51 protein-coding genes and 1 pseudogene (2 of these 52 cut by a window edge) are annotated in these 57,671 nt (G+C 39.4%); 24 read left to right on the top strand and 28 right to left on the bottom strand.

Translation table 11 applies throughout. The annotated features are described in order from the left end of the window. From ppk2 to B4Z47_RS07230, 3 genes are all read right to left on the bottom strand, one after another. Positions 1–458: the 5' portion of a polyphosphate kinase 2 gene (ppk2, locus tag B4Z47_RS07220; RefSeq protein WP_046672869.1), read on the bottom strand. 352 nt of this gene lie to the left of the window's left edge; the window shows 458 of its 810 coding nt (coding positions 1–458); the start codon lies at positions 456–458; its stop codon lies beyond the left edge, outside the window. Between the two features lie 873 nt (positions 459–1,331). Continuing rightward, positions 1,332–4,874, bottom strand: a complete 3,543-nt coding sequence (gene smc / locus B4Z47_RS07225; RefSeq protein ID WP_115048833.1) for a chromosome segregation protein SMC — start codon at positions 4,872–4,874, stop codon at positions 1,332–1,334. Between the two features lie 69 nt (positions 4,875–4,943). Continuing rightward, complete coding sequence (locus B4Z47_RS07230) at positions 4,944–5,648, bottom strand: DsbA family oxidoreductase (RefSeq protein ID WP_159332947.1); 705 nt, start codon at positions 5,646–5,648, stop codon at positions 4,944–4,946. Positions 5,649–5,758: 110 nt separating this feature from the next. Between B4Z47_RS07230 and B4Z47_RS07235 the strand changes: the two genes are divergently transcribed. Then, on the top strand, positions 5,759–6,574 hold the full coding sequence (locus B4Z47_RS07235) for a patatin-like phospholipase family protein (RefSeq protein ID WP_070561100.1): 816 nt from the start codon (positions 5,759–5,761) through the stop codon (positions 6,572–6,574). Positions 6,575–6,682: 108 nt separating this feature from the next. Here the strand turns inward: B4Z47_RS07235 and B4Z47_RS07240 are convergent, their stop codons facing one another. After that, a complete protein-coding gene (locus B4Z47_RS07240) occupies positions 6,683–7,597 on the bottom strand; it encodes a glycerophosphodiester phosphodiesterase family protein (protein WP_070561099.1) in 915 nt (304 codons plus the stop codon). A gap of 378 nt (positions 7,598–7,975) precedes the next feature. On the opposite strand from B4Z47_RS07240, the gene topA reads away from it, so the two are divergent. From topA to cmk, 3 genes are read left to right on the top strand one after another with little or no spacing between them, the layout of a single operon-like run. After that, positions 7,976–10,375: a type I DNA topoisomerase gene (topA, locus tag B4Z47_RS07245; RefSeq protein ID WP_070561098.1), complete on the top strand. Its 2,400-nt coding sequence runs from the start codon at positions 7,976–7,978 to the stop codon at positions 10,373–10,375. Between the two features lie 2 nt (positions 10,376–10,377). Continuing rightward, positions 10,378–10,791 (top strand): hypothetical protein, encoded by a 414-nt coding sequence (locus B4Z47_RS07250; RefSeq protein WP_046672862.1) that lies wholly within the window; start codon positions 10,378–10,380, stop codon positions 10,789–10,791. After that, on the top strand, positions 10,791–11,486 hold the full coding sequence (cmk, locus tag B4Z47_RS07255; protein WP_070561097.1) for a (d)CMP kinase: 696 nt from the start codon (positions 10,791–10,793) through the stop codon (positions 11,484–11,486). The genes B4Z47_RS07250 and cmk overlap by 1 nt, the downstream gene beginning before the upstream one ends. 52 nt (positions 11,487–11,538) lie before the next feature. Here cmk and B4Z47_RS07260 read toward each other — a convergent pair whose 3' ends face one another. The 4 genes from B4Z47_RS07260 to B4Z47_RS07275 all read right to left on the bottom strand — a co-directional run bounded on the left by B4Z47_RS07260 (position 11,539) and on the right by B4Z47_RS07275 (position 14,730). Further along, a complete protein-coding gene (locus B4Z47_RS07260; protein WP_115048829.1) occupies positions 11,539–11,832 on the bottom strand; it encodes a hypothetical protein in 294 nt (97 codons plus the stop codon). Positions 11,833–11,994: 162 nt separating this feature from the next. Then, positions 11,995–13,194 carry a pyridoxal phosphate-dependent aminotransferase gene (locus tag B4Z47_RS07265; RefSeq protein ID WP_070561095.1) on the bottom strand — a complete coding sequence of 400 codons (1,200 nt, stop codon included), beginning with the start codon at positions 13,192–13,194 and terminating at the stop codon, positions 11,995–11,997. A 97-nt stretch (positions 13,195–13,291) separates the two neighbouring features. Then, a complete protein-coding gene (locus B4Z47_RS07270; RefSeq protein WP_075992841.1) occupies positions 13,292–13,666 on the bottom strand; it encodes a DUF1573 domain-containing protein in 375 nt (124 codons plus the stop codon). Between the two features lie 98 nt (positions 13,667–13,764). Continuing rightward, positions 13,765–14,730, bottom strand: a complete 966-nt coding sequence (locus B4Z47_RS07275) for a KpsF/GutQ family sugar-phosphate isomerase (protein ID WP_070561093.1) — start codon at positions 14,728–14,730, stop codon at positions 13,765–13,767. Between the two features lie 101 nt (positions 14,731–14,831). On the opposite strand from B4Z47_RS07275, the gene recQ reads away from it, so the two are divergent. From recQ to B4Z47_RS07290, 3 genes are all read left to right on the top strand, one after another. Next, entirely contained in the window at positions 14,832–17,021 is a 2,190-nt protein-coding gene (recQ, locus tag B4Z47_RS07280; protein WP_115048827.1) for a DNA helicase RecQ, read from the top strand. Positions 17,022–17,035: 14 nt separating this feature from the next. Further along, the gene (gene kdsA / locus B4Z47_RS07285; protein ID WP_070561091.1) at positions 17,036–17,851 is read left to right on the top strand and encodes a 3-deoxy-8-phosphooctulonate synthase; all 816 of its coding nucleotides are present in this window, start codon (positions 17,036–17,038) and stop codon (positions 17,849–17,851) included. A gap of 84 nt (positions 17,852–17,935) precedes the next feature. Then, the gene (locus tag B4Z47_RS07290) at positions 17,936–19,030 is read left to right on the top strand and encodes an SGNH/GDSL hydrolase family protein (RefSeq protein ID WP_115048825.1); all 1,095 of its coding nucleotides are present in this window, start codon (positions 17,936–17,938) and stop codon (positions 19,028–19,030) included. A 140-nt stretch (positions 19,031–19,170) separates the two neighbouring features. Here B4Z47_RS07290 and B4Z47_RS07295 read toward each other — a convergent pair whose 3' ends face one another. Together B4Z47_RS07295 and B4Z47_RS07300 are read right to left on the bottom strand one after the other, a co-directional pair. Next, positions 19,171–20,469 (bottom strand): DEAD/DEAH box helicase, encoded by a 1,299-nt coding sequence (locus tag B4Z47_RS07295; RefSeq protein WP_070561089.1) that lies wholly within the window; start codon positions 20,467–20,469, stop codon positions 19,171–19,173. 53 nt (positions 20,470–20,522) lie between these two features. Continuing rightward, the gene (locus tag B4Z47_RS07300; RefSeq protein ID WP_070561088.1) at positions 20,523–20,852 is read right to left on the bottom strand and encodes a DMT family transporter; all 330 of its coding nucleotides are present in this window, start codon (positions 20,850–20,852) and stop codon (positions 20,523–20,525) included. Positions 20,853–21,102: 250 nt separating this feature from the next. Between B4Z47_RS07300 and B4Z47_RS07305 the strand changes: the two genes are divergently transcribed. The 6 genes from B4Z47_RS07305 to B4Z47_RS07330 all read left to right on the top strand — a co-directional run bounded on the left by B4Z47_RS07305 (position 21,103) and on the right by B4Z47_RS07330 (position 28,498). After that, the gene (locus tag B4Z47_RS07305) at positions 21,103–23,253 is read left to right on the top strand and encodes a sensor histidine kinase (RefSeq protein ID WP_201639164.1); all 2,151 of its coding nucleotides are present in this window, start codon (positions 21,103–21,105) and stop codon (positions 23,251–23,253) included. Between the two features lie 12 nt (positions 23,254–23,265). Further along, positions 23,266–23,898 carry a response regulator gene (locus B4Z47_RS07310; RefSeq protein ID WP_070561086.1) on the top strand — a complete coding sequence of 211 codons (633 nt, stop codon included), beginning with the start codon at positions 23,266–23,268 and terminating at the stop codon, positions 23,896–23,898. 312 nt (positions 23,899–24,210) lie between these two features. Then, a complete protein-coding gene (locus B4Z47_RS07315; RefSeq protein WP_115048823.1) occupies positions 24,211–25,491 on the top strand; it encodes a hypothetical protein in 1,281 nt (426 codons plus the stop codon). Positions 25,492–25,556: 65 nt separating this feature from the next. Next, on the top strand, positions 25,557–26,561 hold the full coding sequence (locus B4Z47_RS07320; RefSeq protein ID WP_070561084.1) for a YihY/virulence factor BrkB family protein: 1,005 nt from the start codon (positions 25,557–25,559) through the stop codon (positions 26,559–26,561). Positions 26,562–26,628: 67 nt separating this feature from the next. Further along, positions 26,629–27,168, top strand: coding sequence for a helix-turn-helix domain-containing protein (locus tag B4Z47_RS07325; RefSeq protein WP_070561083.1), 540 nt, complete (start codon positions 26,629–26,631; stop codon positions 27,166–27,168). A 106-nt stretch (positions 27,169–27,274) separates the two neighbouring features. After that, positions 27,275–28,498 carry a retropepsin-like aspartic protease gene (locus B4Z47_RS07330; RefSeq protein ID WP_115048822.1) on the top strand — a complete coding sequence of 408 codons (1,224 nt, stop codon included), beginning with the start codon at positions 27,275–27,277 and terminating at the stop codon, positions 28,496–28,498. A gap of 65 nt (positions 28,499–28,563) precedes the next feature. Here B4Z47_RS07330 and B4Z47_RS07335 read toward each other — a convergent pair whose 3' ends face one another. Together B4Z47_RS07335 and B4Z47_RS07340 are read right to left on the bottom strand one after the other, a co-directional pair. Next, positions 28,564–29,721: a Gfo/Idh/MocA family protein gene (locus B4Z47_RS07335; protein WP_115048820.1), complete on the bottom strand. Its 1,158-nt coding sequence runs from the start codon at positions 29,719–29,721 to the stop codon at positions 28,564–28,566. 34 nt (positions 29,722–29,755) lie between these two features. After that, positions 29,756–30,808 (bottom strand): sugar phosphate isomerase/epimerase family protein, encoded by a 1,053-nt coding sequence (locus tag B4Z47_RS07340; protein WP_070561081.1) that lies wholly within the window; start codon positions 30,806–30,808, stop codon positions 29,756–29,758. A 348-nt stretch (positions 30,809–31,156) separates the two neighbouring features. On the opposite strand from B4Z47_RS07340, the gene B4Z47_RS07345 reads away from it, so the two are divergent. Both B4Z47_RS07345 and B4Z47_RS07350 read left to right on the top strand, forming a co-directional pair. Beyond that, the gene (locus B4Z47_RS07345) at positions 31,157–32,845 is read left to right on the top strand and encodes a GMC oxidoreductase (protein WP_115048818.1); all 1,689 of its coding nucleotides are present in this window, start codon (positions 31,157–31,159) and stop codon (positions 32,843–32,845) included. A 21-nt stretch (positions 32,846–32,866) separates the two neighbouring features. Further along, complete coding sequence (locus B4Z47_RS07350; protein WP_070561079.1) at positions 32,867–33,436, top strand: gluconate 2-dehydrogenase subunit 3 family protein; 570 nt, start codon at positions 32,867–32,869, stop codon at positions 33,434–33,436. A 37-nt stretch (positions 33,437–33,473) separates the two neighbouring features. On the opposite strand, the gene B4Z47_RS07355 is transcribed toward B4Z47_RS07350, so the two are convergent. After that, positions 33,474–34,010, bottom strand: coding sequence for a hypothetical protein (locus B4Z47_RS07355; protein ID WP_139144872.1), 537 nt, complete (start codon positions 34,008–34,010; stop codon positions 33,474–33,476). Between the two features lie 266 nt (positions 34,011–34,276). Here B4Z47_RS07355 and B4Z47_RS07360 point away from each other — a divergent pair, with 266 nt between their 5' ends. Then, positions 34,277–35,299, top strand: a complete 1,023-nt coding sequence (locus B4Z47_RS07360; protein ID WP_046672841.1) for a bestrophin family protein — start codon at positions 34,277–34,279, stop codon at positions 35,297–35,299. A 6-nt stretch (positions 35,300–35,305) separates the two neighbouring features. On the opposite strand, the gene B4Z47_RS07365 is transcribed toward B4Z47_RS07360, so the two are convergent. Beyond that, entirely contained in the window at positions 35,306–35,764 is a 459-nt protein-coding gene (locus tag B4Z47_RS07365) for an Lrp/AsnC family transcriptional regulator (protein ID WP_070561076.1), read from the bottom strand. 144 nt (positions 35,765–35,908) lie between these two features. Between B4Z47_RS07365 and B4Z47_RS07370 the strand changes: the two genes are divergently transcribed. Continuing rightward, positions 35,909–37,114 (top strand): aminotransferase class I/II-fold pyridoxal phosphate-dependent enzyme, encoded by a 1,206-nt coding sequence (locus tag B4Z47_RS07370; protein WP_070561075.1) that lies wholly within the window; start codon positions 35,909–35,911, stop codon positions 37,112–37,114. Positions 37,115–37,187: 73 nt separating this feature from the next. Here the strand turns inward: B4Z47_RS07370 and B4Z47_RS07375 are convergent, their stop codons facing one another. From B4Z47_RS07375 to B4Z47_RS07400, 6 genes are all read right to left on the bottom strand, one after another. After that, positions 37,188–37,916 carry a M1 family aminopeptidase gene (locus B4Z47_RS07375; RefSeq protein WP_070561074.1) on the bottom strand — a complete coding sequence of 243 codons (729 nt, stop codon included), beginning with the start codon at positions 37,914–37,916 and terminating at the stop codon, positions 37,188–37,190. 261 nt (positions 37,917–38,177) lie between these two features. Next, positions 38,178–40,394, bottom strand: a complete 2,217-nt coding sequence (locus tag B4Z47_RS07380; protein WP_070561073.1) for a hypothetical protein — start codon at positions 40,392–40,394, stop codon at positions 38,178–38,180. A 2-nt stretch (positions 40,395–40,396) separates the two neighbouring features. After that, positions 40,397–40,720 carry a hypothetical protein gene (locus B4Z47_RS07385; RefSeq protein ID WP_286727099.1) on the bottom strand — a complete coding sequence of 108 codons (324 nt, stop codon included), beginning with the start codon at positions 40,718–40,720 and terminating at the stop codon, positions 40,397–40,399. Between the two features lie 93 nt (positions 40,721–40,813). Then, positions 40,814–41,269, bottom strand: a complete 456-nt coding sequence (locus tag B4Z47_RS07390) for an ATP-binding cassette domain-containing protein (RefSeq protein WP_286727100.1) — start codon at positions 41,267–41,269, stop codon at positions 40,814–40,816. Positions 41,270–41,338: 69 nt separating this feature from the next. Further along, on the bottom strand, positions 41,339–41,545 hold the full coding sequence (locus B4Z47_RS07395; RefSeq protein WP_046672837.1) for a helix-turn-helix domain-containing protein: 207 nt from the start codon (positions 41,543–41,545) through the stop codon (positions 41,339–41,341). A 3-nt stretch (positions 41,546–41,548) separates the two neighbouring features. Beyond that, positions 41,549–42,064: a DUF2975 domain-containing protein gene (locus tag B4Z47_RS07400; protein WP_070561071.1), complete on the bottom strand. Its 516-nt coding sequence runs from the start codon at positions 42,062–42,064 to the stop codon at positions 41,549–41,551. A 318-nt stretch (positions 42,065–42,382) separates the two neighbouring features. Between B4Z47_RS07400 and B4Z47_RS07405 the strand changes: the two genes are divergently transcribed. Next, positions 42,383–43,567, top strand: a complete 1,185-nt coding sequence (locus B4Z47_RS07405; protein WP_115048814.1) for a metallophosphoesterase — start codon at positions 42,383–42,385, stop codon at positions 43,565–43,567. Between the two features lie 149 nt (positions 43,568–43,716). On the opposite strand, the gene B4Z47_RS07410 is transcribed toward B4Z47_RS07405, so the two are convergent. Next, the gene (locus B4Z47_RS07410; RefSeq protein WP_201303541.1) at positions 43,717–44,361 is read right to left on the bottom strand and encodes an ankyrin repeat domain-containing protein; all 645 of its coding nucleotides are present in this window, start codon (positions 44,359–44,361) and stop codon (positions 43,717–43,719) included. Positions 44,362–44,766: 405 nt separating this feature from the next. Between B4Z47_RS07410 and B4Z47_RS07415 the strand changes: the two genes are divergently transcribed. Further along, the gene (locus B4Z47_RS07415; protein ID WP_070561204.1) at positions 44,767–45,978 is read left to right on the top strand and encodes an amidohydrolase; all 1,212 of its coding nucleotides are present in this window, start codon (positions 44,767–44,769) and stop codon (positions 45,976–45,978) included. A 268-nt stretch (positions 45,979–46,246) separates the two neighbouring features. Further along, positions 46,247–46,990 carry an NAD(+)--rifampin ADP-ribosyltransferase gene (gene arr / locus B4Z47_RS07420; RefSeq protein ID WP_083295751.1) on the top strand — a complete coding sequence of 248 codons (744 nt, stop codon included), beginning with the start codon at positions 46,247–46,249 and terminating at the stop codon, positions 46,988–46,990. A gap of 32 nt (positions 46,991–47,022) precedes the next feature. On the opposite strand, the gene B4Z47_RS07425 is transcribed toward arr, so the two are convergent. Together B4Z47_RS07425 and B4Z47_RS07430 are read right to left on the bottom strand one after the other, a co-directional pair. Then, complete coding sequence (locus B4Z47_RS07425) at positions 47,023–47,607, bottom strand: hypothetical protein (protein ID WP_070561069.1); 585 nt, start codon at positions 47,605–47,607, stop codon at positions 47,023–47,025. Between the two features lie 234 nt (positions 47,608–47,841). Next, on the bottom strand, positions 47,842–48,408 hold the full coding sequence (locus B4Z47_RS07430; protein WP_070561068.1) for a YceI family protein: 567 nt from the start codon (positions 48,406–48,408) through the stop codon (positions 47,842–47,844). 199 nt (positions 48,409–48,607) lie between these two features. Between B4Z47_RS07430 and B4Z47_RS07435 the strand changes: the two genes are divergently transcribed. The 3 genes from B4Z47_RS07435 to B4Z47_RS07445 all read left to right on the top strand — a co-directional run bounded on the left by B4Z47_RS07435 (position 48,608) and on the right by B4Z47_RS07445 (position 52,654). After that, positions 48,608–49,663: an NAD(P)-dependent alcohol dehydrogenase gene (locus B4Z47_RS07435; RefSeq protein WP_201639168.1), complete on the top strand. Its 1,056-nt coding sequence runs from the start codon at positions 48,608–48,610 to the stop codon at positions 49,661–49,663. A 190-nt stretch (positions 49,664–49,853) separates the two neighbouring features. After that, the gene (locus B4Z47_RS07440) at positions 49,854–50,798 is read left to right on the top strand and encodes an aldo/keto reductase (protein ID WP_070561067.1); all 945 of its coding nucleotides are present in this window, start codon (positions 49,854–49,856) and stop codon (positions 50,796–50,798) included. A 140-nt stretch (positions 50,799–50,938) separates the two neighbouring features. After that, positions 50,939–52,654: a hypothetical protein gene (locus B4Z47_RS07445; protein ID WP_286727103.1), complete on the top strand. Its 1,716-nt coding sequence runs from the start codon at positions 50,939–50,941 to the stop codon at positions 52,652–52,654. A gap of 45 nt (positions 52,655–52,699) precedes the next feature. Here B4Z47_RS07445 and B4Z47_RS07450 read toward each other — a convergent pair whose 3' ends face one another. Next, positions 52,700–53,431: a DUF3667 domain-containing protein gene (locus B4Z47_RS07450; RefSeq protein ID WP_236560211.1), complete on the bottom strand. Its 732-nt coding sequence runs from the start codon at positions 53,429–53,431 to the stop codon at positions 52,700–52,702. An 86-nt stretch (positions 53,432–53,517) separates the two neighbouring features. Then, positions 53,518–54,324: a DUF5694 domain-containing protein gene (locus B4Z47_RS07455; protein ID WP_070561200.1), complete on the bottom strand. Its 807-nt coding sequence runs from the start codon at positions 54,322–54,324 to the stop codon at positions 53,518–53,520. 150 nt (positions 54,325–54,474) lie between these two features. Between B4Z47_RS07455 and B4Z47_RS07460 the strand changes: the two genes are divergently transcribed. Next, the gene (locus B4Z47_RS07460) at positions 54,475–55,230 is read left to right on the top strand and encodes a response regulator transcription factor (protein WP_286727105.1); all 756 of its coding nucleotides are present in this window, start codon (positions 54,475–54,477) and stop codon (positions 55,228–55,230) included. A gap of 59 nt (positions 55,231–55,289) precedes the next feature. Here the strand turns inward: B4Z47_RS07460 and msrB are convergent, their stop codons facing one another. The 3 genes and pseudogenes from msrB to dxs form a co-directional block, all read right to left on the bottom strand. Beyond that, entirely contained in the window at positions 55,290–55,709 is a 420-nt protein-coding gene (gene msrB / locus B4Z47_RS24560; RefSeq protein ID WP_349676162.1) for a peptide-methionine (R)-S-oxide reductase MsrB, read from the bottom strand. Between the two features lie 108 nt (positions 55,710–55,817). Continuing rightward, positions 55,818–56,393 (bottom strand): annotated as a pseudogene (msrA, locus tag B4Z47_RS24565) (peptide-methionine (S)-S-oxide reductase MsrA); the annotation flags it as partial. Between the two features lie 179 nt (positions 56,394–56,572). Next, positions 56,573–57,671 carry the 3' portion of a 1-deoxy-D-xylulose-5-phosphate synthase gene (dxs, locus tag B4Z47_RS07470; protein ID WP_313396160.1) on the bottom strand. 824 nt of this gene lie beyond the right edge of the window, so 1,099 of the gene's 1,923 nt are visible here — the last part of the coding sequence; its start codon lies off the right edge, out of view; its stop codon occupies positions 56,573–56,575.

The raw sequence follows: 57,671 nt of genomic DNA on the forward strand, positions 1-57,671 counted from the left end.
TTCATAAACAGCTCGTGCTGTTCCTTGGTGCAAAATCCAAATACTGGTTCAACAACAGCTCTGTTATACCAGCTGCGGTCGAAAATCACAATTTCCCCAGCATTGGGGAGCTGTTTGATATATCGTTGAAAATACCATTGTCCAGCTTCCTCCTCGGTTGGTTTAGGCAATGCAACAACGCGCACCTTTTTGGGATTCAGGTATTGGGTTACACGGCCAATTGTACCGCCTTTACCCGCAGCGTCCCTGCCTTCAAAAATAATCAGTACTCGTTTTCCTTTTTCAATGATTTCATATTGAAGTTTTAAGAGCTTGACTTGGAGCTCGTAAAGCTCCTTTTCATAATCGTAAACATCATTGAATTTTTTTATCTCCAGAATGCCATGCTGTTCCAGATAGTTTAAAACATCTTTGTTTTCGTAGATCTTCTGAAGTTCATTTAAATCGTATTCTGCCATATGCTATTGATTTATACGTTCGTTTTCCTAAAGTTACTTATTGAATTGTTAAAAAACGTCAAATTTCATATAATTCCGAATGGGATGTGTAATAATAAGCTCTTCACTTACGTTTAGAATTCTAAACAGCAAAAAAGGCTGTTTGCATAAATAAGACTTTTCATAAATTTAGGTTAATAATTGGTTAGGTTAGCTCGGAGTTCCCCACTTCGAGCTTTTTTGTCGGATGGGGGATCGCTTCAAGAGTACGAAAAAATACGATTCTGTTCCCGCTTAATTGAGCTGATCCTCCGTTTATTCTAAATGTTAAAAAATGTTAAATGGCATCTATTCTTATAATGAATTCAAAAATGCGACGTTTTCATTACAAATACTTTTCATAAAATAGGTTAATATATGGCTAACGAAAGCTCAGAGTTCCCCACTCTGGGCTTTTTATTTTTCAGGTCCCATTTTCGACTTAAAGGCTTTTTTTGACTTAAGTCAATGTTAGCTTTTTGATCCGTAGCATATTTGTACTCGAAATATAGTTGTGTGGGGGGGGCAGTCATAAAAAAGTTGCATTACAGATGCGTGGTACAGCACTTGGAGCTTGTGTTGCATTGGTGGATTTGCCTCTACGAATGGCAGGGGCATTGGCGGGATTAGTAGCGGGCCCGTTTGGTTATCAGTCGGTTTATTTATTGGGGGAATCAGCTGTCTGCTCGCTATCCTTATATTGATCTGCGACATGAAATAAGCTCAGAGCAATTCACTGTTTGTTGCAGTAAAGAGTCTCATTAAAGTCGGGCGGAACTTAAATCGATATATATAAAATAAGACGGACCAGATGTACATCCGGTCCGCCTTATTTATTGTGTATTTTGCTGCGCTCTAGGCAACTTCTCTTAGATCTACTGCTACTACACGGGATACACCTTGTTCCACCATGGTTACTCCATAGATGATGTCTGTACTTGCAATCGTTTTCTTATTGTGTGAGACTACGATAAATTGTGAATTTTTCGAAAAATCCCGGATAATATTGTTGAACTTATCAATATTCGTATCATCTAAAGGAGCGTCCACCTCATCGAAGATACAAAATGGTGCCGGTTTAGAAAGATAGAGTGAGAATAAGAGAGCTGTTGAAGTCAAGGTCTTTTCACCACCCGAAAGCTGATTGATAGACAGCGGCCTTTTCCCTTTGGGTCTTGCAATAATGTCGATATCTGAATCCAACGGATTGCTCGGGTCTGTGAGTACCAGGTCACAGCTGTCTTCTTCGTTAAATAGCGAACGGAATACTTTAACGAAGTTATTCCTCACGGCATCAAATGTAAACATAAACTGAACCTGAGCGGTATCGTCAATTTCTTTTATTGTTGCCATCAAGGATCCTTTTGCTTCAATTAAATCAGCTTTCTCTTTGTTAATGAAATCATAGCGTTCGTTCATCTCGTCGAAAGCCTCTTTTGCCATCAGATTGATCGTTCCAAATTCATCAAGCTGTTTCTTGAGTTTGCTACATTTGGTTGCCAATGTCGCTTGATCTTCTGTGATCTCAGGCGCATCTTCACGGTCAATTAGATCTTTCAATTCAATGTTGAATTCAACGGAAAGGCGTTCTTTTAAGGCATTGAGGTCGATCTGCAGACCTGTTTTTTTATCTTTGATCTCTGAAATAAGAAAGTCACTCTGCTCTTTTGAACGACGCTGCTGTGTCAGGGCGTCTTCGAGATTATTGATTTTCTGCTTATCTGCATAGTAGTTGTCTTCCAATTCTTTAAGACCATCTTCTAAAGCAATCTTCTGCTCATACATGGCAATAAGATCCCGATCTTCTTCATCTTCAAATGGAATGGTTGTTCTTAACGCTTCTTGCACTTCAACTAATTCTGCACTGTTTCGCTCCAGACGGAGTTCGTGGTCATCCTTCTGCGTCTCTCTAAATTCGAGATCTTTCGTGATATTGGAAACTTTGTTTAACTGTTGATGATAAGCGATATTCTCTTGATTGTATGCGGTCGATTTTTCGTTAAGTATTTCAGCTATTTCATGGAACTGGTCCTGTAAAGTCGATAATTCGGCGATACTCTGTTCTTTTTCCTGGCGCAGCTCCTGAAGCTGTGGCTCGGCAATCCTTAAATCTGATTCTATACTTTCAATTTTCTCCTGAATATCTTTTTTACGGGCCTGGGAGTTATTGATGAAGGCTTGATATTGCTCTTGCTTTGTTTTGACAGTAATTAATTCATTATTCAGTCTATTGAGCTGAAAACGAAGCTCATCGATTAACTCTTTCTGCGAATTGCCGCGTAGTACATCCAAGCGAGCTGTTTCGGCGGTTATTTTATCTTCAAGTTTTGCTATTTCCTGATTTAAGGTTTTGATCTCTTGGGATAACACTTCGAGGTTTTTCGCTCTTCCGATACGTTTGCCCTCAAATAATCCCACGGAACCACCAGAAAGACCCAAATGATGTTTCGAAAAACGTCCATTTTTTTGCAGAATCACCTGTCCCAGAGCAGGTAGCTTTTCATCCAGTTCTTTTTCATTGTCATGTTTAAGAATAAAGACCTGCTGGAGCAGCATCGTACATAAAGCCTTGTACTTTTCGTCTACTGTAATCACATCCAACGCAGACATCAAATTGTCATTTGGTGCAGGGGCAGCGCTTGGCGAGTGTGTTATGGCATCTAAAACAAAGAAATTAGCTCTTCCTTTTGCGGCATCGCTCAATAGCTGAATTGCTTGAACAGCATCTTGTTGTGTTTCGACAACATAGTGATTCATTATAGGCTCTAGATAGTTCTCAATAGCCACGCGATAATCTTCCTGACAGAAAAGGACATCTGATAGGAGCGGAGGTTGCTTTTTCCATCCTGCATTTTTCTTGAGGAACCGAATGGAATCGGGGAAACCTTCTAAATTATCAACAAGAGATTTCGTGAGGTTGTATTCGTTTTGTTTGGCATCTACCAGACGGAGGTCTTTGGCAAGCTGGGCCTTAAGTTCTTCTAGGTTTGCCTGGCACTGACTGATCTGTCCTTGGAGCTCTTCTTCCAGCTGGTTTGCTGAGTCATACTGTAACTGCTGTGCTTCCACACGGCCTTCCAGTTCAGTAACAGCAGAATTAAACTGCTGCAATTCGGCTTCTTTTGCTTCTGTATCTACACTATTGCGAACAGATTCTTGGAGGAGGGCTTCTTTCTGAATGGTAAATACGGCAAGATCTTTTTCTAATTTGTAGATTTTTGCCTGTAATTCAGCATTACTCTTATTAAAAAGATCAAGCTTTCCCTTTGCCGATTGTTGCTGTCCCCTCAGTTCGTCGACTTCGGATTTATCCGATTCAAGATTCGTTTTTAACGAATCGAGTTTATTTTGTTCATCAAACAATTCTTCATTCAGTCGTTTGATGGTGTAGAGTACATGATTAAGCTGTTGTTTATCACTGTTGATATCGAGGTTCAACCGGTTCTCTTTATCTTGAAGATTTTTGACCTTTTCGTTTTTGATCTTCTTTTCCGATTCATAACCTCGGATTTTATTGACAAATTCCTGCGTTGTTTTTTGCTGTACCGAAAGGTTTTTTTCTTGTTCCAAATTTGTCTGGCGGAGTGATTGGAGTTCCGTTTCCGCATTCAGAATACTTTGATGTGCATTGGCAGCATCTTTCTGAACCTTGGATTCTTGTGTTTGAAGTCTTTCCAATTCAGTCGAGAAATCTGCTATTTTATAATAAGCCAAATCTATACTGCTTTGGCGGTATTCTGCTTTAAGTGAGGTATATTTTTCAGCTTTTTTAGCTTGATTTTCTAATGATTTGAGGTTCTTTGTGATTTCGTAAAGCAAGTCATCTACACGGCTAAGATCGGCCTCAGTATCTCTCAGCTTTGCCAAAGTCTGTTTTTTACGAACTTTATACTTAGAGATTCCAGATGCTTCTTCGAAGAGGTTGCGACGTGAATTATCTTTATTATTGATAATTTCATCAATCATTTTCAATTCGATGATCGAATAGCTGTCCGCACCAACTCCGGTATCCAGGAACAGATCTGTGATATCTTTTAAACGACATTTGACATCATTCAATCGATATTCACTATCGCCGTTGCGAAACAGCTTCCGCGTGACGGTTACTGTCGAGAATTCCGTTGGCAAAATATTATTGTTGTTGTTGAAGGTCAGCGAGACCTCTGCAAGGTTTGCCGGTTTTCTATTTTTCGTTCCATTGAAGATAATATTTTCCATCTTATCGGAGCGAAGCATCTTTGTGCTCTGCTCTCCCAGCACCCAGCGTATGGCGTCGACCACATTGGACTTCCCACATCCATTGGGGCCAACAATCGCTGTGACACCATCATTGAAGTTGATCGTGATCTTGTCTCCGAAACTTTTAAATCCTTTAATTTCTAGTTTGGTTAACTGCATTTATACCAAATTTGTTTGTCGTTATAAGCTTGCGAAAATAGTAAAATTAAACAATAATTTTTCCTTTCTTTATTCACATTTTCCTGTTTCAGGATCACATGAAGGGCCTTCTTCGCCTCTGCGTTCAAGCGGTGTTGGCTGACTGGCCAAGCATTCATTTATGGTGTTGTGAAAGACTTCCATGGGCTGTGCTCCGGGGATAGCATATTTTCTGTCAAATACAAAGAAAGGGACACCTCGGAGTCCTAAGCTGACACCTTCTTGAATATCCTGTGCAACATCATAAGCATATTCATCAGATTCCAATAAGTTTTTTACCTCCTGAGCGGAAAGATGCTCTTGCGCAGCAATCGTGCTGAGCACCTCGTTGTTATTTACATCAAGACCATCCGTAAAATGAGCTTTAAATAAGGCTTTCTTGATCTGAGTGCCTTTTTGTTGCGCTTGGGCAAAATGTATCAGACGATGTGCTTTTTTTGTATTTACAACGATTGCTTTTTCAAAGTTCAGATCAATACCCAGCTCTTTTCCTTGTGCACTGAGCTGTGAGGTCATCGCAACGACATCGTCCATACTCATGCCTTTCGTTTGAACGAGGTAATCGTAGGTTGGCATTGCTGGAGCATCTTCGGGATAATCAGGGTTAAGCTGATACGATTTCCAGATGATTTTAGCGGATGGCTTACTTGTGGACTCCTGAAGAGCTAGTTCAAGCTTTGTCAGACCAATATAACAAAAAGGACAAATGATGTCCGACCAAATTTCTATTTTCATATTTCTTTTTTTACTGCGTATATTGTAATCAAAAATACATATAATAACGATGATTATCTGTTTACATTGTTGCATGGATGTAAACAAGTGTTTCAAGTATTTGTATAACTATGGTGGAGAAAGCTTTTTTAAATCGTAAAGTTACCCTTGTTCTGGGCGGGGGTGGTGCAAGAGGCCTGGTGCATATTGGTATTATTCGACGTCTTGAAGAGCTGGGCTACGAAATCGATGAGGTGGTAGGTTGTTCAATAGGAGCGCTTGTCGGTGGTATCTATGCACAGGGGAAGATGGATGTTCTGGAAGAATGGATGCAGCGCCTGACGAAGAAATCGGTCTTTAATATGATGGATTTTAGCTGGAAGGGACTGGGGATGATGAAGGGGATCAAGGTGTTTAACGCCTTGAAATCTGTGATTCCGGATGCTAATATTGAGACTTTCCCTATTTTGTTTAAAGCCGTTGCGACAGATCTAAACTACGAAAAGGAGGTTGTGCTGGACTTTGGAAGTATGTATGATGCCATTCGGGCGTCGATTGCCATTCCCGCGGTGTTTACAGCTGTAGAAGACGACAATCATGTCTATGTTGATGGCGGGGTACTCAATCCATTGCCTATAAATCATGTCACCAAGAAAGAGAACCTAATCATAGCGGTTAATCTGGAATCTAAACCGGATAAACAATATTCTGTTATCAAAAAACTGGATACAAGGACTTCGAATTCGTTGGATATACTCCAAGCGTCATACTATGTGATGCGCAGGAAAATGAGCCGTATGATTGTTGATTTATACCGGCCCGATGTGGTGGTGGACATTCCCTATAATATCTGTAACCTTTGGGATTATCACCGCTCTGAATTTTTGGTCCAGAAGGGGCGGGAATATATTGACAAAGCATTAAAAAACAAAGCCAAAGCAAAGTAGTTTAGGACGATCAAGGGACTACTTTGCTTTGGCTGTACATGGTTTCTCTGGCATTGAGATACACTGAAACTGATATTTTTATTCTAAGCGAACCATGCGAAGTATTTGTTAAAACAAATTGGGGTAATCGCTAATAATGCCATCAACTTTCACGGCTTTTAGTTGCTCGATTTCTTCTTTCGTATTGACTGTCCAAGGAATGACCTTGATACCAGCTTTGTGACACTGCTTGACATAATCGCTTGTTACTATTTTATGATGCGGACTTATAATAAAAGGCGTAAAACCCAAAGCTGCAATTGTTTGCTCAATACTTTTTGTATGGTTTGCATCAATAAGATAAGAAACTTTGATTTGAGGATATGCTTTGTGCAGATAGTTAATGGCTCTGCTATCAAACGATTGAATAACGGTTCGCGCAGCAATTTTTTTATCGGTGATTACCTGTACCATAAGATCCACAAATTCTTCAACCCTTGGATGGAAAATACCATCTTTATCTTCCTTACTTTTCACTTCGATATTGTAAAACATCGGCGCTTTCCTTTTTAGATTTGCGTAGGCTTCAGTACTATCAATAAGGTCTGCTAGTTTTGCTATACGTGTAACCTGTTTTTTTTGTTCAGGAAACTCTTTGTAAAATTTCGATCCGATATCGTACTTAACCAGATCTTTATAAAGCATATCGTAAATTCTCAACGGTTTGTCCTTGTCAGAAATTTCGGTGCCATTGGGTTTCAATACAAACTTCGGGTTAAGGTAATCGTCGTGAAAGACAACAACCTTACGGTCTTTGGTAATATGACAATCCATTTCCAGTGTTGTCACCTTTGCAAAATCTATTGCATTTTTCATGGCAGCGATAGATTCTTCAGGGTATAGGCCGCGGCCACCACGATGCGCTTCCAAGCTAAGTTTAGGGAAATTGTCTGAAGTTGATTTTGCTGAATCTTTCATAACTGAACAAGATGCAAATGGTAATAACGTGCCCCAAAAGGCAATTCTGAGAAGACTTCTTTTCATTATTAAAATATTTAAACAAAATAGCGGAGTTGTTATATATTGCCCTTTTGAATAAGCGAATATACATATATATTTTGCTTTTACGTATTTTAACTGTTTCGAATACTTGATTTTGCAACTTTATGAAGGTGAATTCGAAACCGAATAAAGTTAAATGAATTTGTTTTGGTTTGAAATTGAGGGGCACAAAGTAGTTCGATGGGCAAATTACCTTGATCTGACAGCGTTTCTATGCCAACCATGAGCTCGTTACCTGCTTCTTGATTGTAGGATAAATTTCTTAATTGTCGACATGAAATCTATTTTTTTTGTCTTTTTTGTAAGAAATTATTGTCATTCCTTTCAGAATTCCCTTTATTTGCACAAATCTCAAATTAGATGGCGAAAAATTTATTGATAGTTGAGTCTCCGGCGAAAGCGAAAACGATAGAAGGGTATTTAGGAAAGGATTTTTTGGTCAAGTCAAGTTATGGACATATTCGCGACTTGGTGAAAACCGATGATGCAATTGATACCGAAAAGAATTTTGAACAAAAGTATGAAGTTCCATCCGACAAAAAGGCGGTTGTAAGTGAACTGAAGAAATTGGCTAAAGCTGCAGAAACCGTTTGGTTAGCGTCCGATGAGGACCGCGAAGGAGAGGCTATTTCATGGCATTTATTTGAGACTTTGGGATTAAAAGATGAAAGCACAAAAAGAATTGTGTTTCATGAGATTACAAAGCCAGCTATTTTGAAGGCTATTGACAACCCGCGTAAAATAGATTATAACCTCGTAAATGCACAACAAGCGCGAAGGGTGTTAGATCGATTAGTCGGATTTGAATTGTCTCCGGTTCTATGGAAAAAGGTGAAACCTTCTTTATCTGCCGGACGCGTGCAGTCAGTTGCGGTTCGTCTGATTGTAGATCGTGAGCGTGAAATCAATAAATTTGAACCCGAAGCGGCTTTTAAGATCGTTGCTTTTTTTCATACGGGAAAAGTTAAGGATAGTTTTAAAGCCGAGCTTCCGCAGCGTTTTGCGACAGAGGCAGAGGCGACCAAATTTTTGGAGGATTGTAAAGCAGCGCTTTTTTCTGTAAAAAATCTCGAAACAAAACCTGCGAAGCGTTCACCGGCAGCGCCATTTACTACATCAACATTACAGCAGGAAGCAAGCCGGAAACTTGGATTTTCGGTTGCCCGCACCATGCAGGTGGCTCAAAGGCTGTATGAATCAGGACGAATTACCTATATGCGTACCGATTCTGTTAATTTGAGTGATACGGCGATTGAGGCTGCTGAAAAGGAAATCAAATCGGCTTATGGTAACCAGTACCATAAAGTCAGAAAATATAAAACAAAGACATCGGGTGCACAAGAGGCGCACGAAGCTATTCGTCCTACTTATTTCTCTGAGCACACCATCGATGGCGATGCATCCGAAAAAAGATTATACGAGCTTATTTGGAAAAGAGCAATTGCTTCTCAAATGAGTGAAGCGGAGTTTGAACGTACATTGGCAAAAATCGACATATCAACTCGTACTGAAGATTTGAATGCTTCAGGAGAGGTGATGAAATTTGATGGATTCTTGAAAGTTTACATGGAATCCTTGGATGACGATCAAGACAACGCGATGGACGAAGATAGTGACAATGCTATTCTTCCACCATTAGCTGTTGGTATGCCATTAACGTTGAAAAACATGTCGGCGACGGAGCGTTTTACACGACCTCCAGCACGTTATACGGAAGCTGCTTTGGTGAAAAAATTAGAGGAATTGGGAATTGGCCGTCCTTCAACCTACGCCCCTACGATTTCAACGATTCAAAACCGCGGGTATGTCATAAAGGAAGAGCGTGAAGGTAAATCGCGCGATTACCGTGTACTGACATTAAAGGATGCCGAATTAACAGCGGTAACAAAAACCGAAATCACTGGTGCCGAAAAAGGAAAAATGTTTCCAACAGATATCGGTGTTGTCGTGAATGACTTTTTGGTTGAACACTTCAACGGTATTGTGGATTTTCATTTTACGGCCAACGTAGAAAAAGAATTTGATGATATTGCGCATGGACTGACCGAATGGACAAAAATGCTGCATGATTTCTATGGGCCTTTTCATTCTGAGGTAGAAGATACTTTAGTCAATGCAGATCGTGCGAATAATGAGCGTGAGCTCGGTGTCGATCCGGTTTCCGGTAAGCCTGTTTCGGTTCGCATTGGTAAGTTCGGCCCATTGGTACAGATTGGTTCTCCTGACGATGAAGAGAAACCTCGTTTTGCTTCCTTGAGAAAGGGACAGATGATCGAAACCATTACTTTTGATGATGCCATGGAATTGTTCAAATTACCGAAAAAAGTTGGTTTATTTGAAGATAAGGAAATGACGGTTGCTGTTGGGCGATTTGGACCTTATATCCGTCACAATTCGGCGTTTTACTCACTACCAAAAGGTGTTGACCCATTGGATGTGACAGAAGAAGAGGCGATACAGATTATCAAAGACAAACGTCAGAAAGATATCGAAAAAGTGATTCGGGTTTTTGATGAAAATCCGGATGCTCAGATTGAACAGGGACGCTGGGGGCCATTTATTCGTTTTGGCAAGCAGAATCTGAAGATTCCTAAGGGAACGGAAATTGAAAAAATTACCTATGAAGATGTGTTAAAATGGGCTGAGGCGGATGCGCCAAAAGGAAAAGCAACTAAAACAAAAACAACAGAAAAGAAAACTGTAGCAAAAAAGACTACCGCTAAGAAGGCTCCAGCTAAAAAAACTACAAAGTCTAAATAAGCATGAAAGCAGATTTGCCTGAAAATATAGTCAAAGACATTATGATCGCCGTCGTTTTGGAAGGTGAGACGGTGGAGACAAAAAATTGGACTGTCTATGTTATCAACGACAAGAATATTGCTATTCAGAACGTGCTGATTAGCTCAAAAGGTTATGGCGAAAAGGATGGCCGACAAGTAACAACAACGACTTTGCGTCATTTTATTGGTAATATAGAAGCTAAATCTTTCGATCGTGTTGAAGCGATTGATGAACAGGTATTCGGGCTTACAAATGAATATTGGTTGAGTTTTTATATTGATAACATTATTTACGATAAAAAATATATCTTTTTACCTGAAAGCATTGTGGATGGTAACCTGACTAAGGTTCCTTTGGTCAATCGCCCAGGTGTAATCATAGGAGGAAACGAATAATGAGTGGACGTCACAATTTTATTATTGCCATAGATGGTTTTTCCTCCTGCGGTAAGAGTACACTGGCAAAAGCTTTGGCAAAAAAACTGAAGTTTGCCTTTATTGATAGCGGAGCCATGTATAGGGCTGTCACACTCTATTTTATCCGGCATAAAATAGCGCTGGATGATCAAGAAGCGATCGAAAGCGCACTAAAAGATATCCATATTGATTTTATCCCAAATGCAATAAAGACGGAGATCCATCTAAATGATGAGGATATTTCGGAAGAGATCCGTCAGATGTATATTTCTGATAAAGTTAGTGATGTGAGTGCAATTAAAGCTGTCCGGGTTGCCATGGTTGCCCAGCAGCAAAAATTGGGTAGCAGACGAAATATTATTATGGATGGCCGTGATATCGGTACTACTGTTTTTCCAGATGCTGATCTGAAGATTTTTATGACGGCCGATCCTAAAGTACGTGCTGCGCGACGTTATTTGGAGTTGACGGAAAAAGGGGAGGATGTGACGTTGGAAGAAGTCGTGGAAAATCTTGCAACACGTGACCGTATCGACAGTACCCGTGCGGAAAGTCCATTACGACAAGCGGAAGACGCGATTGTTTTGGATAATTCTAATCTGACACCAGAACAACAGCTCCATTTTGTTGAAGAAGAGTATTTGAAAGCTAAGGCTGCAAAAGTCCAATTATAAAACACAAAGAAGGCCGATTATTTAATCGACCTTCTTTGTGTTTGGAATATCATTATTTTATACTGTTAATTTGTTGTTGTTCCAATAATTTTCCAACATTGTTCTTTTCTCCAAACTCTGCTGTCTCATCTTGAAAAGATTCCAGAAGAGCTTTAATAGCATCTGAATTATCTGATGTACGTTGATAGATATCGGGAATTGTTTTTTCGATATTTTTATCGCCGAGTTCAATGTTATCAACTTCGATTTTGCCTATTTTTTCCAAAACAGCTTGCTGGCTATTTCTGACATCTTCTAATTCTCTCGCTATTTTTTCCATCAATTGGAATTTCTTCAATTTATCCATATGAAATCGCTTTTGTTACTATTAGAAGAACAAGATGCTTCAAAACTTTGTTTTGTTTTTTTTTAAAAAGAAATAGAATTGGGGTTTATGGGAAGGAACCATGAAAAAAGAAAAAGGCGGAACATGCATGTTCCGCCTTTCTTAAGTGCTGTTATCTTATTGTTAATTTGTGCGTCCCGGATACACTTGGAGTGCTTTCTCTAAGCAAACTAAAGCGCTTTTAAGATCATCCTGATTCAGTACATAGGCCAGGCGGACTTCATTTACTCCAGCACCCTCTGTACTATAAAAGCCCGTAGCTGGAGCCATCATAACTGTTTCGTTATTGTAAGAGAACTCTTCCAACATCCATTGACAGAATTTATCTGCATTATCAATTGGTAATTTGGCTACGACGTAAAATGCGCCACCCGGGTTAGGAGAGTAAACTCCTTCAATGGCATTGAGCCCTTTTACGAGGGTATCTCTTCTTGCTGTATATTCTTTGGATACCGCCTCGAAGTAACTGTCTGGTGTATCAACAGCAGCTTCACCCGCTATTTGTCCTTCTAAGGATGGGCTTAAGCGCGCTTGTGCAAATTTCAGTGCTGTCTGATATAGTTCTTTATTTTTGGTAATGATACATCCAATACGCGCACCACAAGCGGAGTAACGTTTTGATACTGTATCAAAAATAACGACATTATTTTCGAGACCTTCTAAATGCATTGGTGAGATAAACGCTCTGCCATCGTAACAAAATTCACGATAAGCCTCATCTGAAAAAAGGTAAAGATCATATTTTAGACAAAGTTCACGAAGAGCTTCGAGTTCTTCTCTGGAATAAAGGTAACCTGTAGGGTTATTTGGATTACAGATGCAGATTGCTTTGGTTTTAGCGGTAATTACTTTTTCAAATTCGGCGATGGAAGGTAATGCAAATCCACTTTCAATATAGGACATGATTGGTTTGATTACCACATCGGAGGAACAAGCAAAACCATTGTAATTCGCATAAAATGGCTCTGGAATGATGATCTCTTCGCCTTCATTTAAACAGGCTTGCATAGCGATCATAATCGCTTCCGAACCACCATTTGTTACTAATATATCTGTCGGCTCGATATTATAATTTAGCTTATTATAATATTCTGCTAACTTGTTTCGGTAAGAGGCTGTACCTTCAGAAGGTGTGTAGGCCCACACTTTGAACTGTATATTTTTCAAAGCATTAAGCATCACTTCAGGTGTTTGGATATCAGGTTGTCCGATATTGAGGTGATATATCTTTTTACCTTCTTTTTTTGCTTGATCAGCATATGGCGTCAACTTTCTAATAGGCGACGCAGGCATATTCAGCCCTTTTTCTGATATTACTGGCATTATAGTTTTTTTAAAATTAGTAGTGCAAAGCTAACCAAAATAAAACGAAAAAAGCCACATGATAATGTGGCTTTTTTCGTTTTATCTATGGGAATTGTTATTCTACAATACCCTTAATGTATAGCGTTTTTACAGGAGTCTTGGTATTCGACTGCACCGTGAAGCTCTTTGTGAATGGCGCTTTTGCTGCAGCATTGTAAGTCACTTTAATCGTACCACTTTCTCCTGGTTTGATTGGCGTTTTTGTAAATTCTGCTACAGAACATCCACAGGTAGGCACCACGTTGGAAATGATAATTGGCTCGCTACCGGTGTTAGAAAATTTGAAATTATACGAAACGGGCGTGCCGGCAGGAATTTTACCAAAATCATGTGTTTCTTTTTCGAATTTAAATTCTCCTTGTCCTGTTTGCATCGAAGAAAAACCAATAAAGGAAATGATCACTGCTAAGATTGTTATATACTTTTTCATGCTTCTAAAATATTACTTTACGATTAAAATAGTACAACTGATATGCCAAATTTAATATTTATTGCCAATTTATTGTACATCTAACAACTTTATTACAGTTATATTATCCCTTCTTTCAATAGATCCTGTATGTGGATAACACCAGCGTAATTTCCTTTGTCGGAAACCAATAGTTGTGTGATATTGTTTTCACGCATAATATGGAGCGCATTGGCGGCCAATTCATCTTTATCGATAATTTTAGGTGATTTTCCCATGATATCGGCGGCAGTAATTGTCGCTAAATCCGTGTGTTTCTCCAGCATACGACGGATATCACCATCTGTGATGATGCCAAGTATGTTTTCATCATCCAACACGGCGACAGCTCCCAGTCTAAACTGTGTTATGGTGATGATGATATCACTTACTGTGGCTTGTTGTGGGACGCTAGGTTTGCCATTCTGATCGGATAGATCGCCGACTCTCAAGTACAGCTTTTTGCCTAATGCTCCTCCTGGATGGTATTTTGCAAAATCTTTATCCGTGAAATCACGGCACTCTTGTAATACCACGGCAAGCGCATCACCCATTGCCAACTGAGCAGTTGTACTTGAAGTTGGTGCAAGGTTGTTGGGACAAGCTTCTTTCTCAACGGTGGTATTTAAAATATAGTCGGCATTTTTAGCGAGGTAGGAATCTGTATTTCCGACCAAAGCAACCAATACATTCTTTGTCTGTTTTAAAAAGGGAACAAGTACTTTAATCTCAGGTGTATTACCACTTTTAGAGATGGCAATAATCAAATCATTTTGTTGGATGATACCAAGATCTCCATGGATAGCATCAGCAGCATGCATAAAAATCGATGGTGTACCTGTCGAATTGAGCGTTGCAACTATCTTTTGAGCAATAATAGCGCTTTTACCAATTCCAGTTACAATAACTCGGCCGTGCAAATTAAGAATACGATCGACAACGGTAACAAAATCATCATCAATATATTGAGCTAAAGCAGCTACTGCCTTGGCTTCTTCTTGAATAGCTTGAATAGCTATATTTTTTATTTCGTAGTTGTTTTTCACAAAAAATACTCTTACTTTTATGTATTAGAATAGATTGCAAAAATAGATTATTTTTCAAGATTATTTCTTCATTTATCTATCTTATTTTTGCCCAAGGCGCAATGGAAATAGAAAAATCACTTTTCGACAATTTACAAGATTTTTTTGGTTTTGATACTTTTAAGGGGGATCAGGAGGCAATTATAAACAGTATTCTTCAACGGAGAGACACGTTTGTAATTATGCCAACCGGAGGAGGGAAATCAATTTGCTATCAACTTCCAGCACTCATGAGTGAGGGGACTGCAATTGTTATTTCTCCGTTGATTGCTTTAATGAAAAACCAAGTAGATCAGCTTCGTGCATTCGGTGGCGAAGATAGTATCGCTCATTTTTTGAATTCTTCATTGAATAAAAGTGAGATTACAAAGGTTAAGGATGATGTAATCGCTGGGAAGACCAAATTGCTGTATGTCGCTCCGGAATCTCTTGCTAAGCAAGATAATTTGGACTTCTTACACCAAATCACCGTGTCATTTGTAGCGGTTGACGAAGCGCATTGTATTTCCGAATGGGGACACGATTTTAGACCAGAATATCGTAAAATACGCCAGGTCATTAATGAAATAGGGGCCAATATTCCTATTATTGCGCTTACAGCGACAGCAACACCTAAAGTACAGTCTGATATTCGTAAAAATTTGCAGATGACTGATGCTGTTTTATTTAAGTCATCATTTAATCGTAGCAACTTATATTACGAGGTAAGACCTAAAAAAGATGTCGTAAAAGAAATTGTACGTTTTATCAAAACCAAATCGGGTAAGACGGGCATTGTCTATTGTTTGAGCCGTAAAAAGGTAGAAGAAATCAGTGAGGTTTTGAACCTAAATGGCATCAAAGCTTTACCTTACCACGCGGGTTTAGACGCCAAAACAAGAGCAGATACACAGGATAAATTTTTGATGGAGGATGTCGAAGTGATTGTGGCTACCATTGCTTTTGGTATGGGAATAGATAAACCTGATGTTCGTTATGTGATTCACCACGATATTCCTAAATCCATGGAGGGATATTATCAGGAAACTGGACGTGCTGGACGTGATGGGGGTGATGGTTATTGCTTGGCTTTTTATTCGGAAAAAGATGTTGAAAAACTGACCAAGTTTATGAAAGATAAACCTGTGGCTGAACGTGAGATTGGCACACAGATCTTAAAAGAGGTTATTGATTATTCGGAGTCTGCAGTATGTCGCCGTAAACAGATTCTTCATTATTTTGGAGAAAATTTTGACGAGCAGGGCTGTAATAATATGTGTGATAATTGTCGTTCGGAAAAAGAATATTTTGAGGCCGAAGACGCTTTAAAAGATGTATTGGGCTTTATTCAAGAACAGGGTGAAAAATTTGATGATCATCACGTGATTAACGTCATGATCGGCCAAAACAACCAACCCGTATCCGCCTATAAACATGATGAACATCGTCTTTTCGGAAAGGGCAAAGATAAAGGTGTTATTTATTGGAAATCCTTACTTAGGCAGGCAGTGCTTGATAACTTTATCGAAAAAGATATTGATCATTATGGCCTTTTAAAATTGCCAGCTATTGGTCGTCATTATCTGGATAATCCTTATCAACTAAAATTTGTTTTGAATCGTCCAATTGAAGGGGGGGATAATACAAGTTCGGAAGATACAGGACAGGGTACAGGGGCCTTAGATACCGTCTTGTTGGGTATGCTTAAAGATTTACGTAAGAAAATTGCAAAGGGCAAGTCCCTGCCGCCGTTTGTTATCTTTCAAGATCCTTCGCTGGAAGAGATGTGTACACATTATCCAATTGCTATCGATGAGTTGAAACAGATTCAGGGGGTAGGGAATGGTAAAGCGATTAAATTTGGTGCTCCATTTATTGCCTTGATCAAAGACTATGTTGAGGAGAATGAAATTGATAGACCTGTGGATCTTGTCATTAAGAGTACAGCTAATAAATCGGCATTAAAAGTGTCTATTATTCAAAATATCGATCGTAAAATTGCATTAGATGATATTGCCTCAGCTAAGGGGATAACTTATGAAGAAATATTGAAAGAAATTGAGACGATCGTAAACGCAGGAACGAAAATCAATATCAATTACTTTATTGATGAGGTCATAGATGAGGATCGTCAAGATGAGGTATATGACTATTTTAAGACAGCAGAGACTGATTCAATTAATGATGCGCTTAAAGAATTAGGTGGAGACGATTATAGCTATGAGGATCTCCAATTGATGCGAATCAAATTTTTATCAGAACTCGGCAATTAATTTTTTATAATTATATGATTAACAAATACATTCCCGAAATCAAGAATGGGACATCGCAGAATTTCTTTTTAATGGCGGGGCCATGTGCAATTGAAGGAGAAGAAATCGCTTTGCGTATTGCTGAAAAGATTGTTACAATTACAGATAAACTAAATATTCCGTACATTTTCAAGGGATCTTACCGTAAGGCCAATAGATCGCGGCTAGATTCATTTATGGGGATAGGTGATGAGAAAGCGTTGAAGATTTTAGAGAAAGTTGGGAAAACTTTTGGTGTACCGACGGTGACGGATATCCATGAGAGCCATGAGGCGGAAATGGCAGCCGCATACGTTGACGTTCTTCAAATTCCAGCATTTTTGTGCAGACAGACTGACTTATTAGTTGCAGCAGCAAAAACGAACAAGGTGGTCAATGTAAAGAAAGGTCAGTTTTTGAGTGCTGGATCTATGAAATTTGCAGTGGATAAGATCGTGGAATCTGGAAATGAGAAGGTTTTTTTAACTGATCGCGGTAATACTTTCGGCTATCAGGATCTCATTGTAGATTATCGCGGGATTCCCGAAATGCGTTCTTTTAACGTGCCCACAATAATGGACTGTACACATTCCTTACAACAACCGAATCAAACTTCTGGCGTAACAGGAGGGAAACCAGCATTAATTGAAACAATAGCCAAAGCTGCAATAGCGGTGGGAGCCGACGGCCTGTTTATAGAAACACATCCTGATCCGGCAAATGCGAAGTCTGATGGCGCCAATATGTTACATTTGGATTTACTTGAAGGCTTGATGGAAAAACTGGTCCGAGTTAGACAAGCTATTTTATAGTATAATAAATAAATCGCAATAGAAAGGAGCCAATAGGCTCCTTTTTTATAATCAATTACACCAAACTTAAAGCTAAATTATTGTATGTTCTCAAAAGTTGCATTGACAGCGTTTTTGTTGTTGTCTTTTTCTGCCATCAAAGCGCAGGAGAGTTATAGTTGGTTTTCTCCACTAGAAGATAAGCATGTGGAAGGTAGGCTGGAGAATCAGAAGCTTTCGGCCTTCAATAGACTTCCGGATGAACTGGAAAGCCAGGTACGTAAACCCGTATGGGAACTGGGGAAGAATAGTGCGGGATTCTATATTGACTTTCAAACTACTTCACCTGAGATTATGGTTCAATACCAAGTGGCTGGCGGTTTAAATATGCCCCATATGCCAACAACAGGTGTCAGTGGGCTTGATCTTTATGCTTATGATACTGTAAACAAGGAATGGAAATGGGCTTATGGCAATTATGATTTTTCGGATACCATTTCTTATACATGGAAGAATATAGGGCGCAATGGAAAATTTAATTACCGCTTATATCTTCCGCTATACAATACGGTTAAGTGGTTAAAGATTGGTGTGCCAAATACCGCTAAATTAACGTATACCCATACCACAGCAGCCAAACCTATTGTTGTGTATGGGACCTCGATTGGACAGGGGGCCTGTACCAGTCGCCCAGGCTTAGCTTGGACCAACCAAGTGGGACGTGCGTTTGACCATGAAATGATCAACTTATGCTTTTCTGGTAACGGTCGATTGGAACAACCGATTTTGGATGTGATGAATAGTGTAGATGCTGCCTGTTATGTGTTGGATTGTATTCCTAATCTTGCTATTTCAAAGTCGCTAACAGAAGAGCAATTGGATTCACTGTTGGTCAATGCGGTGACATTTTTAAGAAAAGAACATCCGACGACACCCATTATTTTGACACAGCATAGTTCGGGGAGCATAGCCGAAGTCTTTAATGAAGATAAAAATGCGGAATACCAGCAAAGTAGCCGTGTGCTGAAGGCGACTTTTGAAAAATTACAATCAAAAGGAATCCGTCAGCTTTTCTTATTGTCGAGTCAAGACCTTAATCTGGATCTGAATTCGACCGTTGACTACGCTCATCCAAATGATCAAGGTATGGAAAGAATCGCAAATGCGTATATTAAATTGTTGAAGAAAATTCTCAAGTAAACTACAGTCAACGAGGACTTCACCATAGCAGTATTTCGAATTTACCTCATCGAAGGGAAATTGTGTATGAAAAGGATTTGTTGATAAAATGATAACAGTATGCTGTTATTTAAAAAAGGGAAGTTTAAAACTTCCCTTTTTTATTTCTTTTTCATTTTCATGGTCATTTTTGCCTTTTCGCCACCGCCATAATTAAAAGTCTTGGCATTGCTTTCTTTCTTTTGGTGGAATGCGCCACCTCGGGAAAGATCTTCTTTATCTTCCTCCTTGCTCGACTTTTTCTTTTTATCGGTGATGGGATTATAGATTACAAGATCCTCTGGCAGTTCCAAAACATCCATTCTTTTACCGACAGCCTGTTCTATTTTTTTAACCATGGGTAATTCCAGATCTGTTGTGAAAGTCAACACGACTGATTCTTCATTTTCGTCATTTTTAACAAGATGATTTAAGAATTCCTCCTTTTCATTTGGTAACTCAAATTGAAAAATGAATGGAACAGCGGAAAGGTCTACATCGTTCGTATTTTCCCGTGCAATTATTAGGACACGAGATTGACTATTTTCCTTGAAATCTTCCATCGTCTCATAGCCAAAATCATCATAGAACAATGGATTGAGGATAGCAATTTCTTCTTTATTGCTACTGAACAAACTGCTGGCCAACTTTTGGGCAGTAAGCTTCGAATTTACAAAGACGACTACTTTTTGAAATACTTCTTTATCCTGCAACAGAAGATTTAATAAATTGATCTTTGTTGTGAAATTAGGAACATGATATAATAATAGATCTAGGGTGTCGACAGTGTCATTCTCAAGTTCATCTATTTCGACCGAGGCACAATTTTCATTCATGAAATTGTCGATCATGTCATAAAGTTTTTGGTGTTCAACAGTACTGAAAACTAAATGTTGTACTTTTCCGCAGCTTTCGGCTAATTCCCTTACCGTATTTTGCATTCCTTGTTTGATAATCTCTTCAGCATCATCGATAATCAGTGTCTGAATACGGTTGAGATTCAAAGCCAATTTAAGATAGATAGCTCTTGCACGATTTGGGGTAGCTACAACAATGTCTTTTCCATCAACCAGTTCTTCGATTTCTTCTTCCATGCTGCCTGAAGCCCGCAATCCAATGATGCGAAGATCTTTATTTTTGCTTAATTGATAGAATCTCTCAACAATTTCGTCGATACGTTCTTCATTAGGCGCCAAGATCAAAAACTTCGGAGCTTCATCTGTTGTGAATTTCAACTTCATCAAGGTAGATAAGACATAAGTTGTGGTTTTGCCTGCACCTTCTGGAGCGATGGCAATCACATCCTGTCCACCAAGAATTCTGGAAATGCATCTACTTTGAATTTCCTTTGGAGCAAGATAACCGAGTTCGGTCATCGTAGCATTCAATCTTTTGCTAAGTTTTAGTTTCTCTAACGACACGTATCCTTTTATTTATGTAAGTTACAAAAATACAAATTTTGATCTTAGATCAACTAATGTGCGCCCATTTTTGAAAACAGATTGATAATAATGACTCCAACAACAATCAAGACCATACCGATAATGGCTGCTGTATCGGGAATCTGTTTAAATAAGAACATACCAATAAGCGTAATGGCTACAATACCAACGCCAGACCAAATTGCGTAGGATATTCCGACGGGCAGGTATTTAAGTGTGATACTTAAAAAATAGAAGGCAATAATATAGCCTACAATACAGAGAATGGTAGGCTTTATAAGGGTAAAACCCGCAGACTTCTTGAGGAAAGTGGTTGCAAATATCTCTGCGGCTATAGCAAGAAAAAGATAGGTGTACTTCATTGTTACAAAGGTACAATTTTTTGCTCAGCAAGGTTCGGTTAATTAGGTCAATAACAGGGGGAAGTTAATTTATTTTCGAGACAACGAATTGCGTATAAGAGCAATTTTATCTATGTTTGGCCAATTCACATAGCTAGACGCTAGATTTGATTTTATGGGGCATGTTCGAACTTTTTGGAAATCTGTACTAATATTCTTTGTTTTATTGTGCTTTTGCGATGCTATTGTTGCGCAAGAACAGCTGCAAGATTTGCAGAAGTCGTATTACAGTCTTCCTTTAGGAAGTAAAGAACGGTTTGTGTTAACGGGTAAATATGCACAAGCCCTATATTTTAGTAATGAAAAAGCGCTGGCCAGTCAATTGCTTAATGATAATATTCAGTTGGCCAGAAATTATCCTGACAAGCAATATTATGCCTATTTGAATTGTATTGCTGCCATGAACAGTTTTAATGATCATGCATTTGAAAAATCACGCTATTATTTAGAACATGCTAAATCTGTACTCCCCATAGTTAACGATAATGGAATAAAGGGGTATGTGCATTATTGTGATGGATGGGTTATGACACGACAGAATAAAGAGGATGAGGCTGTTTCCCAATTCCATAAAGCAATTTCATTTTTAGAGAAGGCGCCACCGACTGAGGCAAATATCGCCCGAAAATTGGCAGTTTATAAGGAGCTTACAGCGATCTATGCAAACCAACGCAATTATGATTTTCAAGAAAAGTACACCACGCTTCTGCTGGAAACGGCGAAGGAAGGAAAGAATGTCAATAGCCTATTTGACGCTTACATGCAGGCTGGTTACCTATTTGAAGAGGAGTATAGATCCAATAATGCAGACCAAAATCTATTAAGGAAAGCTGAACAACACTATCTTGAGGCTTACAATTTGGTAGAAAAGAACGAGAAACATCTTGTTAATCCAACAGATTTAGCTTACGTTTCTGTTAATTTAGCGAATCTGTACCATGAGTTTTATCCAGAAAATGGTGGTAAAAAAGCAATATCATATGCGAAACAGGCCTTAGATATTGCTGCTGAAACGGGACAATATGCCATTACAATACCTGCTTACGGTATCCTCGCTGATGAATCTTTCAAAGTCGGACATCGAGAGGAAGGAAAAAAATATCTGCAGCAGGCACTGCACAATCTTCAAAGAGAGCCCCATTATGATTACCAAGTCGGGTTAAGCCTGTTTAGCAGACTGGCTGAAGTAAGTGTTGAAGAGGGTAAATATGAGGAAGCTTTCAATTATCAAAAAAGTTACATAGATGTATTTGAAAAAGCATTTAATTCGGATAAACTGGATAAGACGAAGCAACTTGAGCTAAAGTATGAGCGTGAATTGCAAAACCAAAAGTTAATGCGGCTTCGATTGGAAGGCGAGAAAAAGGAACAGCAGATCAAGCTGATGAAAGTCTTGAACGATAGACAACGTCAACTGGTGGAGAATTTGAAATTAAATGAACTCAATCGAACACAACAGCTCAAGGTACTCCAACTTGAACGGGATAAAAAGGAACAGGATTTGCAATTAAGCCAACTGGAAAATGAACAGCGCTTGCAAGAACTTGACGTGTCAAAAAAGCAAATTGCCTTTAAATCACGAATGAATTCAATTTATATTTGGTTGTTCGTCAGTTGTTTGGTTGTGATTGTTTTGCTGTTTTATGCGTATTGGCAACGTTCAAAGGCCTTGAAGCAGAAGGTTCATTTGCATGAACTGGAGATGGAAAAGAATAATCAACAACATGCTATTAAAAACCTGACTGCAATGTTGGCCGGGGAAGAGAAAGAGCGTACCCGTCTTGCTCGCGACCTGCATGATGGATTAGGAGGTTTGCTGTCAAGTACCAAATTGGGATTATCAGCCATAAATAAAAATGTATTGGAGCAGGAATCCATGAAAGAAGGAATCGATCGAAGTATTGATTTGCTGGACGGGGCTGTAGATGAACTTCGCCGGCTTGCACATAATCTTATGCCAGATTTAATTGTAAAATATGGTTTGAAAGAAACTTTAAGAGACTATGCAAACCGAATGAGTCAATCGACATGTCAAGTAGAATGTGAATTTTTACAATTTGAATCAACCTTAAGCACGGAACAGGAAATTTCTTTGTACAGAATTATTCAAGAATTGGTGAATAACGCGTTGAAACATGCTAATGCGGCCAACATTTTAATACAGCTTTCTTCACATAATAAACGTTTACATATTACTATTGAAGATGATGGCAAGGGTTTTGATATGGAAAGTGTCGATTTGCAGCACTCTGCGGGAATGCATAATGTGCGGTCAAGACTTTCGTTTCTACACGGGGAAATGAAGGTTATGTCGGAGAATGGAGCGGGTACAACCATAGAATTGGAATTACCTATGATTTAACTTTTTGGAAAAATGATAAAAATAGCGATTACAGACGATCACCCTTTGCTACTTGAGGGATTGAAAAACATTATAAATGCGCATGAAGATTTTGAAGTTGTGGGCATGTATTCCAGCGCCACTGAACTGTTCCATCGTATTCCTGCTGATATGCCATTGGTATTGCTGCTCGATATCAATCTGCCGGATGCTAACGGTATTGATTTGGTTAAAGGTCTAAAGGAAAGCAATAAGGATTTGAAAATTATTGCGTTTAGTGTACATAATGAATTTGCAGTGATTAACAGCATTTTAAATGAGGGTGCCAATGCCTATCTACAGAAAAATGCAAATGGTGATGAAATAATTGCTGCCATTTCCGCTGTTCTTGTCGGCAAAAGGTATCTCTGTGAGAAAACGCAGGCGATCCTGAACAAGAAGGTGGAAATGGGGCTTAAGCAGGTGCCAAAATTGACACGTCGCGAGAAAGAGGTGCTTACTTTCGTGGCGCAAGGAATGACAACAAATCAAATTGCCGATTCATTGTTTATCAGTTCACATACGGTAGAGAGCCATCGCAAAAATCTAATGGAAAAATTTCAAACCAAAAGTGTTACTGCGGCAGTAAAATCGGCTATAGAATACGGATTAATTCGGGAAGCCTAATTAGACTCCCCAATTCCCTGATTTCAGGGATGAAAAGATCCCCAGGCATTTGATACTTTTGCTATTATTGATTTTAAAATAGAAGGTATCAAGTGCATTGCTGAAACCTAGTTTTTACGCTCTTTTCAGAGAAGGTATTGTTTCAGCCTTTGATTCATTGATCTATTTTAAATCGAATAGGTTTCAGAACAAAATTTCAAATCTAGGATTTTCTTAAGGAGCTCAATACTGCGGAATCTAATTTCTTAGTTGAGGGGTCTGTCAGATAGTTCTTTACGAGATAAACTACCAAAAATTACTGATTCAATTGTTATGATTAAAAAAATAATGCTTTGGACGATAGCTGTCCTCGTACTGTTGGCGATTGTCGCCTGGGGCGGATATATACTACGACAGCAAGAATCCTATAAATCATTGGTCCATAAAAAAAGTAAGGCTTTGTTGACCATATCATTGGATGATATCCTGCTGAATCAGTTTTTTAATAAATGGCAGTCAGCGCCGAAAGAGGGACAGGATTTTGGCAAAAAACTAAGTAAACTCAAAGATAATGGTATTGATATAAAAGCGAATGTATTTCTTTTTGCTTTGGAACCGCATCCAAAAAACTTTTATGCTTTTTTTCAGCTAAAAAATAAACAACAATTTTTGACCTTTCTAAAGGATGTATTACAGGTTGGTGCGGTGGAAAGTAATCTCGCCCCTGATGTGAGCTATGCCTATCATCAACCGAGTAAAATCGCCTTTATCTGGAAAGGGGATGATCTGCTGCTAGGTCTAGGCTTTGATCTTGATACAAAGAAGGAAGAAATGCTTCAGCTAATTCAATCAAAAGAGGACCGGGTTACCATAGAACAATTTATCAACCGTCCAAGCACGTTGACCGGAAAATCACTGCGTTATAGCAATATTTCAACAGATAATTTTATCGAACTTGATTTGAAAGGAGACCATGTCGAAGTATCCGGCGAATTTTTCTCAACAGATTGGAATTTTCCAAAGGAATATCTTGTGAGAGAACTCGCTTCCGCAAAATACATTGGTAAAGCTTGGATCAATATACCCAATAGTCAATTTAAAAATCAGCTAAAACAACTACTTAGTGAACTCCCTTTAGCCGCCGATTCTATTATAACACATTTGGATGGAAATTACGTCGATATTGAAATTTTGAAAAATAAGGTCATTCAAACAGATACCATTATAAATTATGCGGTTGATGAAAATTTTGAAACGATCGAAGAGAAAACACCGTACGAAACGAAAGTTCCGGATGTAAGAATAGCCATGCGTGGAGATAGCGACATGAGTAGATTCCTCCCCAATAAATTATTTTATCACTGGTTTCAAAAACAAGATAAGGGATTTAGTTTGCTGTCCACATCAAAGGATATTGATAAACTTAACGTAGCTTACAATAAGACGGTTGAACTATCCCATGTGGCAGTTCATTTGGCGGATTGGCCAAATGAGGCTAAAATATCACCGATTCTATTATTGAAAACGATCGCGTCAGACATTACGCTGAGCCTTAAAGTTGCAGACCACAATCGCTTGGTTCTCCAGGGAACAATAGGAGACTACTCGCATTAAAACGCGTTAACGACAAACATTCTTAGCTTCTCAATGGTTTGTTTTGGAGTACAAAGTACAAGAACATGGATAAACGAACTAAAAGTAGAAGTAAGGTGAAAACCTATTGGCGAATTTTAAAGAGTACGGTGGCTGGATTTTTGAATGAGGATTCGATGAAATATAGTGCTTCATTATCTTATTATACTGTTTTCTCTATTGGTCCTATATTGGTTTTAATGATTGCCTTAGCTGGAATTTTTTATGGTGAGGATGCGATTGAAGGGAAAGTATTCCTGGAACTCCGCGGTTTGGTGGGAAGCAATGCTGCAAAACAGATTCAAGAAGTTATTCAGAATTTGCAGCTTTCGGGAAAATCAAACCTGGCGTTGCTTATCAGTAGCATTACATTGGTTTTAGGAGCAACGACGGTTTTTGGGGATATACAGAATTCGATTAACAAAATTTGGCACGTAAGGGCAAAGCCGAAAAAAGGCTGGTTAAAATTGATTCAGGATAGATTGTTATCTTCGTCTTTGGTGATTGGATTGGGCTTTTTATTAGTCGTTACACTCATCGTAAATGGTGTAATATTGGCGTTGACAGATCAGCTACAGCATTATTTCCCGGACGTGACCGTAATGTTAATGGATGGGATTAACTTTGCATTGTCTTTTGGAATTATATTCTTGTTATTTAGTGTCATATTTAAAGCACTTCCGGATGTAAATATTCACTGGCGGACCGTACGGGCGGGTGCCTTATTTACGTCAATTTTATTTGTATTGGGACGTTATTTAATTGGAGTCTATCTGGAGCATTCTGCAACCCAAGATACCTATGGTGCGGCAGGTTCATTTGTGTTGATCTTACTTTGGGTCTACTACACAGCAGCTATTTTATATTTTGGTGCGATCTATACAAGGGAGTACGCCACTGTCATGGGCATCCCTATTGAACCCTCGCAATATGCCGTGCATGTTGAAACGCAGGAAATTGAGCGTAATGTAACCGAAATACCTCCGGCCCCGTTAACACAAGAGGAGCAGACGATTACCGAAGAGGATACTACGATCCCCAAGAAAGCATAAACATTAGATTTACTGAATTCTTACCACCCAATTCTGTAAATTTGATGGTAAGATCGATCTATTGTTTATGAACAAATTACAATCATTACGTGAGAAACTCAATTTAACACAAGAGGAACTAGCGCAAAAATCAAATATTTCAGTAAGAACAATTCAGCGGATTGAAGCGGGGCAGTCGCCAAAGGGTTACACCCTTCGCGCACTTGCACAGGCATTGAATGTGGAGGAATCGGAGTTTTCTGCGTATGATATACCTCTTGAGTCAGAAAACTTGAGATGGATCAAGATTATCAACCTGTCTTCCTTACCCTTTTCTATATTGCCACCATTAAATATTTTGGTACCTGTCGCAATTATGCTCTTCAAAAAACAGCATTCATATAAAGTTCGCCAGTTAATCTCAATTCAAATCGTATCGACTTTAATTGCTGTTTTACTGATGCTTATTATTTTTATACTGAACGATTGGGTAGGTATTAAAAGCAATGTGAAATTGCTTATTCCGTTATGTTGGATACTTATGAATATAATCATTATACTGCGAAATGCGATTGGATTAAATAAAGCTGGGCATGCACGTATTTTGCCCGATATAAGTATATTATAGGTGCTTTTATACAATTGTCGGCTAGCTGTCGGGACATTGTCGGGCTGTAAAAGGGTATTCTTCGTCTGGTATTTTTTTTCTTTGATCTTCAAAAAAATGCAAAATTATGAAAACAGACAATCAAAAGAAGAAACGCCATATTGCCTTGGCTACCTTTGCTATTATTCTTTCTTTTTTTACGATGACGAACGTCTTTCCGCAAGCTAAGATTCCTTTGATCAAAGCTTCATCTGAGAAAGCCGGTATTACAGATGGCGCCTATTGCCATGTTGACTGGAAATTAGATCCCAAGGCAGATCCCGACGTCTATTTCGTAAATATTCCAACAAAAGAAAGTACAGTTGTTTTTAAAACAGATCAGGAGGAATTGACTATGATGACTAAACCCGGGTCGATGTATGATTTCATAGTACTATTGAATGGAACGGATTCTTGTCACGTTCGTATAAGCGCTCAATTACCGCCGGATCTACCCACAATGGATAATAGTAATTTATTTCCGATGCGGATACCGTTTCGTCTTATTGGCTCACGGATTTTCCTGAACGGTACAATTAACAAAAAAGACGTTCCGATACAGTTTGATTTAGGAGCTGGAACTGGCGTTGTTAATAGAAATAACGCAAAGCAGCTGGATTTATCATTTTCATCGTTTACGACAGTTGCGAATACCGACGGGCTTAATAACGAGCGGACAAGTCTGGGCAATGAATTGCATATTGGGCCGATTGTTTGGAAAAACGTGTCAGTGACTGAGGTCGGTAATATGAAGCCTTTTGAAGATCTTATTATTGGCAACAGTTTCTTTCGAAATCACATTATTGAAATCGATTATGATAAAATGGAATTGGTAATTCATCGCGATCTCCCCACTAAAGCAAAGAAGTATACAAAGCTTCCAGTATACTATGAGCAAAACCGACCCAAGTTTAAAGCTGCTTTTAGACATAACCAACAAGACTACGATTTTTGGTTCCTTTTTGATACAGGTCGTGATGGTACGATGCTGTTAGGGGAAGATTTTACCGGTATAGATCATAATTGGACCGATCTAACGCCGCTTACCATGATCAGTAACCGTAAGATTATCCGTTTGGATGCTTCAATAGCTGGTGTGGAGTTTAAAGATATTGTGACGAATGCCGCTGATCCGGCCAAGCCCAATGGCAGACCAAGCCTGTTCGGAAATCAGATTCTGAACCATTTTAATGTCATTTTGGATAATCAGGAAGGATTTCTTTATCTGAAACCAAACAGCAGGATCAAGGAACCTTATTCAAACTATGAGGGCTATTTGAAACAGATGTCTCAGTCAATGCAGAAAAATTAAAGTGAGCAGCCAATGCCGTTTGTTCAGGGAGCAAATGACATTGGCTACTTATGGTAAGTATGTATCTAACGAATAAAATCGGTCCATTTCTGTTCGGATTTTCCCGAGGCAATTACAGTTTCTAGAAACTTCATGCCACGCAGACCATCAGCTACAGTTGGAAAATCAGTATCTTCTTCTCGCGGCTCTATACCTTGCATTGATGCCAATAGTGTGGCTGCAAAATTTCTATAAATATTGGCAAATGCTTCGATATATCCTTCGGGGTGACCGGCCGGTAGACGAATGTTATGTTTGGCGATTGGTGAAAGGTACTGCTGACCTGCACGAAATAGCTGGATTGGCGCATCGAGCTGTTTAAAGATGAGTGTATTTGCATCCTGCTGGTTCCATTCCAATCCCCCAAGTTCACCATATACTATAATTTTTAACGCATTTTCTTCTCCTGCAGCAACTTGGGATGCCGATAGTACGCCGGTGGCTCCATTCTCAAATCCAAGTAATATGTTGCCGTCATCTTCAAGTTTTCTTCCGGTCACAAATGTTTGAAGATCGGCACACATTTTAGTGATTTTTAAACCGGAGATATATTCCGCTAGGTGGGCAGCATGTGTCCCAATATCGCCCATACAACCACTTTTTCCGCTCTTTTCCGGATCTGTCCGCCAGAAGGCCAGAGAAGGACTATTTTCGATCATCTTACTTAGCCATCCCTGCGGATACTCGACCATAATTTTTCTAATCGAACCTAATTGGCCCTCTTTGACAAGATGACGGGCTTGTTTCACCATCGGATAGGCAGAGTAGGTGTATGTGACACAGAGTATTAGTCCAGTTTCCGCTACTTTTTGTTGGAGCAATTCGGCCTGTTCTGTTGTCAGAGTCATCGGCTTTTCAAGCACGACATGGAAGCCATGTTCCAGCGCCATCATTGCTGGTTCGAAATGAGCAAAATTGGGCGTGACGATACTCACAAAGTTCATGCGATCATCCGCCGGACGTTTACTTTCCTCGACAATCATTTCCCGATAACTTCCATAGCTCCTTTCCTCTGGAAGCCCTAAAAGCGCAGCGGATTCTTTTGCGACAAGTGGATCAGCACTCAGTGCTCCGCAACATAATTCAATCAGACCGTCAATTCCAGTAGCCATGCGATGTACAGCCCCTATAAATGCATTTTTTCCACCGCCGATCATGCCCATTTTTAGTTTTGTATTGCGCATAAAGTTGATTTTTTAATGAGGATATCTTTCGTATTTACAAACCCAATAGTTTGCGGTTAAGGCTATCATTGGTTTCGACGGCAGCAAAATTATCGAACGCCTTATCAGTAACACGGATAATATAGTCTTTAATATGTAGCGCGCCTTCCCGTGCACCATCTTCAGCATTTTTGAATGCACATTCCCATTCCAGTACTGCCCAGCCTTGATAATCATATTGTGTGAGTTTGGTAAATATGGATTTGAAATCCACTTGTCCATCACCAATTGATCTAAAACGACCTGCTCTTGACTGCCAGCTCTGGAAGCCACCATAGACGCCCTGACGACCAGAAGGATTGAATTCAGCATCTTTAACATGGAACATTTTAATTCGTTTATGGTAAATGTCGATGAATTGAAGATAGTCAAGACATTGAAGGACAAAATGGGAGGGATCATAGAGAATGTTTGCCCGCTTGTGATAATTTACATTTTCGAGAAATAAGTCAAAAGTAGCACCGTCATGGAGATCTTCTCCAGGGTGTAATTCATAGCATAGGTCGACATCATACAGGTCACATTCATCAAGAATGGGTAACCATAATTTTGCAAGCTCAGCAAAACCTGTTTCGATCAACTTCGCGGGTCTTTGTGGCCAAGGGTATATAAATGGCCATAGAAAGGCTCCACTAAAGGTCGCCAGCGCTTTAAGCCCGAGATTGTGGGAAGCTCGTACGGCATATTTTAATTGCTGGATCGCCCACTGTTGTCGTGCTTGAGGATTACCATGTAAATGCTGTGGTGCAAATGCATCAAATAGATCATCGAAACTTGGATTTACAGCCACTAATTGCCCTTGGAGATGGGTTGAGAGTTCGGTAATTTCCAATCCGAAAGACTGTACTTTCGCTTTTAGATCAATTGCATAGCTTTTATCGAGCGCTGCTTTTTCTAGATCGATAAAACGGGCATCCAAGGTGGGCAGTTGTATACCCTTATAGCCAAGTGCTGCAGCCCACTGGCAGATAGAGTCCAAGGAGTTAAATGGCGCTTCATCACCGATAAACTGCGCGAGGAAGATGGCAGGGCCTTTAATTGTTGTCATATGTATTGCGTTTAGAAAAAGACTACGTTATGTACAAAACAGATCCATATTCCAATACGTTTAAAGAAATGGCTGCGTCTGTCGTTTATACTATTATAATTTGGTTATCCAAGCTACCTGCTTGTTTAATACAATATTACAAAAATTTGCAACCGGTTGCAATAAAATCAAAAAAAACCTTAAACTTGTCTAGACGATCCATTCTTACGCTTTCCAAATGATATAAGAATGTCTCGTCTAAACAAGTAAAGCTATCAGGCACCAGTGTGGCGCTTGATTGTGGAGAAGACTTGATTTGAGCGGGAAATTTCCCCTCGAGTAATAACCCAATAAACCAATTATAAATAAATGGCAAATAATGTTTATGATGCAATTGTCATCGGGTCTGGGATCACAGGTGGCTGGGCAGCCAAGGAGCTAACAGAGCGTGGACTTAAAACCATAATGTTAGAAAGAGGACGCAATATTGAGCATATCAAAGATTACCCATCACCCAATAAAGATCCATGGGATTTTCCGCATCGGGGCCGGGTGCCATTGGATCGCGCCCAGCACTACCTACCTTTTGGAATTAAAAATCAATGGATGAATGAAGGGAACATCGACTTTTGGACTAATGAGACAGAGAGTCCGTATAAGGAGATAAAACCCTTTAATTGGTTCCGGGGTTATCACGTTGGCGGGCGTTCGCTTATGTGGGGACGGCAGAGTTATCGTTGGTCGGATGTTGATTTTGAAGCAAATAGCAGAGAGGGACATGGCATTGACTGGCCCGTACGTTATAAAGAAATAGCACCTTGGTATAGTCACGTTGAAAAATTTGCCGGCATTTCGGGTAATAGAGACGGTATAGCGGTGTTGCCTGATGGTGAATTTATGCCACCCATGGACATGAATATCGTGGAAAAAGACCTTGCCGCACGCTTAAAATCGCATTATCAGGGAAAACGACATTTTATAATTGGCCGGGTAGCCAACATAACAGTGCCCCACCATGGCCGTGTTAATTGCCAATACCAAAATAAATGTTGGTTGGGTTGCAATTTCGGCGCTTACTTTAGCACACAATCTGCAACATTGCCTGCAGCAGTGAAGACAGGGAACCTTACCTTACGGCCATTTTCAATTGTAAAGAGTATTATTTACGATCGTGATACCCAGAAAGCTAAAGGAGTAGAAATTGTTGATGCGGAGACGAATCAAACCTATGAGTATTTTGCTAAAATCGTCTTTGTATGTGCTTCAACGTTAAATTCCACCTGGGTATTAATGAATTCCGCTACCAATGTATGGGAGGGTGGGCTTGGAAGCAGTAGTGGTGAACTGGGACATAACCTAATGGATCACATGTTAAATAGTGGGGCTGGGGGAAGAGTAGAGGGATTTGAGGATAAATATATTTTTGGACGACGGGCCAATGGATTATATGTGCCCCGATTTGCCAATATTGCCGGCGATACCAAGAGGAGAGATTACGTCCGTGGTTTTGGCTATCAGGGTGGGGCTTCGAGGGGACAATGGTCGGGTAAGGTCGATAATAAGAGCGTGGGCGGCGCTTGGAAAGATGCTATCGCCGAGCCGGGCAGCTGGGGAGTGGGTTTCAGCGCGTTTGGTGAAATACTCCCATATCACGAAAATAAAGTCCTATTGGATTCATCGGTAAAAGATAAATGGGGACTTCCCGTATTGGCAATAGACGCAGAGATTAAGGATAACGAGCGGAAAATAAGGGTTGATGCAAGCAATGAAATGAAGGAAATGTTAGAATCTATCGGTGTCAAAGACGTAACAACCTACGATAACGGGTTTAGTATGGGACAGGGAATTCATGAAATGGGAACAGCACGAATGGGAAATGATCCGAAAACCTCGGTATTAAACAAATTTAACCAAGTATGGGATGCTAAAAATGTTTTTTTGACAGATGGGGCCTTTATGACTTCTTCTTCCTGTGTGAATCCATCGCTTACCTATATGGCATTTACAGCTAGGGCAGTAGATTTTGCTGTAAATGAATTAAAAAAAGGGAATCTTTAATTATTTTATGATGTAATAGTTATGAATAGACGAGAAGCAATACAACGTGTAGCCATGCTCATGGGCGGAACAGTTATTGGTGCTTCATTATTTTTGGAAGGATGCCAAAGGTCTGCTTCGAAAGATATAGAAATGCTCTTTGATTCAAAATCAATCGATTTTTTGGGTGATCTCGCTGAGGCCATTCTTCCTAAAACCACTACACCGGGGGCGAAGGAAGCTGGTGTAGGTTCTGAGATTCCCGTTCTGGTGCGAGACTGCTATAAACCTGAAGAACAGCAGGTCTTTCTGGCTGGAACAGCCGGAATTGACGAACGTGCCAAGAAAGAATTTGGACGCAATTTTCAGCAACTCGAAAAGAAAGACCAAACGGCCTTTGTCGATATTTTGGACAAGGAAGCGCAGGATTATGACGAAAAGAAATCCGCTAACGATCTACCTCATTTTTTCACACTGTTTAAACAGCTTACTCTCCTTACATTTTTTAGCTCAAAATTGGGAGCCACGGAAGTATTCCGTTATGTGAAAATCCCAGGGAAATATGATGGCGATTTCCCTTATCAAAAGGGTGACCATGCCTGGGCAACCTAGCTAAAAATCGTATAAATTTAATATTGACCCCTTGTCCTTAATTGGCAGCGGGGTCAATTAAAGAGGTTGTCAAGCCTATGAACTTTAACAAATTTTTGCTATCGAAAAGTAGAGTTGTAAAATGTGTCCCTGTTTTCATCGTCAGTCTGGTACCGCCCGGAAACGAGCTTCCCGCATCAAGTTTTTGCTTTTTGACATGGTGTTGGCTGAATTTTGAAAGAGCCTCTTTGACTGTTGTTTTATTGATCGCCAGATCAAAAGGTAATCCTTCGACAATCAAAAACTTGTCTTCTGGTATATCAAAAAATAGTTCATTGACGGATTTATCAGCCCCATAATTGCTATAAAGTTCTAAACCGGATTTTGTGATCCATTTTGCATACTTTTCTTCGTTGGCATCTTCATAGAATTCTGTTTTCACATTCAATGTAGCAGCAATTTTATCCACTGTCTGTGGAAATACAAATTCACTGTTTTTATTTAACAATGATTTTAAGTCGGCTTTATTCTGCGCGAAAGTCGTTGCCGCAAAAAGGAAAAGACCTATATTTAATGTTAGTGCTTTTATCTTCATCGTATCTTTGTTATATCTTTGGCAATTGTTTTTATCCGTAAGATTAAAATTAATCAAATACATAAAAAAATACAATAGTTCTTTATACTTGTTTTATTAATCAGTAATGGAATGATGGTAATGTTGTTGTAGTTGTTGTACCTATCTATCGCGCTGAAATTAGTTGATCAAATATCGTTATGCCGAAAACAATTTGAAGTATTGGACAGTTACAATTTAAATTGTACTTTCATAGCGTTTTTAATAAAGGAAGATATTTACTTTTTATGATCACAACCAAGTATTTCAACTATCGACAAATATTTAATTTAGCGGGCGCACATTTAATATGGCTGACGCTTTGGTGTTCTTTGGTGGCGGTCATTTATTATTTTTTCAATTGGCAGTGGATGATAATTCCGTGGGTGCCATTGGCATTAATCGGAACGGCCGAATCTTTTTACGTTGGTTTTAAAAATAATCAAGCCTATGACAGGCTTTGGGAAGCCCGAAAAATCTGGGGTGGAATTGTCAATTCAAGTCGTTCGTTCACGGCTATGTTATATGCTTTTGATACCCAAGACGGTGATCATACCGATTTGGAGGAACGGAGGAAAAGAATCGCCTATCGTCACATTGCCTGGCTCTATACTTTTCGTGAGCAGTTGTTGGTCCCGACAGAGTGGGAGCATATCAGCATGAAAAAACATTTTGGTTCAATGAATGTGAAACGGAACAGGTTGATAAAGGCTGGCTTTCCAGATTATAGTAGAACTTCGATTTTTTTGCGTAAATATCTTTCTGCGGAGGAGTTTAAGTTGCAGAGCGAATATAAAAATTTTGCGACTTATTTGATTTCTAAACAAGCAAAAGAAGTGAATGCGTTGAAAAATGATCAGATTATTTCGGATTTTAACCAAACGCAACTGCAGAATTGCCTGAATCAATTTTACGATTATCAAGGACAGGCAGAAAGGATCAAAAAATTTCCATCACCTAGGCAGTTTGCCAGTACAGCCTTTGTCTTCAATGTTATTTTAATCATTCTACTTCCTTTGGGCCTCGTGAATGAATTTGCGAAATTAGGGGACTGGGGTATCTGGACCAGTATTCCTTTTTGTGTGGTCATAGGATGGATTTATATTGTGATGGAATTGGTCGGCGATTATACCGAAAATCCTTTTGGAGGTCTGATGTTTGATGTACCGATGCTTTCCATTTGTAGGACCATTGAAATTGATTTATTGCAGATGGTGGGAGATGAGGATCTTCCGGAAGCTATTGCATCGAAAAACGGTGTGTTGGTTTAGAACTTCTTACAGATCTATTACCAATGTATTTTTTACCTCAGCGATCATAAAGGAACTGTGGGTGCTTGCAATGTGCTGTAAGCTAGTTAGTTTTGTTAACATGAAGCTGCGATAGTCTGCCATGTCCTTGACACAAATCTTGAGGATATAGTCGTAGTCGCCACTCACGTGAAAACACTCGGTTACCTCTTGAAGGTTCATGACCTCTTTTTCAAACTGTAAAATATACTCCTTTTTGTGCTGTGTTAATTTTACGTGGCATAATACGAGGAAATCTTTTGCTATCTTCTTTTTATCAAGTATGGCGACATAGCCTGCGATAATTCCCGTATTTTCGAGCTTGCGGACTCTCTCATAGACTGCTGTCACGGACAAGTTCAGCTTGTAGGACAGTTCTTTGGTCGTTTGTTTCGCATCTTCTTGGAGAAAACGCAATAACTTAAGGTCAATTTCGTCAAAGTGCATAGATTATTTTTTTGTGTTTGGTATCAGTTTTTAAAGTGTTCAGATGTTTTAACTAATTATTGTTGATATAATAGATTTATATTCTAATATAGATAAAAATACTTGTGATATAATCTAAAATATCTCAATTTTAAAGATAAAAATATGGATAATTTTAATGCAGCAAATGAAATTCAAGATTTGCAATACTTTGGAGAGTTTGGAGGTGTGAATCCGTCAATTTCAGACAGCTCTACCTATACCTTTCTTTCCGCTAAAAAAATGTTCGACACATTTGAAGGGAATGCAGAAGGCTGTTATCTCTATTCAAGACATTCCTCGCCAATGAATTTGTATTTGGCGCAAGCTTTAGCAAAAATGGAGAATACCGCTGCGGCCAATGTAACATCTTCGGGTATGGGAGCGATCACAACAGTTCTTTTACAGTTATGTAAAAGCGGCGACCATATTATTTCCAGTAGGACGATCTACGGTGGAACTTATGCCTTTCTCAAAAATTTTCTCCCACCTTTCCAGATTGAGACAACATTTTTGGATATTAATGATGCCCACGAAATCGAAAGATCGATAAGACCTAATACAAAGGTGCTGTATTGCGAAAGCGTGAGCAACCCTTTATTGCATGTGGCTGACTTAAGAAAACTTTCAGCCATCTGTAAAAAACACAAGCTAAAACTGATTGTCGACAATACGTTTTCTCCGTTGTCTATATCGCCGATACTTTTGGGAGCAGACATTGTCATCCATAGTCTAACGAAATTTATCAATGGCAGTAGTGATACAGTAGGTGGGGTTTATTGTGGAAGTCAGGAGTTTATTAATGAAACGAAAAATGTGAACACAGGGACCTGTATGTTATTGGGACCAACGATGGACAGCTTACGTTCGGCGAGTATATTGAAAAATTTAAGAACACTTCATATACGGATGAGACAACATAGCTATAATGCGATGTATCTTGCCGAACGGTTTGAGAAAGATGGACTAAAGGTATCTTATCCGGGCTTACATTCGCATCGAGATCATGAATTAATGAAAAGTATGATGCATGAGACCTATGGTTTTGGAGGCTTAATGACAGTTGATGTGGAAACCACTGAAAAAGCCAATGAATTAATGGAACTGATGCAGGCTGAAAATTTAGGGTATTTAGCCGTCAGCCTAGGATTCTATAAGACGCTATTCTCCTGTTCAGGTAGTTCTACGTCATCAGAAATTCCTGAAGAAGAGCGCTTAAAGATGGGTATTTCCGATGGATTGATCAGGTTTTCCATTGGCCTAGATCAAGACATTGAGCGCACTTATCAAAAAATGAGAGCATGCATGCAAAAGATTGGGATTCTACAATAATGCGGATAATCGCCATTAGTTGAATAAAAAGTTCACGACGACAGAGAGGATCCGTAAACTGTTTCGACATTTTCTACAAAAATAGTTTACGGATGTTCTTGTGCAATGCTGGTTCGCTGATCCTGAGAAATTCATGAATTAGGTCCTTACTTGTGGGCGGTCGATGTGGAAAGGCATAGTGCTGTAAAAAAGTCCTCAAAGCAGTATTTATTTTTTGTTCACCTATCAATTCATGTAATTGATACATGGCTAAAAGGCCTTTATAATAGGCAACGTTTGTATTTCCAGGGGATACTCTCATTAAATCTTCGTCTACACTGTTTGCTTTTCCAATGTCATAAAGATCTTGATACATTTTGACCATTTTCTTTACTCCTTCGGGACCATGTTTGTGTTTATAACACATTAATTCGGTATACATAGCGAGCGTTTCTGTTAGCATTGTAGCGCCTTCTCTCCGGTCATCGGGGTCAATTTGACTGTTACCCCACCATTGGTGCGATAACTCATGGCCGGCAAGTTCATTAATGACGTCTCTTGTTTTTTCGCGACGTAGATCTGAATGAAAGGTCATGTTCTCATTCATAAAAATCATACCGGGATAAGCCGTCGCGTTAAATCCACTAACAAATCCAGATATTTCGACGAAACGTATGCTTTTAAATGGATATTTTCCAAAGTTGTTTTGACAATAGGCTAAAGTTTGCTTTGAGTCGTTTATAAGTTGTTTAACATTCTCCGCGTGTTTGCTGTCATAATATACCTCGATGGATATATTGTCGTAAGAGGATTTTTCAACCATATATACAGCTGATGATATACCGAAACGGAAGGGAATTGGTCCTGTTGATTTATAGTGAAAAAAGTTTCGATTTCCTTTTTGCCATTTTCTGATAAATTCTCCAGTCGCGATACAGGTTTGGTCACTGTCACTCGAAATAATTGTTTCAAGGTCGACATATCCATAGTCGTAGGGAAGAGCATCAGGCTGTTCTAACTTTTTTAAAGCGCTTGCTTTTCCCAGCGCTCGCTTTTTACGCTCAAGTGGGTCTTCTATTTCATTTTATTGCTGATAACCAAATATGGGGTAATAGCGACTGATACGCATAAAAGAACCATTAGCTAAGATAGCATTCATGGGATCGTGACGATTGAACGGTGTCCATTTGTATTTTATTGTAAATTCCATTGTAATAGAATCTCCAGGCATGAAGGGGCTTGTTAGTTTAAATCGGTGGTGACCATAGGTGCTGTCGGTAGCTTTTTGTACGGCGCGGTCTATGTTGACATGTGCTAATTCCATAGCAGGATCCGTGTAAAGTAATAGACTATCCAGCGGAGCGGCTGATTTATTGACTAGCTTATATAGACCACTAATGATATATTCATTTGACGTCGGATAAAGATCTATTTCGGTTTTGACCGAAACGATCGTTGGCTGGGGAATATGCTGATAGTGCCTGTATTTCTGTTCATAATGTTGCATCCAATCTATTTCCGCTGCTGAATTGCCGACTTGAGTTCGCTGATAGATGAAATGGCCTGAAATCAACAAGACAGCAACCATTAACACAGCGAAGACCTTTAACTTTGAATGCGATTTTAAGTTTACTGAAAAAGATCTTGCCTTTTGCCGGGTGAGCGTTGTGCCAATAGCGATAAGGGCCGAAAAGGAAGTCCAGTAGATCATTTTAAAGCCAAATGCATGCAGATAGGCGCCAAACCCATTCATGTCGCCGCTATAGTTTAAGGGTGATTTTGCAAAACGGAAAAGTGGATGCTCTATGCCAAGCATGGTACCAATAAAGGAATTGGTCAATGCAAAAAACAAGACTGTCAAAAGTAATGCTGGATATTTTAGTCCCACAATAGTCTGTATACTGATAATAACTGAAGCATCCAGTAGAGATGGGACGCCAAGGATATAAAAAAGACTTAGATATAGATTCCATTCAATTTTTGGATATTGGAATATAAGTTGAAGAACCATGCATTGCAGAATGCTTATTGTAATAAGTAATAATGCAATACAGCACAACGAGATCCACTTGGCCAGCATGACAACTGTTACTTGTACTGGAGTGCTGTCTTCGAGTACATATATCCGCGTACTTCGAGATCTCCAGACTGTTTCCATGCCATAAAAAGATAGGACGGAAAGTAAAAAAAGAGGAAAGCTATTGATGATGTTCCGAACCATTAATCCCGTGCTGGCATAGCGTTGTGGTAGGCGCATTCCTGCATCGATGTTACTGTATATTTCCATACCTAGAAAAAACAACCATAGCGCAATGACAACGACAAAGGGTAAACCTTTTAGTAGGGCTCGAAGGTCAATCTTTAGAAAGCTATAAAGCGTATGCCAATCATAAAGCCAACCTTTTTCGGATATGCTTATTTGTCCCCTAGGAAGGATTGGCTGGTTTCCAGCCTTTTGCAGCGGCGGTTTTATATTCTTTTTTGTCGTGCAATGAAAACGTGCTCGACGGATCGCAAGTAACGTCAATGCAGATGAAAATACAAGTAGACCAATCCGGTTTATCAAAAAATTTCCTTTGAGCTGGAGCAATGTCGAGTTTTTCAAAGCTGGGCTCCATGACTGACATTGTTCAAAGAAAGCAGCCAGACCAAAAGGGTCGACTATGGCCATCCGGCTCATGGTCTCGGAGGAAACGGGGGATGCGTTGGCAAATAATGGCGAATTCGAAAATAAAGAGACAGCGAAGTATAGGATATAAATGAAAACTCCCGAAAGAAAAACAAGCATTTTACTACGGCTGGTCCAAGCAATTGCACTAACAGTTGCGGTGCAGAAAAAAATATTTGGAAGGACGAGTAGTATATAGGGCTGTAGGTAGTTGAGCATACGGAATGGCATAAATTTCTCATGTTCATCTCCTTGTGAAGCATGACCGAACATCAGCCCAAGGATAAAGAATAGAAATGTAAGGGCCGTGATCAGAAACACCAGCACAAAACGACTCAGTTGAAAAATATTTTTATTGACAAGGGTTGTATACAGGAGTGATGAAAATCGTGCATCTATTTCACGTAAAAATATTTGTGATGAAAAAATAACGATAGTAAAGATATTCAATAGCGATACTAATCCTATGGTGTAAGTTAACACAAAGGGAGAATTGGCGTAAACACCGGCAAATGAAAAAGAAGCTATGACACTAACCCAATAACCAAATGCAAAAAAACAGCATAATAGTGCCAGAAACCATTTTTTTGGAAAGTAAAAGCTGACTTCCAGTAGAAAGTAGTCGATAAACATGGCTATACAATTTGAGATAAATGTGTGAAATAGACATCTTCAAGATCAGGTTTAATTTGCTCAAAACCATTCCCTGGGCTTTTTGTGGCATAAATATGGACGTCTAGCCGCCCCCCGTGTAATTGGGCTGATAAGGTGTGAAAATTTTCGTTAAAATAACGTAATTCATTCTTGTCAATCGTTTTTGCCCAAATACGGCCTTCCAACGATTTTAAAAAGTCGTTGGGTGCGCCATTGACCATCAAACTTCCGTTATTGATAATGGCCATTTGAGCACAGAGGCTTCGCACATCTTCCACTAGATGTGTTGAAAGGATCACTATCATCTGTTCCCCGATTTCACTAAGTAGATTGTTGAAACGATTGCGCACTTGCGGATCGAGGCCCGCTGTGGGTTCGTCTACAATGATAATTTGAGGCTAACCCAACATCGCCTGCGCAATACCAAAACGTTGCCGCATTCCTCCCGAAAAATTGTGAACTTCTTTGTCACGGAATTCGTAAAGATTTACACGTGCGAGCAAATCTAATATATGTTCTTTTCGTCCCTCTTTTTTAATTCCTTTAAGTACGGCAAGATGATGCATGAGTTGATAAGCCGACAGATGCGGATATACTCCAAAATCTTGCGGTAGGTAACCGAGCTGTTTTTTTATAAAAGAGGGCTCATTTAAAATATTGACATCATTCAATACGATGGAACCGGTATCTGCCTGTTCTAAGCCGGCAATGATCTTCATTAATGTCGATTTTCCAGCTCCATTTGGACCTAGCAGTCCAAACATGCCCTGACCGATATGTAATGAAAGTCCCGTAATTGCTTTCATCCCGTTAGGATACGTTTTCGAAAGATTCTGGATTTTTAACTGGTTCATAACAGACTTGTCTTTATACCCACATCGCAATCTGGGCCCTATTAATATTTAATGTCATGGTTTTATGCGCTAATCTGGCACGAATTCCAATATATCACCTGGTTGACACTCCAATACAGTGCATATCGCTTGTAGCGTTTCGAAACGTATACCTTTTGCCTTTCCCGTTTTTAATACCGAAAGATTACCTTGTGTAATGCCGATTTGTTCTGCAAGTTCTTTGCTTTGCATTTTTCGTTTGGCCAGCATTACATCTATATTTACAACAATAGCCATGTACTAGATATATAAATCTTGTTCATCCTGTAAATGGAGGCCTTGCCGGAAGATTTCCGCGAGGAAAAAAACAAAAATGCCTAAAATGAAATGTACAGCAATGAGTATGGCAATACCCCCTTCGACTGTAACAAATACTGCAGCAATAGCCGTGCAGACGATTGGTAGCAATATATTTAACCTGTAATATCGTTTGAGTATAAGCAGGTGGAATTTGGTAAATAGCTTCCTTCGGGTAAACAATTTAAATATTTGCGCAGACAAGAGAAAAAAGATGGTATAGAATGACAGGGGTAGTAAGAATGAAAATACTTTGTACGATACGTTATTATCCACATTCATCAAGGGCGTTATGGTAAATGGATAGTTGATATGAAGAAACATTCCATTGCCATAGGATGCTGTGTTCCAGCCTGTCAGCAGGCATATCAAGGCATACAGGGTTATGATTAAATATAAGCTCCCTAAAAGTGAAGTTATATAGAATAAGATTCTGCCGATTATTTTTGTCCGGTTCATTATGTAATAATTTGGTTTGATACTGTAAATATATAAATAATTACCGTTATACGGTAATTATTTATTAAAATAGAATATTTATAGAGAAATGATAGGATGCTCAAACACTTACATTGACTTTGGCGCCTGCGAGAATGTGGAGCTAGTGCGACATATTGACAGGAATTTAAATCGATCGTACAACCCTTATATCGATCCCTGCCAACAGCGATGCGATTGTCACATAGACATCACTATTTAAGAGGATAAGGGCTGTAAAAGTTAAAAAAATATCTTTTGGCATATCATTAGTGATTTAAAATCAATACTTTAATCACTATGGCAAAGAGACTCTTACTGATAATATTCCTATTCGTTTTGGGAGATATCTATTTTTTTCAGGCGTTTAGTACGGTTATTCATGGTTCAATTTGGCACAACATGTATTGGGGGATTGATATTCTGCTGTTTTTGGGTGTTTTTATTTTAATTTTTTTACGGAGAACGGGTTATGATGTCCAGCGGACCGCCACAAGTCTGATCACAGCATTTTTAATTGTTTTCATCCCAAAATTGCTTGCAGTGCCCTTTTTATTTGTTGAAGATCTTATGCGTATTTTTAGTTCCTTTCCTCCACGAAGTCTATTTTTGAGTGAAATTGTATTGTTTTTGGCGGGAGCCATGCTGTTGGTTATTTTTTTCGGTTTAACGAAAGGTCGTTATTTTTATAAAGTGCGTGAGGAAGTCTTGACTTTTCCTGATCTACCTGCGGCGTTCGACGGTTTTAAAATTACACAGCTGTCGGATATTCATTCAGGGAGTTTATCTGATATCAAAAGAGTACGTAAAGGTATCGAATTGGCCAATGCACAAAACAGTGATCTGTTATTGTTTACGGGCGATCTAGTCAATAATAAGGCTTCCGAAATGGAACCCTGGGTTTCAGACTTCAATCGATTAGAAGCTCCTTCGGGAAAGTTTTCTGTCCTTGGAAATCACGACTATGGGGATTATGTGCAATGGGAAAGCATGAAATCAAAAGCCTTAAATTTGAATAGGCTCAAGGAAATTCATCATGAAATGGGGTTTAAATTGTTGCTAAACGAATCGATAGCTATAGAAAAGCAAGGTGAGCGTATCTCGTTAATTGGTGTTGAAAATTGGGGAAAAGGAGGGTTTCATCAATATGGCGATTTGGCTAAGGCAACTCTTGGATTAGAAAAAGATACGTTTAAAATTTTAATGTCTCATGATCCTTCACATTGGGATCATGTTACTTTGGACTATGATCAAAATGTCCATTTAACGCTGGCTGGTCATACACATGGTATGCAGTTTGGGATAGAACTATTTGGGTTAAAATGGAGTCCAATTCAGTATTTTTATAAACAGTGGGCTGGACTTTATCAAAAACAGGGAAAATATCTTTATGTCAACCGTGGTTTTGGTTTTCATGGCCTAAAGGGGCGGATAGGTGTTTGGCCGGAAATTACAGTTATTACATTACGGAAAAGCGTTGCCTGATATTTCGGTATGAGATACAACACTCATCTATTAATCGATAAGGTTCATTTCCTTCAATTGGTGAAACATACACTGATCTGCAGCATGGTGAGATCCTTACTGAAATTTTATTTAAATTTGACCATTTAATGGAAGATGAACCTTGATATTTATAATGTTAGTATCTTAACAATTTCATTGAAGCCTCTTTGTTGTGCGTGTTGCAACGGGCTTGTGCCATTGAAGTCCGGAATATCTAATTTTGCTCCGGCATCTTTTAGAATCTGAACGATTTCCTGATATTTTTTGCTTCCGTCACCGAGTATAATTCCTTCCATCAAAGCGGTCCATCCTAAGCGATTGACATGATCTAACGGAAAATTTTTAGTATTGGCCAATAATCTTACCGTTTCTACATGTCCACGTTCACATGCCGGTATTAAAGCTGTGCCATTATATCGATTAAATAAATCAAAGCGAGCACCGTGATCTAAGAAAAGCTTGACGAGTTCAACTTGCCCACTTGCTCCCGCGTATAAAAGTGGGCTATCCATATTATCAGCCTGAATGTTGACATCGGCGCCATATTCTACCAATAATTTGGCCATTTCAAGAGCTCCATTGTTTGTAGCGATAAGTAGAAGAGTACGTTTGTTCGCATCTTTGCTGTTTACGTTGGCCTTATTTTCTAGTGCTCTTCTTACTCCCTGCAGGTCATTTTTGATGACCAATTGAATAATCTCTTCCTGGGACGAATTTTCAGTATAGGAGTTTTCTGTTAATGCCGATCGGCACGAACTTGTTATGCTCATCATGATCAGGAGTATTAAAGTCGTTTTCATCATTCTATTATGCTGTAATTTTCGATAAACTGTCGAATAAGTTTGACGTCTAGTACAAAAATAGGAGATAGGGCTGTTTTTACAATGTGGTTTTCATTCCATCTGTTGGACAATTTATTACAAGCGTGGATCTTAAATTTCGCTATTATTGGTCAAACACTGGCTGAAAGTGTACTCGTGTAGCTCCTGCTCACACACAATGTTAAGTCAAAGTTTGCGTTGTGATAAATTGTTCAAGCTTCGAGATGTATTCTGCAAAACATCCAGAAAAATCATCGCGACCTTTGTTTTGGTCATACTAAGTCATAAATGCGGAAAAAATAATACCGTTTCCATTGTCTAGTAAATTTTAGAAAAAAGAATATGATCAAAAGAAATATGAAAGCTAAAACATATATTTTAAAAAACGTACGGCTTGAGACGGGATTCGAGTTTGATGGAGAGGAAGTAATAAGTACAAATACCGCTTTATGCTGTGTAGAAGTTGAAGCGGGTAAGATCAAAGGAATCAAACCAAATACCCCAAATGCCAATGGAATCGATGCAAAAGGACATTTGATGTTGCCGGCCTTTAAGGATATGCATGCCCATTTGGATAAAATGTTGTTTGGTTTGCCATGGGAAGCAGTATCTCCCACGCGGCATACCGTAAAAGATATGATCGCGTATGAGCAAAAGATGATTCCTGAATGGTTAAGCACCTCGGTCGAAAGAACGGGCAAAATGCTGAATTTTCTGCAGGCATACGGAACTGATTTTATTCGTTCGCATTTCAATGTTGATCCAACATCTGGACTAAGATCGCTAACAAATTTAGAAAAGGCGCTTGCATCAAAAAAAGACACGGTAGACGTGGAGCTGGTTGCTTTTCCACAGCATGGTCTCTATTATACGGATACCTTACCCATTTTGAAGGATGTTGCAAAACTGGATGCTGTTAGTTTCATCGGTGGAGTAGATCCGTACTCTTTGGACGGAAGTATTGAAAAAAGTATGGAGCAGATTACCCGGTTGGCGCTTGATAACGATAAGGGAGTTGACATACATCTCCATGAAATGGGAGAAAGTGGTCTAAAGACAATCGACTTTTTGATCGACCGAACATTGGAAAACCCCCAATTAAAAGGAAAAGCTTTTGTTAGCCACGCTTTTGCACTTAGCCGTCTCGCAAATGTCGAAGTCGAAAAAATTGCGGCGCGTCTTGCCGAGGCGGGCGTGGGAATCGTCTCCTCAGTGCCTTTTGGCAATATGATTATGCCTATTCCGACACTTCGAAAATATGGTGTGGAAGTTTTGATTGGAAATGACAATATTCAGGATCACTGGAATACCTTTGGTTCGGGAAACATGCTCCAGAAAGCGAATCTAATTGCTGAGCTGTATGGCTATGGAACAGAATTCGGCTTATCCAGAACACTCGCTTTCGCCACACGTTACAAATTGCCTTTGGATAATAATGGAAATCAACAATGGCCGAAAGTGGGCGATGAAGCCAGTATGGTTTTTGTTGAGGCAAGTTGTTCTGCTGAAGCAGTTTCTCGGATTTCACCTGTGACTTCATTGATTCACAAAGGCAATATTGTGTTCTAAAGGACGCCACTATCGGATAATGATTGCGTTCCGAACGCTAACTGCCTTCGGGATTCCAGCAATGTGTCGTTTCCTAAATGCCCAACCAATTGTACGTTATTGCGTGGAGAAATATTGAAATTAAGAGAACAATTTTGTTGAAGAGCCGGTTATCCTCATAACTGGCTTTTCACGTCCAAGGCCTTGCTGTAGAACAGATGTTTTTAAGGAGTGGTCATTTGTAATTGAGGCGAGAATAATGTATGTTGGATAAAAAATAATTTATACGATGGAATTTTCACCATTTAATGAAGTTGTCAAACTTTGTCTAAAAGGAATACAACTGGAAGAAAGCGGTAGAGCGGAAGAATCACTGTCATTTTTTATGCAAGGTTATCGGGAGGCAAGTGATGACCATGAAAAGTTTTTTGCGGCTTATTTTGTATCGCGGCAACAAAAATCGCTGTCTGATGGTCTGAAATGGCTACACATAGCCTTAGAGCATGCATTGGTAATCAACGATGACCGGACGACCAGTGCATTACCCGGATTGTATTTGAAGATTTGCGCCTGTTACACAGGCTTAGGAGAAGAAGCAATGGCAAGTGAGTATGCTCGGCTGGCCTCTTCTTATAAAAATATCCCCTTTGATAAGGGACCTTTTTATCATGGGACAAAAGCAGATGCACAAATCGGCGATTTATTGGTTCCAGGCTTCAATTCCAACTATCAAGCTGACTTAAAAATGAACCACATTTATTTTACAGGCTTGATGAATGGGGCTGGACTTGCAGCGGCACTCGCAAAAGGTGAGCGTAGCGAGCGCGTATTTATTGTTGAACCTACCGGTGATTATGAGCATGATCCCAACCTGACGGATCAGAAATTCCTCGGAAATCCGACACGTTCCTATCGATCTGAATTTCCATTAAAAATTATTGGTGAAGTTGCTAATTGGGCAAAACCCGGCACTCAGGAACTTGAAAAATTTCGTGATAAACTAGACGAGAGTGGCGGCGACATTATCAATTAAGAAATCACGAGTGCCTGCTCCGGCAATCGGAGTTATGTCTTACTGATAACAATCTTGCTGATAACTTCGAAGGCTGAAATTCGATAATCGTCGTCAAAAAATAAACCATTGATATAACGTTGGATCGGATAGAACAGATCGGCTGGCGTATCGCCGAAAAAAGTTTTGAAATCGTTCGGAATAGAATACAGGTAATTGTATTGCCCTTTGCCCAAACTGATTCCGCCGATCTTTTTTAAATAACCGGTTATCTTATGTTTGTATCTATTGGAAAATGCTTCTTCCGTTTCTATGAAATAATCTTCAATATAAAAATTACGGATATCCTGAAGACTAAGGACGCTGTTTGGAGCAGGTTTGATACGTCTTGAATAGGATACATCAACCAAAATACAGCTGGCTTTACGGGCTTGGGTGAGATCGATAAAGTAGCCTTCATCGACCATAAGATGTTTACTGTCTTTATATACGCCGAGAAGCATTTCATTGATCTCGCGATCTGAATAATCTGCTATGTTAGAAGATCTTCCCAACTTTTCAAATGCGAGGCCACTGTCACTCCAATTTTTTCTAATTCTATTAAGCTCGTGCTGTTGAAAAGTTTTTATTTTCTCCATATATAATTTGTCTAACCTTACTTTTGGGAGTTTAAAGATAATTTTAAAACTTTACTTTCGTCAATCTTATCGGTTACTAAGTGCAATTTGAATCAAATCTAATTTAACGGAGTCTTTGTTTGCTGCTGTAGAAATGCGCGGACGCGCTATGTTGAGGAGGGAAGATCATATCGATTCTCGGTACGATGCAATGAAGGAAGAGCCATCTGTATTAACAAATGGCTCTAATAGTTTTTATTTTACAGCCTTAAGTAGGATATCTAAGGTGAATTCATCATCGATAGCGCGATTGCCTAAGTCGGAGAAAAAGCTTGCTGAACGATACTGTATATCAAAGTCCAGTCGATTTACTTTGACTCCGATAGCTTCAGCGGAAAGCCCATCTGCAGTTGTGGTGACTTTTGCTGGAAAGGAGATCGATTTTGTTTTATTCTTGATCGTCAGATTGCCTGTTATGATTGGATTGCCTTTGCTATTATCAACCTTACTGATGACAAATTTACTGTTGGGATAGGTAGGCACATTGAAGAAATCTTCATTTTTTAGTTGCCCGGTCAATTTAGGTGCATCAGTACAAGCCATGGAATTCATATCTATGGTAAAACCACCGCCGGTAATTTTCCCTTTTTCTGTCTGTACCGTTCCTTCTTGTATATTGATTGTTCCCACATGTCCTCCGACAACTTTTTTAGCATTCCATTTGATTGTCGAATTTTGCGTGTTCACTTTGTAGCTTATCTTTTGGGCGAAAGCCATTGATGTTAAGCAAATAATTGCTAGCGTTAGACTGGTTCTTTTCATTGAAATGATTTATATGAACTCAAATATACATGGTCTTGTGCGGATATTTCTATGTTTAAACTTGTTTTTTTGTTTGCGGAGTGTCAATATTGTGTTTGCCTTGCTCTATTCGTCATCAATACCCGCTAACTTAGTACAATATAAAAAGGGGATCGGAGATATCTTCGCATCCAAATTGTGGTCTATAAAAAAAGATAATATGATTAAGTCGAAAGGTTATGCGGCGAAAGACAGCAGTTCTCCACTTGAATACTGGGAGTTTGAAAGGAGGGAGCTTGGTGCAAACGATGTTTTAATAGATATCTTATACAGCGGGATCTGTCACTCCGATATTCATCAAGTACATGACGAGTGGGGTGGTACACAGTACCCAATTGTTCCCGGGCACGAAATTGTCGGTCGGATAAGTGCCGTTGGTAGTGGAGTGACTAAGTTCAAAAAAGGAGACCTGGCAGGTGTCGGTTGTATGGTGGCTTCCTGTGGCGAATGCGATAACTGTAAGTCAGACCAACAACAGTTCTGTTCGGAAAAGAAGACCGTCTGGACTTACAACAGCAAGGATGTGATGCATGATCACAGCTATACTTTTGGTGGTTATAGCAATAATATTGTTGCGGATGCGGACTTTGTGCTGCATGTGCCGGAATCGTTGGATATTAAAAAGGTGGCACCGCTACTCTGTGCTGGAATCACCACCTATTCGCCATTAAAAAGATGGAATATTAGCAAAGGACATAAAGTTGGTGTGTTGGGCTTAGGTGGATTGGGACATATGGCTGTTAAAATTGCAGTAGCAATGGGAGCAGAAGTCACAATGATAAGCCATTCTCCACGTAAGAAGGAGGATGCGGCTCTACTTGGCGCACACAAGTTCTTAAATACGCATGAGGCAGATGAAATAAGAGAATTCTCATCGTATTTTGATTTTATTATTGATACCGTATCGGCACCGCATGATTATAACCTCTATCTTGCATTATTGAAAACAAAGGGAGTTTATATTTGTGTGGGGATTCCAGCTGCGCCCATGGAAATCAATGGACGCTCAATTATGGGGGGAAATAAGATCCTAACGGCTTCCAGCATTGGGGGAATACAGGAAACTCAAGCTATGCTTGATTTTTGTGCTGAACATAATATTCTACCCGAAACAGAAATGATTGATATCGACTATGTAAATGAGGCTTATCAAAGGGTATTGGATAGTGATGTAAAATATCGTTTCGTAATCGACATGTCGTCTATTGAAAAGTAATCCAAGAACAGGTCGGTTAAAGAGCCGACCTATTTTTTTAATCGCAATAAAATCTTTACGCGTTTTGACAATTGGATTTGAAGAATGCTGACATGATTCAAGATGGATACCGTAACTTTAGCTTGAGCTTTTCAGCTGGAAAGGCATAGCTATTTTTTTATTTAAAGGAACAATAAAATAGATAATTTCAATGAAGAAGGTAGAAATACAGCACACAGATTTGCAGATAGCTCCAATTAATTTTGGTGGGAATGTTTTTGGCTGGACATTAAATGAGCAGCAATCGTTTGAAATGTTAGATAAATTTGTAGGAGCAGGGTTTAATTTTATTGATACGGCAGACACCTATTCGTGGTGGGTAAATGGAACCGGAGGGCAGTCCGAAGAAATTATTGGAAAATGGTTAAAAAGCCGTGGTAACCGTCAAAATATAGTAATTGCAACAAAAGTCGGATCGGAGACCAAGGAACACGGATATGATATCTCAAGGAAACATATCTTGAAATCGGCTGATGAATCATTACGACGGTTGGGAGTAGATCATATAGATCTATACTATACCCACTTTGACGATAACATAACCCCCGTGGAAGAGACGTTGTCGGCTTATGCGGACTTAATAGAGGCAGGCAAGGTACGTTATATCGCCGCTTCCAATCTATCGCCAGCGCGTTTAACGGAAAGCTTTGATGTAGCAGAGAAAAACGGTCTTCCCAAATATGTTGCGTTGCAACCGCATTACAATTTGGTAGAGCGTGCAGGTTTTGAAACAGATTATGCGGGCTTGGTCGAGAAGTATGGGTTGAGTGTATTTCCATATTGGTCGCTTGCAGCAGGTTTCTTGACCGGTAAATACCGTACTGAAACTGACTTTGATAAAACGGCAAGGGGCGGTGGGATCAAAAAATATTTTGATGCTAAAGGTAAAGCTGTCCTGAAAGCGCTCGATGCTATCTCCGAGAAGCATGAGACAAAACAGGCTACTGTAGCATTAGCATGGTTGTTGGCTAAACCGCTGATTACCGCTCCCATTGTGAGTGCCACAAGTGAGCGTCAATTGGATACGCTATGTGCGGCGCCGGCTCTTAAGTTGGATACAGAAGATATCGAATTATTAAACGAGGTCAGCAATTAAAATACCGGTAAAAGAGCAATCACAAAATCCCTACATTTCTGAGGGATTTTGTTTTTATTGAGAAGTCGTTCTTGATAGACGGTGGAGATAGCTTATGTATTTTAACAAGTTTATCGTAAATTGGACGCTAAATTGATCTTATGAAACGGTTCCTGATATTATTTTCTTTTATGCTTTTTGGCAGAAGTTATGCGCAAATGCCTACACCTTATGAACGGGGGAATGGTAATCAATCCACAACATTTGAAGAAATGCGGGCCTACTATCAGGAATTGGCGGAGAAATATACATCAATTCATTATGAAACAAAGGGAGAAGACGATAACAATAAACCAATAGATGTGGTCGTATTTAATCCGTTTGGAAAGACACTGGAAGTCGCTAGGAAAGGGAAGTGTATTTTATTGGTCAACAACGGTATTCATCCCGGAGAACCCGATGGTATTGATGCCACTATGATGCTCATGCGGGATTTGGCGACAGGAAAGGTAAAGGCACCTCAAAATGTTATCGTTGTTGCGCTCGCGAGTTACAATGTCAGTGGGATGTTAAATCGTGGGAGCTTTTCCCGAGCTAACCAAAATGGCCCTGAAGAGTATGGCTTTCGTGGAAATGCAAGGCATTATGACTTAAATAGGGATTTTATTAAGACAGACACTAAAAACACGCGCAGTTTTCAGCAGATTTTCCACTGGGTCAAGCCGGATGTTTTTATCGATAATCATGTGAGCAATGGGGCCGATTATCAGTACACTTTTACTTATATCTCAACAAACAAAGAACGTCTGGGAAACCTTTTAGGTAATTATTTTAATAACAACATGCAAAAAACCTTACTGAAAGATCTCCAGGAGAAAGGGTTTATGTCTGTTCCCTATGTTAACATCCACAACGATGTACCTGATGGTGGTTTTCCAACTTTTATGGATTCGCCAAGATATGCAACAGGTTACACCAGTCTATTTAATGTCATCGGAACCGTGGTGGAAACACATATGTTGAAACCTTATCAAGAACGTGTCAAAGCGACTTATGATTATATGCGTTGTAATCTGGATTTTATGGAACAGCATTATAAGGAGATTAAACAAAAAAGAACTGAAAACCTCAAGCAATATCAAATAGGGGATAAATATGCCATAGCATGGAAGCTTGATTCATCGAAATATGAACCACTGGACTTTAAGGGCTTCGAGGCAAAATATAAGCCGAGCGATGTCTCCTCGAAAGATAGATTGTGGTATGATAGAAACGCTAAGTTTTCAAAACAAGTTAAGTTATATAATACCTATGTTCCGACAAAAGAAGTAACTATTCCATCGTATTATGTCATTCCGCAGTCTGAATGGGAAATTGTTAACTTGCTAACACTCAATCAGATCAAAATGATTCCGCTAAAACAAGATACGGTAATAGCGGTGGAACAGTATCGAATTAAGGATTTCAAGACAACTTCAAGTCCTTATGAAGGGCATTATTTACATTTTGATACCAGCCTCCTCCGGGAATCCAATAAGGTAAACTTTCGTGCTGGTGATTATTTAGTCCCCTTGAATCAGGACGGTGTAAAGTTCTTGCTGGAAACTTTAGAACCTGAAGCAATAGACTCTTATTTTAATTGGAATTTCTTTGATGCGATCTTAGGACAGAAAGAATATTATTCAGCATATGTTTTTGAAGATACAGCAGCCAAACTTCTAAAAGAGAATAAAGATTTAAGAGCTGCCTTTGAACGCGAGAAGATGAACAACCCTAAACTTGCTGCGAGTAGTAGTGCGCAGCTGGATTGGATATACAAACATTCACCTTACTATGAAGAGTCACATCTTCTTTATCCTATTTATCGCATCAATTGATCACGGTGATTTTTGATACACAAGGCTGCGTTCGTTACAATATGGCTATCTTATAAGTATATCCAGGGTAATACCAATGAACATTATGACGATCAAATAGGAGATAAAGCCTATTATTAAAGCGGCAAATGCTTTGAAATAGCTGATCTTTTTAGTCTTATCAAAAAACTGTCCCATGGCCCAGGAGTAATATGCAAAGGTCACCAATGTTGCGTATAAGATAAAACGCTGGTGGGTTATACCATCAATTATTGCAAAAAAAGCATAAATTAACATCGCCATCCCCATAATAAAACATAATAAGATGATGATTTCAAAAAGATTATAGCCGTATTTTTTAAAGAATAATTTAGTCCAAAGGGCGATAAAGAATCCCATGATAATGTTAGCATAACCATAATGATCTTGTAGCCATCGGAAGATGTGGGTCGTGATGATGAGTTTACTTTCAATACCATGGCTGTCGATTGACTGCATATACCGTTCTTCAGTATGGAAAAAGTGGGCAATAATTGAGTACACTAAAGAGGTTACTATAACAAAAATAATAGGTTTGACCAGCCGGCTACGATTCTCAGAAATGTAGTTTTGCACATTCTTCCCCGGCGCTGTTACCAATCCGCTAATGGTATAGAGAATGCCGCGTTCAAAGTGAAGCACATGTTCTATTTCATGGGTGATATAATGCGCATCTATTCTTTTCAGCGTTGCAGGTTGGCCACAATCGGGACAAAATTTTGACGTAATGTCTGTACCGCAGTTTTTGCAAGTTATCATGTTGAAGTTTTTCTTTAGGTAATTAAGGTTAGGTACTCTATATCATTTTTAAAGCCTATAAAGGCAAACTTTCTTTACGGACCATTTTATTGGAGGTATTCAGCAACTTCCACAAGCTTGTATTTGGGGCTCCGTTGCAAAAACTCACCAAGAAAAGCTGCGTGAGTAGCACCGGTGATCAGCAAAATACGATCTTGCGCCGTGACAGGGATCTGATTTAAATTGGAGAGTATCCGTAGATTTCTTCCGTAAAATTTAGTGGCTTCGTCTGCTCCTTCAAAATTACCTTTTGTACTACTGTAGGTTAAGATATCAGCGTTTACATTGATAAATTTTTGCAGGGTCTCTTTGTGATTAAATACCTTTAATTTATCTAAAATGGAGAGTTGGTCAATATGGGTGAATTCCTTCATGATTTTTCCCATGTAGTTTTTATACGTTACAGTATCCACCTGGTTCTCCAGTTCATTGGCAATGTTGTAATTATATGCTGCAGTTTGTTGTTCATCAATTCCATAAATTGTTTTTACCCCTGCAAGTTTGCCAACTTCATAAGCGATTAACGCTATTTCACCACCAAACTTAGCTTTATGGCCTTTGTCGTCGATAAAAGATCTGTAGTCACTGTTCAATTCTTTGTTTTTTTCAGAAATGACTTCTACGCAAATGATGGTTGGTTTAAAATCAGCCAACAGTTTGGCTACATGATAAGTTTCTCTTCTGTTTTTTTGATCTTTTTCATCAAATTCTACTTTATGGGCATCAGGGGTATAGCTCATGTGAAATGTCCCAAAATTTAAAACTTCGATTTTCTGCTGTGCGTAGCTGTTCCCAAAAAATAAGACCCCAAGGGCGATTCCAATATTTCGAATCTGTATAGTTTTAATAAGCATCTGTGTAAGAAATGGTTTTATGTTTTTTCCGGCTTTTCGTTCAGTTAGCTGTATTTTTCTAGCTGTTTTGTCCAAAAGTATTACAGTTTGTCCAAATAAAAGCTACACTTGAGTGTAGTTTTATTTAACTTCGAAACTTAGAATTTCGTTATGGATTTTAACGCGCTATTTTCACAAAAAAATAATGTTGATCGTCTTTCAGAAAAGGACATCCTGCAGACGCATGGCTATATTGAGCTTGTCAAAGCTTTCTCACGAATTACTTACCAGAGTATCTATCTAATCGATTATCAGGCCAAAAGCTTTGAGTTTGTTTCAGACAACCCGCTGTTTCTCGCTGGTTTAACAGCCACAGAGGTGATGGAAATGGGCTATGGCTTTTATCAAAAATATGTTCCGTCCGATGATTTCCGGATGCTCATTACGATTAACGAAGCGGGGTTCAGTTTTTACGAAAAAATACCCATAGAGGAACGGAAGCTTTACGTTATATCGTATGATTTTCAGATACAAAATGCGTATAACAAATTTATTTTGATTAATCATAAACTGACGCCGGTTTTTTTGACAGAAGAGGGGAAAATATGGAAGGCAATTTGTATCGTATCTTTATCCACCAATGTGTCTTCGGGTAACGTGACGATCGAAAAGTTGCACTCCAACTTAGTTTGGGAGTTGGATCTGTTGACTGGGAGATGGAACTCCCAAAAAAAGATTAACCTTACCGAACGTGAAATAGAAATTTTACGCTTTTATCATCGCGGTCTGACCATTCATGAAACTTCCGAAAAAATTTTCGTTTCCATTGACACGGTGAAATTTCATCGGCGAAAATTATTTGAAAAACTGGGGGTAAGTAACATGAATGAAGCATTGGTTTATGCATTGAATAATAGGTTATTGTAACGATGGCTTGACGGATGTTGAAATGTTCAGGGCAAGCGCCTCAATCGAGGCGCTGCAGATTATTTTTTTACCAATAGGGGTAAGTACTTCTCGTAGCCCTGTGCTTTCATCTTGTCTTTTGGAATAAATCGAAGTGAAGCACTGTTTATACAATAGCGTAGACCACCTTTATCTGCGGGTCCATCGTTAAAAACATGGCCGAGGTGTGCATCACCAGTTTTGCTGCGTACTTCCGTTCTGCGCATCCCGTACGAATTGTCGGCGTGTTCTTGAATCAAGCTATCGCTAATTGGTTTGGAAAAACTTGGCCATCCACAGCCCGATTCAAATTTATCTGTTGAGACAAATAAGGGTTCTCCAGTTGTGATATCGACATAAATGCCTTCCCTAAATTCGTCATTATAGGCGTTGTCAAATGCGCGCTCTGTTGCACTGTTTTGTGTAACATCGTATTGCAATGGAGTTAACTCCTTCTTCAAGGTCTCCTTGTCAGCTTTTTTATACCTGTTCTCAATGTTCACTTTCGCTTTTTCGGGGTTGGCATTTCGTGCAAGTTCAAATAAATCAGGGCTTATATGGCAATAACCACCGGGGTTTTTGTCCAGGTATTTTTGATGATAAGCTTCAGCATTATAGTAATTCTGTAAAGGTTCTATTTCCACCACTATTTTGCTCCTGTATTGACTTGCTAAAGCAGCTATTTGCTCTTTGATAACAGCAGCATCGTCGGCATTGGTGTAATAGATGCCTGTACGGTATTGCGTACCGATATCGTTGCCTTGTTTATTCAGTGAAGTTGGGTCAATTGTTTTGAAGAAAAGGTCTACGAGCAGCTTTAGGTCGACAAGCGCTGGGTCGAAGTTTACCTTTACGGTTTCGGCAAACCCGGACGTTCCTGTCGAAACTTGTGCATAAGAAGGGTGCTGAAGGTTTCCATTGGCATAGCCAACTTCCGTTGCGGTGACCCCGCGCACTTGTTTAAAGAAGTGCTCAGTTCCCCAGAAGCATCCTCCTGCAAAATAGACAACATGATCTTTTTGATTTGTAGTATTCATAGTATTTTGTGTTGACGGTTTTAAGTCTTTCCCTTTTTGTGAAAAGCAAACCTTGCTGATCAGAAATAAGCCGGTCGCTATAGCAAGGAGGACGAATAAGTGTTTCATGGTATGGATTGCTACATGAAAGAAACAACATTGTTTCTTTCATGTAGGCTACAAACACCGTACCTTTCTGGATGTTTAACTTAGAAGATATAAACAGTTTTGACTCTAATAGATTCTTTTTACAATTGGAAGACGAAATAAGTCTATGAAAGGTATGTCCTGACAAAAAGACCTTTTAGCTAAACTTCGCCAGCTGTATCTCTGTGTAGCTGTCTCACTGTGGCTATAATAGCCTGTTTGTCGTAGTAATAAAGTTGGTGAAGCTGTTGCTGTGTACCCTGTACTGCGAACGAGTCGGGCAAACCAAGACGTTTTAACGTAGCCGAGTAACCATGTTCCACCATAAATTCAAGCACTGCGGTGCCCACTCCACCTGCGATACATCCATCTTCGATGGTGATGATAGACGAATATGATTGGAATACCTCATGTAATAACGCTTCGTCGAGCGGTTTAAAAAACCGGAGATCATAGTGCCCGACGTGGATGTCCTCCTGGAGCAGCTCGCAGCAGGCGTCCTGTGCATATTGACCAACGGGTCCAAGAGAGAGTAGGGCAATGTCTTTACCTGAACAAAGTCTTCTTCCTTTTCCCATTTCAAGTCTTTTATATTTGTCGGATTGCTTCTCTTGGTTACCTCGACCTTTTGGGTAGCGGATTGCAAACGGTCCGTCGAGAGCGATGTCCTGAGCCGTGAACAACAAATTTTTAAAGTCTGTAAGCGTCATGGGGGAAGCGCCCGTAATGTTGGGTATGCATCGGAGAAAAGCAATGTCGAATGCCCCCTGATGAGTGGGGCCGTCGGGACCGACAACACCGGCCCTGTCAATACAGAACACGGCTGGCAATTTCTGCAAAGCGACGTCGTGGATAAGCTGATCATAGGCGCGTTGTAAGAATGTCGAATAGATAAAGCAGAAAGGAAGTAGTCCATCGGCAGCAAGGCCAGCAGAAAAAGTAACGGCATGCTGTTCGCAGATACCAACATCAAAAACACGGTTGGGCATCTGCTGTTTCATTGCGGTTAGCCTGCTGCCGGAAAGCATCGCTGGGCTAATAGCCATAATACGACTATTCCTTCGGGCCAGCTGTGTCAGCGTTTCGCCCAGCACCTGCTGAAAAGTCTCGTTGTGGAGTTGCGGTAGCTGGTGTTCTAACCGTTCACCTGTCAGTTTGTCGAATTTCCCCGTGGCATGCCATTCTGCCTTATTTAACATGGCCGGTGCAAAACCTTTTCCTTTCTGCGTCACACAATGTACTATTTTGGGCCCCATTATA

Source organism: Sphingobacterium sp. UBA2610 (assembly GCF_002339225.1).
In the GTDB taxonomy this organism is placed as follows: Bacteria; Bacteroidota; Bacteroidia; order Sphingobacteriales; family Sphingobacteriaceae; genus Sphingobacterium; species Sphingobacterium multivorum.

Excerpts from the sequence above, each read along its gene's own strand:
- B4Z47_RS07310 (WP_070561086.1), top strand. The coding sequence starts at position 23,266 with ATGATAAAAATAGCGATTACAGACGATCACCCTTTGCTACTTGAGGGA.
- B4Z47_RS07330 (WP_115048822.1), top strand. The coding sequence starts at position 27,275 with ATGAAAACAGACAATCAAAAGAAGAAACGCCATATTGCCTTGGCTACC.
- B4Z47_RS07250 (WP_046672862.1), top strand. The coding sequence starts at position 10,378 with ATGAAAGCAGATTTGCCTGAAAATATAGTCAAAGACATTATGATCGCC.
- topA (WP_070561098.1), top strand. The coding sequence starts at position 7,976 with ATGGCGAAAAATTTATTGATAGTTGAGTCTCCGGCGAAAGCGAAAACG.
- B4Z47_RS07450 (WP_236560211.1), bottom strand. The coding sequence starts at position 53,431 with ATGATAACTTGCAAAAACTGCGGTACAGACATTACGTCAAAATTTTGT.
- B4Z47_RS07355 (WP_139144872.1), bottom strand. The coding sequence starts at position 34,010 with ATGAAGATAAAAGCACTAACATTAAATATAGGTCTTTTCCTTTTTGCG.
- B4Z47_RS07395 (WP_046672837.1), bottom strand. The coding sequence starts at position 41,545 with ATGGCTATTGTTGTAAATATAGATGTAATGCTGGCCAAACGAAAAATG.
- B4Z47_RS07360 (WP_046672841.1), top strand. The coding sequence starts at position 34,277 with ATGATCACAACCAAGTATTTCAACTATCGACAAATATTTAATTTAGCG.
- B4Z47_RS07260 (WP_115048829.1), bottom strand. The coding sequence starts at position 11,832 with ATGGATAAATTGAAGAAATTCCAATTGATGGAAAAAATAGCGAGAGAA.
- B4Z47_RS07230 (WP_159332947.1), bottom strand. The coding sequence starts at position 5,648 with ATGAAAATAGAAATTTGGTCGGACATCATTTGTCCTTTTTGTTATATT.
- B4Z47_RS07435 (WP_201639168.1), top strand. The coding sequence starts at position 48,608 with ATGATTAAGTCGAAAGGTTATGCGGCGAAAGACAGCAGTTCTCCACTT.
- B4Z47_RS07385 (WP_286727099.1), bottom strand. The coding sequence starts at position 40,720 with ATGATAGTGATCCTTTCAACACATCTAGTGGAAGATGTGCGAAGCCTC.
- B4Z47_RS07300 (WP_070561088.1), bottom strand. The coding sequence starts at position 20,852 with ATGAAGTACACCTATCTTTTTCTTGCTATAGCCGCAGAGATATTTGCA.
- B4Z47_RS07405 (WP_115048814.1), top strand. The coding sequence starts at position 42,383 with ATGGCAAAGAGACTCTTACTGATAATATTCCTATTCGTTTTGGGAGAT.
- cmk (WP_070561097.1), top strand. The coding sequence starts at position 10,791 with ATGAGTGGACGTCACAATTTTATTATTGCCATAGATGGTTTTTCCTCC.
- B4Z47_RS07240 (WP_070561099.1), bottom strand. The coding sequence starts at position 7,597 with ATGAAAAGAAGTCTTCTCAGAATTGCCTTTTGGGGCACGTTATTACCA.
- B4Z47_RS07390 (WP_286727100.1), bottom strand. The coding sequence starts at position 41,269 with ATGAACCAGTTAAAAATCCAGAATCTTTCGAAAACGTATCCTAACGGG.
- B4Z47_RS07460 (WP_286727105.1), top strand. The coding sequence starts at position 54,475 with ATGGATTTTAACGCGCTATTTTCACAAAAAAATAATGTTGATCGTCTT.
- B4Z47_RS07455 (WP_070561200.1), bottom strand. The coding sequence starts at position 54,324 with ATGCTTATTAAAACTATACAGATTCGAAATATTGGAATCGCCCTTGGG.
- B4Z47_RS07425 (WP_070561069.1), bottom strand. The coding sequence starts at position 47,607 with ATGGAGAAAATAAAAACTTTTCAACAGCACGAGCTTAATAGAATTAGA.
- B4Z47_RS07345 (WP_115048818.1), top strand. The coding sequence starts at position 31,157 with ATGGCAAATAATGTTTATGATGCAATTGTCATCGGGTCTGGGATCACA.
- B4Z47_RS07370 (WP_070561075.1), top strand. The coding sequence starts at position 35,909 with ATGGATAATTTTAATGCAGCAAATGAAATTCAAGATTTGCAATACTTT.
- B4Z47_RS07265 (WP_070561095.1), bottom strand. The coding sequence starts at position 13,194 with ATGCCAGTAATATCAGAAAAAGGGCTGAATATGCCTGCGTCGCCTATT.
- B4Z47_RS07375 (WP_070561074.1), bottom strand. The coding sequence starts at position 37,916 with ATGGTTGAAAAATCCTCTTACGACAATATATCCATCGAGGTATATTAT.
- smc (WP_115048833.1), bottom strand. The coding sequence starts at position 4,874 with ATGCAGTTAACCAAACTAGAAATTAAAGGATTTAAAAGTTTCGGAGAC.
- B4Z47_RS07415 (WP_070561204.1), top strand. The coding sequence starts at position 44,767 with ATGAAAGCTAAAACATATATTTTAAAAAACGTACGGCTTGAGACGGGA.
- B4Z47_RS07430 (WP_070561068.1), bottom strand. The coding sequence starts at position 48,408 with ATGAAAAGAACCAGTCTAACGCTAGCAATTATTTGCTTAACATCAATG.
- B4Z47_RS07320 (WP_070561084.1), top strand. The coding sequence starts at position 25,557 with ATGGATAAACGAACTAAAAGTAGAAGTAAGGTGAAAACCTATTGGCGA.
- B4Z47_RS07410 (WP_201303541.1), bottom strand. The coding sequence starts at position 44,361 with ATGATGAGCATAACAAGTTCGTGCCGATCGGCATTAACAGAAAACTCC.
- kdsA (WP_070561091.1), top strand. The coding sequence starts at position 17,036 with ATGATTAACAAATACATTCCCGAAATCAAGAATGGGACATCGCAGAAT.
- B4Z47_RS07325 (WP_070561083.1), top strand. The coding sequence starts at position 26,629 with ATGAACAAATTACAATCATTACGTGAGAAACTCAATTTAACACAAGAG.
- B4Z47_RS07290 (WP_115048825.1), top strand. The coding sequence starts at position 17,936 with ATGTTCTCAAAAGTTGCATTGACAGCGTTTTTGTTGTTGTCTTTTTCT.
- B4Z47_RS07270 (WP_075992841.1), bottom strand. The coding sequence starts at position 13,666 with ATGAAAAAGTATATAACAATCTTAGCAGTGATCATTTCCTTTATTGGT.
- arr (WP_083295751.1), top strand. The coding sequence starts at position 46,247 with ATGGAATTTTCACCATTTAATGAAGTTGTCAAACTTTGTCTAAAAGGA.
- B4Z47_RS07335 (WP_115048820.1), bottom strand. The coding sequence starts at position 29,721 with ATGCGCAATACAAAACTAAAAATGGGCATGATCGGCGGTGGAAAAAAT.
- B4Z47_RS07400 (WP_070561071.1), bottom strand. The coding sequence starts at position 42,064 with ATGAACCGGACAAAAATAATCGGCAGAATCTTATTCTATATAACTTCA.
- B4Z47_RS07365 (WP_070561076.1), bottom strand. The coding sequence starts at position 35,764 with ATGCACTTTGACGAAATTGACCTTAAGTTATTGCGTTTTCTCCAAGAA.
- recQ (WP_115048827.1), top strand. The coding sequence starts at position 14,832 with ATGGAAATAGAAAAATCACTTTTCGACAATTTACAAGATTTTTTTGGT.
- B4Z47_RS07445 (WP_286727103.1), top strand. The coding sequence starts at position 50,939 with ATGAAACGGTTCCTGATATTATTTTCTTTTATGCTTTTTGGCAGAAGT.
- B4Z47_RS07380 (WP_070561073.1), bottom strand. The coding sequence starts at position 40,394 with ATGTTTATCGACTACTTTCTACTGGAAGTCAGCTTTTACTTTCCAAAA.
- B4Z47_RS07235 (WP_070561100.1), top strand. The coding sequence starts at position 5,759 with ATGGTGGAGAAAGCTTTTTTAAATCGTAAAGTTACCCTTGTTCTGGGC.
- B4Z47_RS07315 (WP_115048823.1), top strand. The coding sequence starts at position 24,211 with ATGATTAAAAAAATAATGCTTTGGACGATAGCTGTCCTCGTACTGTTG.
- B4Z47_RS07350 (WP_070561079.1), top strand. The coding sequence starts at position 32,867 with ATGAATAGACGAGAAGCAATACAACGTGTAGCCATGCTCATGGGCGGA.
- B4Z47_RS07440 (WP_070561067.1), top strand. The coding sequence starts at position 49,854 with ATGAAGAAGGTAGAAATACAGCACACAGATTTGCAGATAGCTCCAATT.
- B4Z47_RS07340 (WP_070561081.1), bottom strand. The coding sequence starts at position 30,808 with ATGACAACAATTAAAGGCCCTGCCATCTTCCTCGCGCAGTTTATCGGT.